Raw genomic sequence first — 57,671 nt, forward strand, 5'->3', positions numbered from 1 at the left:
ATAAATCGAAAACTTGACTGGAAATATATACTGTTATTGATTGGAAATGAAAAGTGAATAAGTATGGTGATAAAAGCAAGAGGGATACACCTGTACCCATGCCGAACACAGAAGTTAAGCCTCTTAACGCCGATGGTACTACGATGGAAACGTCGTGGGAGAGTAGGTAGTCGCCAAACAATTGAGGTCTAACGTGATTTAATCCGTTAGATCTTTTTTTGTGCAATTTTTGCTATAGATAGAAAATGGAGTAAAGATTTCTCTAGACAACAGTTGCGGGATACACATAGGTATATACCTTAGCAAACATCTCGCACGAATATCTAGACTACGAAAATAAATAAATTTTAAGCTTGTGAACCTAAAATCGCAAACTCGCTAACGATCAAACAGTGCGATTTTTTAACGGTTCTCTTCGCTTGAATTTATGATTATTTTCTCCGTATGATATTCTTAGCTTCGATTGTTTGCTCGAAGGTTTCGCTAGATTTACAATTGCAAGACACATGTAGGTCAAAAATCAGAGCAAACATCTTGCACGAATATCTTGGGAAAAATTTAATGTTCTCACTCGCTCAGCCTCACAGCTAAAATCTTATATTATGAAAATGAATTGAGGTGTAATTAAGAACGTAAGTTTGATATAATAATATAGTAAATCAATAGTAATTTGAATATCTAATAGGTTAAAAGTAAAGAAAGGAAATGATTATGAAGAGTAATAAATCAAAATCTATTTTAGTTATTGCATTTATTGCGGTAGCTGTTTTGATTATGTTTTTTATAAAGAATAAACCAGTTATGCCAATTAATAATGATAATAGTTCTAAGCAAACTGAGACTGATGGAAATGTTAAAGGAGATAGTAGTTCTAGTAGTGAGAATAAAAGTTCATCAGATTTGAATAATTTCAAGGAAGCTTACAAGGAAGTAGACAAGGAAGATGTTTTATTTGCTGGAAAGGATGCTGGTTTTGATAAGTTTTTTTCATATGATAAGCCTGTTTTTGTAAACTTTACGTGGATTGAATGTGCTCCTTGTAAGGAAATGGCTCCATATATAGACAATACTTTCAATAAGTTCAAGGGGAAAGCCGTTGTTAAGGATGTTGAAGTAAATGTGAACAATGATTTTGCATCACAAGCTGGTATTAGAGTTACACCTACACAAATTTTTATTCCTTTAAAAGAAGATTTTAAATTTTCCGATAAGGCTCAAAGCGTGATGGATGAATATTTCCAAGAGGTTACTGTTAATGGTAAAAAGGGATATATTCACGAAGGTTTGTTAAAAGAAAACGAATTAGAAATATTGATTTCGGATATGATCAATGGATAGTTTATTAGATTTTTTATCAAAGCTAGTAAAAGATTATGTTTATTTGGCACCAATTATTTCTTTGATTGCGGGAATTTTGACTAGTTTTCTTCCCTGCTCATTGCCGATGATTCCAATTATAATTGGGTATTTGTCGGGGAATAATTACGATAAGAAAAAATCGTTCAAGGTGGCGTTGGTTTTCAGTTTAGGTAGCATTTTAGTTTTCACTATTTTTGGATTGACGGCTGCCTTGGTTGGTAAAATTTTAAATCAATTTAGTAGAGTATTTTATATCATTGTTGGAATACTTTTAATTCTTATGGCGTTTCAAAATTGGCATGTTATCAAGATTATTAGCCTCAATAAATCCAGTAAGATTACAAAGACTGGGCTTTTGGGAGCTTTTATAGCTGGTGTTATTCAAGCGGTGTTTGCATCGCCATGTTCTACACCTGTTTTGGTTTCATTGATGGCTATAGCGGCTAATACTAGAAATATTTTATTTTCTATTATTTTGTTCGTTTTTTATGGTATTGGGAATTGCTTTTTGGTATTTATGTCTGCTTTGTTGATGGGTAAAGTCGAAGAGATTATTCAAAATGATTCATATACTACGGTTTCTAAAATTATAGAAATAGTTCTTGGTGCAGTATTGATGTTATTTGGATTGTATTTCTTGTACCAAGGTATTTAGGAGGAAATTTATTGGAAAAAGATGTATTAGAATCTAAAAAATTACAAGATTTGAAGATTATTGCTAAAGCTGTAGGTGTTGCAGGTATTAGTAAATATAATAAGCAAGATTTGATAAAAGAGATTATTAGTCAAGTTAATATTAATGAGAGAAATAACTCTGAGGAAGATTACGAAGATTCTTCTTCAAATGATGAAAAAGATTTGAAAGATCCTTTGAAAGTGGAAGGAATATTGGATTTACACGAAAATGGATATGGATTTTTGAGATCGGAAGGATATGATTCAGGAGATGATGATATTTATGTACCTCCTGTTCAAGTTAGAAGATTTAAACTAAAGACAGGGGATTTTGTAGAGGGATTATCTCGTGAGAAAAAGGATAAAGAAAAATTCAATGCTTTGATTTATGTGAATCGTGTAAATGGAGATACTGTTGAAAATCTTAGAAATAGACCTGATTTTGAGAATTTGACACCGATTTATCCAAGAGAAAGATTGACTTTAGAAAGAGATTCAAAGAATGTTTCAATGAGAATTATGGATTTGATAAGTCCCGTTGGAAAAGGTCAAAGAGGTTTGATTGTGGCATCACCTAAAACAGGTAAGACGACTTTGCTAAAAAACATAGCAAACTCTATAAGAAAAAATTATCCGGAAATTCATGTTATTGTTTTGTTAATTGATGAAAGGCCGGAAGAAGTTACAGATATGAAGCGTTCTGTTTTGGGAGCAGATGTCGTAGCATCTACTTTTGATGAGATGCCTCAAAATCATATTAGGGTTGCTGAAATCGTGATAGAGAGGGCCAAGAGGCTTGTAGAACACAAGAAAGATGTCGTAATATTGGTCGATTCAATTACTAGATTATCTCGTGCATATAATGTTACTAGTCCTTATTCAGGTAAGACTTTATCCGGCGGACTTGATCCTTTAGCATTGAATGGTCCTAAAAGATTTTTTGGCGCGGCAAGAAATATTGAAGAAGGCGGTTCATTGACTATATTGGCGACAGCTTTGATTGAAACAGGATCCAGAATGGATGATGTTATTTTCGAAGAATTCAAGGGAACTGGAAATATGGAAATCAAATTGGATAGGAGCCTGTCGGAACAGAGAGTGTTCCCTGCAATTGATTTGAACAAATCCGGAACTAGGAAAGATGAATTACTTCTTACAAAAGAAGAATTATCAGCAATTAATAAAATAAGAAAACAATTGAATTCACAAGAAAACAAAAATATTGCAGACCAAATTATAAAAATGATTAAAAACACAAAATCAAACCAAGAATTTGTAAAATCAATAAATAATTTGCAAAGTTTGTAAATAAATTTATACTGAAATATTCAAATTTTGTAGACAAGTTCATACTCATGTGTTATAATAGGTAAGTCGAAAATAATTTTGAGAAAAACGAGGTGATAATATGAAAAAAGATTTACATCCAGAATACCACGAAGCTACAGTAACTTGCGCTTCTTGTGGCAATACTTTTAAAGTAGGATCTACTAAAGAAAACATAAACGTCGAAGTTTGTAGTCAATGTCACCCATTTTATACAGGACGTCAAAGATTTGTAGAACATGGTGGTAGAGTAGAAAAATTCAAGAAAAAATACAATATGGATTAGCATTTTTGCCAGTACCTTTTTGGTGCTGGTATTTTTGTGTTAAAAAATAGATAATGAACGATGAAAAGGTAAATTGAAATGAAGAAAACTACAATTGGTGGACAAGCTTTAATCGAAGGAGTTCTGATGAGAGGCCCTTCAAAGTACTCCATAGCGGTCAGAAAGCCTGATCAAGAAATTGATTTGGTTGTAAAAGACTTAGAAAACAATAAAATAAATTTGATGAAGATTCCTTTTATAAGAGGAGTTGTTAGTTTGTTTGATTCGATGAAGTTGGGAATGGATGCTTTGATGTATTCAGCAAGTTTTTACGAAGATGATAGCGAAAACTTCTTCGATAAGCATTTTAAAAACAATGCCAGAAATGTAGAAAATGTGTTTTCTATAATTACATCAGTGGCATTGGCATTACTGTTTTTCTTCTTCATTCCAACTTTTCTTACATCATTTGTTAAGCTAAATCATTCATCTTTCAGTTTCAATTTAATCGAAGGAATGATACGAATTATAATATTTTTCACATATCTTTTTATAGTTTCTCATTCAAAAGATATGAAAAGAGTTTTTGAATATCATGGTGCTGAACACAAGAGTATTTATTGCTATGAGCAAGGACTGGATTTGACTGTTGAAAATGTTAGAAAACAAAGTAGACTTCATCCAAGATGTGGTACTAGTTTTTTGTTTACGGTTATGATAATTTCTATTTTGGTGTTGGGTTTAGTTGGATGGCCAAATCAGTTGATGAGAATGTTGTATCGTATAATATTACTTCCAGTGATTGTATCAATTTCGTATGAAATTAACAGATTAATCGGAAAATACGATAATACAATAACGGCACTACTTGTTAAACCTGGATTATGGGTTCAAAAGTATTTTACAGTAAGAGAGCCTGACGACAAGATGATAGAAGTTGCTATATTGGCACTTAAAAGTGTTACTCCAGAAAAAGAAGATGAAGATTTATGGTAATCAAGGATATTTACAGTTTATTCGACAAATCTGATTGTCTGATGATTTTGGAAAAATTATATAACTATAGTTTTTCTGATTCTATTATTCATTCAAATGATGAGATTAATGAGAATGATGAGAAAATAATTTTAGAATACAAAAGACTTTACGATGAGGATATTCCAATCGAATATATACTTGGGTTTAAGTACTTTTACAATAGAAAGTTTTATACAGATCCTGATGTTTTAATTCCAAGATTTGATACTGAAATTTTAGTAGACGAAATAATCAAGACTAATCGTAAGTTTGACAATATACTTGAAATCGGAATTGGATCTGGAATAATATCAATCACTTTGAATTTAGAATTGAATTCAAATGTTTTGGGTGTGGATATAAACAAAAAGGCTATTGAACTTTCCAAGAAAAATGCAGAAAGTTTAAATGCTAATAATGTTGAGTTTATTTATTCTGATCTGTATGAGAATGTGAATTCTAAGTATGATTTGATAGTTTCCAATCCACCTTATATAGACAAAAAAGATTTCGATTCACTTGAAACAAAGATTTTAAAAGAACCACGCTCTGCACTTTTTGGCGGAGATGATGGACTATATTTTTATAGAAAAATAATAAATAAAGCTGGTGATTATTTGAATGAAGATGGTATGCTTGCTTTTGAAATAGGATATAATCAAAGAGAGAGTATATTTCAAATTTTAGATAAAAATGGATTTAATAATCACTACTGCATAAAAGACTTTAACGGTTTTGATAGAGTAATAATTGCGAGGAGGTAATTATGTTTGAAAATTTGGATAGTGTTGTAGATAAATTCAAAGACTTAGAAGTAAAAGTCGCAGATCCTGAAGTTATCGCTGACATGGAAAATTGGACGAAATTAATGAAAGAACACGCTGATTTAGAACCAGTTGTTAATAAATATTTGGCATACAAAGATAATTTAAAAAATTTAGAAGAAGATAAAGAGTTGTTGGGAACTACTGGAGATAGTGAAATGGAAGAACTATTGAAAGACGAAATATCAACATTGGAAGAACAAATCGAAAACGATCAAGAAGAATTGAAGATTTTGTTGTTACCAAAAGATCCTAACGACGAAAAAAATGTATTTATTGAAATAAGAGCAGGCGCTGGCGGAGATGAAGCAGGTTTATTTGCTGGTGAACTTTTAAGAATGTACCAAATGTATTCTGATAAAAAACGCTGGACAACTGAAGTTATGGATATTCAACAACAAGGTGTTGGCGGTGTTAAAGAAGCTGTAATGATGGTTAAAGGAAAAGGTGCTTATTCTAGATTAAAATACGAATCAGGAGTTCACAGAGTTCAAAGAGTTCCTCAAACTGAAAGTTCAGGAAGAATTCACACATCTACGGCAACTGTTGCTGTGTTACCGGAAGCCGAAGATGTTGATATTAAGATTGAACAAAAAGATTTGAGAATTGACGTATTCAGAGCAAGTGGTAATGGCGGTCAATGTGTAAACACTACTGACTCTGCTGTTAGAATAACGCACATTCCAACAGGCCTTGTAGTGACTTGTCAAGATGAAAAATCACAAATCAAGAACAAAGATAAAGCGATGAAAGTTTTAAAATCTAGATTATATGATTTGATGGAAGAAGAAAAGAACAAAGATAGAGCAGATGCTCGTAAATCTCAAGTTGGTACAGGGGATCGTTCTGAAAGAATTAGAACTTACAACTTCCCACAAGGAAGAATAACAGATCACAGAATCAACAAAACAATATTCCAATTACAAAATTTCTTAGATGGAGATATTGAAGAAATGATCGATGATTTGACAAGTTACGATCAAGCTGAAAAATTAAAAATGATGAATTAAAAATTAACTCGAGTTTAAATGCTCGAGTTTTTTATATTATAGCAAGTAATGATATAATTAGATATATATATTTAAATTTAGGAGATAAAAATGAATAGTGAATTAATTTATGAATATTTGGATAAAATTGGAAGAGATGGTTACAAGTTGGGACTTGATAGAATGCAAAAAACTTTGAAAATTCTAGGTAATCCCGAAAAAAGTTTTAAAATAATCCACGTTGCAGGAACTAATGGTAAGGGTTCTACATCAACTTTTATATATCAAACACTAAAAGAACATGGTTATAAAACTGGACTTTTTACATCACCTCACATTATTAATTTTTACGATAGAATAAAAATCGACAAAGAAATTTCAGAAGAAGATTTCATGAGAATTTTCGAAATTATCAAGGATACTATTGAAGAAAATGATATAAAGGTGTCTACATTTGAATTTATAACTTTGTGTGCAATTTATTATTTTGCAGAACAAAAATGCGAATATGTGGTTCTTGAAGTTGGAATGGGCGGAAGATTGGATTCTACCAACGCTACAGATGAAACATTGTTGTCTGTAATTACAAAAATTGGATTGGATCACCAAGAATATTTGGGAAATACTTTGGAAGAAATTGCATATGAAAAAGCTTGTATCATGAAACAAAATGGAAGATGTGTGGTTTATAATCAACAAGAAAGTGTATTGGATGTATTCAGAGAAGTTGCAGAAGAAAGAGATAACAAACTATACATTTGCGATTTTGATGAGGCGAAAAATATTGAAATCAACGCTACACATAATTCGTTTGATTGGAAAAATTTGCATATTGAAACTAGATTGGTTGGAAGATATCAATTATTTAACGCACAATTAGCATTGAGTGCTATTGATGTATTAAGAGATGAACTCGATTTGTCTGATGAAGATATCATCAATGGTTTCAAAAACGCATATATTCCTGCAAGATTTGATGTGATTAGACACAACCCAACAGTAATATACGATGGCGGACACAATGCCGATGGGGTTAAAGCTTTGAAATCATCAATAGAATCTGTGTTTGGTGATAAGAAGATCGTATTTGTTTACGGTGTATTGAAAGACAAGGACTATAACGATGAAATCAAACTAATCCATGAAAATGCCAAAGCATTTGTGACATTTACGCCAGATTCACCAAGGGCATTAAAAGCAGAAGATTTGAAAAATCAAATCGAAGCATACAGCGATAATGTTGTCGCAAAACCAAATGTAAATGACGCCGTGGATTATGCTATTGAACATTTCAAAGACGATGTAATTATAATTTTTGGAACGTTGTACAGTGCGGAGCAAGCTTATGAACATTTATAAAAAAGTTTTTGATGGGAAAAATATCGGAGAAATTTTATACGATGAGCCAATGAAAAATCACACTACTTTCAAAATTGGAGGTAGTTGTGATGTTATGATATTTCCTAAAAATGAAGAACAAATAATAAATGCCATTCAATTAATAAAACAAAATCGATTTGCCTACAGAATTATAGGCAATGGATCGAATCTGTTAGTTAGCGATGAAGGGTTGAGAGAAGTCGTAATTAAATTACACGATAATTTCAACGACATGAAAATTGATGGTGATATTTTAACTGCAAAATCAGGGGCGTTATTGAGCACTGTCAGTAAATTAGCTATTAATAACTCTTACGCTGGTTTTGAAGCTGTTAGCGGCATACCCGGAGACATTGGAGGGGCTATTACAATGAATGCAGGTGCATATGGAACAGAAATGAAAGATATTGTTCACAGAGTTAAGGTTATTGATACAGATTTGAATGTAAAATATTTTAACTGTGATGAGATGGATTTTTCCTACAGACATTCAAGGGTTCAAGATGAAAAATTAGTCGTTTTGGAAGTTGAATTTTTGCTAAAAAAAGGTGATCAACAAGAAATCCTCAATAATTTTCACGATTACACAGAAAGAAGAACATCAAAGCAACCATTGGAACTTCCTTCATGTGGCTCTGTATTCAAAAGGCCAGAAGGACATTTTGCGGGACAATTGATTGATGAAGCAGGGCTTAGAGGATACAGATACAATGATGCAATGATTAGTGAAAAACACTGTGGATTCATAGTCAATGTTGGAGATGCAAAATGCTCTGACGTTGTAGAGGTTATAGAACATGTGCAAAAAGTTGTGTTTGATAAGTTCAATGTGAAGTTAGAACCAGAAGTGAGAATTATCGGTGGAAGATAAAATAAAATTAACCAGAGAATATCACGTGCATTCAGTTTACAGTCGTAACAATCACGGGAAAAGTACAATCGAAGAAATTGTACAAGAAGCGAGAGTAAAAAAATTAAAGACTATAAGCATAACTGATCACGGTCCTGGACACTTAATGTACGGAATAAAAAGAAAATTAATTCCTGTACAACGTGAAGAAATTGATAGGCTCAAAGAAAAGTACGACGATATTGAAATTCTGATGGGAGTTGAAGCCAACGTAATTGGCTACGACGGAGAGATAGATATTAGAGAAGAAGAGAAAAAGTATTTTGATTTTATCAATCTTGGATTTCATGATGGAGTTAGATTTGTAGACAAAAAATCTTTTTATAATTATCATGTTTTAAAAAGAATGAGCTGGATGGGACAATCGGTCAGGAAAAAAATGATTGATTTGAATACAAATACAATGGTAAAAGCATTGGAGAACAACGATATTTTTATAATAACTCATCCAGGAGATAAAATAGATGTTGATATCGAAAAAATCGCACAAACATGCGAAAAAACAAACACAGTTATGGAGATTAACAACCATCATCCACACTTATCTGTAGAAGAAATCAAAATTTCTTCACATTATAATGTTAAATTTAGTTTAGGGAGTGATGCTCATCACAGAAAAAATATTGCAAATGTGAATGACAGCGTCAAAAGAGTAATTGAATCAGGGTTGGATATTAGTAGAATTATAAACATCGATTAGGAGATTTCATGGAAGTTGTAATTATTACAGGAATGAGTGGAGCTGGCAAAAGTGCCAGTAGCGATATTTTTGAAGATTTGGGTTATTATACATTGGATAATATGCCGCCATCTCTTTTATTAAGTTTTATCGATTTGACTACAAAAAGCAAGAAAAAAATCAACAAAATAGCTTGTGTAGTAGATATTAGAGGTGGAGAATTCTTCGCTGATTTGATGAAGTCCATAACACTTTTGAAAAATCAAAGTATTGATGTTAAAATTTTGTATTTGGATGCATCAGATGAAATTCTAATCAGAAGATACAAAGAACATAGAAGGCCACATCCCTTGGCAGTCAATGGAAATATTTTAGAAGGTATAGCTAATGAAAGAGAACTTCTAAGTGAAGTCAGAAATTCAGCAGATTCAATCATCAACACTTCTAATTTGACACTGGGAGAATTGAGAAGAAAAATATTATCTGCATTTTCACTTAAAGATGTAGACACAAAACTAGCAATATCTGTAGTATCATTTGGATTTAAGCATGGAATTTTGCTGGATGCAGATTTGGTATTTGATGTCAGATTTCTTCCGAATCCCTACTATATAGCAGAATTAAAAAAATCTTCTGGACTAAATACAGATATAAAAGAGTATGTATTTGGATTTGAAGAAGCAAATGAATTCTTGGATAAATTGGTGGATATGATGGAATTTTTGATTCCTAAATATTCAAAAGAAGGAAAAACAAACTTGGTTATAGGAATAGGATGCACCGGCGGAAAGCACAGGTCCGTTGCAATAGCACAAGCTTTGACAACAAGGCTTGAGGGAAATGGAGAAAAAGTTTATGTATCCCACAGAGACCAAAAATTTTGGTAAAAAAATAGTAACTATAGGCGGAGGAACAGGTAATTCTATATTGCTAAGAGGCGTCAAAAATTTCACATCAAACATAACGACTATTGTAACTGTAGCTGATGATGGTGGAGGAAGTGGAGTTCTCAGGGAAGATTTGGGAATGTTACCTCCTGGTGATATTAGAAACTGTCTTGTGGCACTTGCTAATACTGAACCTATAATGGAAAAATTAATAAATTATAGATTTTCAAATGGTCAATTAAAAGGTCAGAGCTTAGGGAATTTATTGATAGCTGCGATGAATGATATATGTGGCGATTTCAACGAGGCAATAAAAGAAATAAGTAACGTACTTGCGATTACAGGAAAAGTACTGCCAATGACTTTGGATAATGTCAAATTATTTGCTGAATTGGAAGATGGATCTACTATTGAAGGTGAATCGAACATCACGTTTTTGAATAGAAAAAACGGAGGTAAAATCAAAAGGGTATACACATCACCTAAATTGCTTTTGCCATTAAAAGAATCCATAGATAGCATAATGGATGCAGATATTGTTCTATTAGGACCAGGATCATTATACACATCTATAATTCCCAATCTTTTAGTAACAGACATATCACAAGCACTAAAAGAAACAAAGGCAGAAGTTGTGTACATATTAAATATTATGACACAACCTGGAGAAACTAATGGTTACAGCGTTACAGATCATGTAGTTGCCATTATTGATCACGCAAATTCAAACATTATCGACAAAATCGTCGTTAATTCCAAGGAAGTAGACAAATATGCGAAATACAGATACAAATCAATTGAAAACTCTACGCCGATTTATATTACAGATGAAGATCGTGAAAATATGGAAAAATTAGGCATAGAAATCATAGAAGCTGATATATGTGATATTAGCTATGATTATATTGTGCATGATTCGAATAAATTGATGAAAACTATATTAGAAAGATATTAGTATGAATACGATTATTGAAAAATTAGACGGACAAAACAAAATACATGCACTTGAAAAAGCTGCAGATTTAATAAAAAATGGAAGTGTAGTTGCATTTCCAACAGAAACAGTATACGGATTAGGAGCAAATGGATTAGATGAAGAAGCTTGCAAAAAAATATTCGATGTCAAGAGAAGAAAAAGAGACAATCCACTAATCTTGCACGTAACTAACGATGAAATGGTCAGAAATTTATCGTCAGAAATCACTGAAGATCAAAAAAAATTGATGGATAATTTGTGGCCAGGTCCATTGACTATAATTTTCAAAAAAAGTGACAAAGTTAATGACGTTGTAAGTTGTGGAGGAAATACAGTTGCAATTAGAAATCCATCGGATGAAATCGCAAGGTTTTTGATAGATAAATCAAATTGTCCAATAGCAGCTCCATCTGCAAATAAATCGGGAAGGCCATCACCAACTAATGCACAAGATGTGTATAGTGATATGAAAGGTGAGATTGAAATGATTTTGGATGGAGGAAGTTGTAACATTGGAATTGAATCCACTGTTGTCGATTTGACGGAGAAACCGTACACCATACTTAGACCTGGTTTTTACACAAAAGAAGATCTGGAAGTATATTTGGATGAGGTTGTGTACGATAAATCATTAGTTGATTCTAACACTGTTCCGAAATCCCCAGGACAAAAATACAAGCACTATGCACCTAAAACAAAACTCATAGTAATCAAAGGAAACATGGATAACATACAAAGTTATGTTAATAGCTTGGGAATAAATACCGACGAAATTGGATTTATACTGTGTGAAGAAACTGCAACGAATGTAAATTTCGAAAATGTAAAAATAATTTCAAAAAGAAATGATTATTTGAATTTTGCACACAATATCTTTTCTTACCTCAGGGAGTTAGATAAATTAAATTATAAATTATTAATTTGTGAAGGGGTAAATGAACAAAAAATGGGTATAAGTATAATGAACAGGCTTAAAAAATCTTGTGCCAATAACATAGAATTAATTTAGTATGTTATAATAAAGAGTATAAAGTTTATTTTATAGGAGGAATTATGAGTAAAGTAACTGTATTTGATCATCCGTTGATTAAACACAAATTAACAATTTTACGTGATAAAAACACAGGAAGCAATCAATTTAGACAGTTAGTTTCTGAAATAGCAACTTTAATGTGCTATGAAGTTACTAGAGACTTTAAATTAGAAGATTGCAAAGTAGAAACTCCGATAGGAACAACTACCGGCCAAACTCTTAGTGGTAAAAAGTTGGGAGTAGTTCCAATTTTAAGAGCAGGTTTGGGAATGGTTGAAGGATTTTTGAGTGTACTACCAGCAGCAAAGGTTGGACACATCGGATTGTACAGAGATCCTGAAACATTAAAACCTGTTGAATATTATTGTAAATTGCCAAAAGATGTTGAAGAAAGAGATATTATCGTTGTGGATCCAATGCTTGCAACAGGTGGTTCTGCAGAGGCAGCGATTACTTTCTTAAAAGAGCATGGATGTAAAAACATCAAATTGGTTAATATCATAGCAGCTCCAGAAGGAATCAAGATGGTTCAAGAAAAGCATCCAGATGTAGATATATACGTAGCTGGTCTTGATGAAAAATTAAATGAACACGGTTATATTGTGCCAGGTTTAGGTGATGCAGGAGATAGATTATTTGGTACTAAATAGCTTTAAAGCTTTTAGTTATATACTTATGGTTTTAGAGTATTTTTCATATTCTAAAACCATCTCTAATTAGGAGGTGAAACAATGTCAGATACTGCTATATCAAAAATTAAAGAAGCTGAAGAGAAGGCTAAGCTTATTGTCGATGAAGCTAATGAAAAAAGAAAAAGCATTTTAGAGGATGCAAAATCAGAAGCTGAACAAAAATACAATGACATTATCAACGAAGCACAAAAAGTTCGAAATGAAAAACTTGAATCTTCAAAGAATAAAGCAATTGAAGAATCAAAAGATTTGGAACAAAAAGCTAAGATGAATAACGAAAGTATTAAAAACATCGACATTGATACAGTTGAAGGACTTGTAGACAAAATCGTTGAAAGGATAGTGAGTTAATGGCTATTGTAAAAATGAGCAAATTTGATTTGTATTCATTTGATTATGATAGAGAAAAATTACTCGAAGATCTTCAAAAGTTTAATTATGTTCATATTGATGAAAAGAAAGTAGAAGACGAAAATCAAGGGGTAAGGAATTTAGATAATTCTGAACAAATTGTTAGCACTAGTGAAAAGCTTACCAAAGTAAAATGGGCTATAGATTTGCTTGAAAAGTATTCAGAAAAGCACAATAAGATAGACGAATTAAAACGAGGTAAGAAAACATTTAGACTAGATGAGCTTACTAAAAAAGCACTTGATTTTGACTTTGATGAACACTACAAAGAACTTTCATCTTTGGATAAACGACTAACTGAATTAGATCAGAATAATCAAACTTTGAACCAAAAAAAATCTGAATTAACTCCATGGGAGGAGTTAGATTTGGATATTTCAAAGATTGATGATTTTGAAAGGGTTAAGGTAGTTACAGGAACTGTAAGTGATAAATTCATCGATCAGTTGAAATTAAACACAAAAGACATTGAAGATATTTATATCGAAGAAATTTCTCGTAATTCAGGCTTTGTTTACTTGCTTGTTATCTGTAAGGATTATGAAAAAGCACAAGATATCCTAAGAGACAATGGATTTGTCAATATTAATATTAAATCACATGGACTTGTAAAAGATGAAATCAGAAATATTGACGAGCAAATTATTGAAAACAAAAAGCAATACAAAGAAATAGAAGATCAAATTAAATCAAAAACAGATTTGACTGAACAATTTAAGATTTATCATGATTATCTTGAAAACAACAGCTTAAAAGAAGAAGCTACAAGCAAAATTAAGAGGACTGATAAGATTGATATAATCGAAGGATATGTTCCTACTGACAAAGAAAAAGATTTTGAAAATGTACTACAAAACTCATTGAATAACAAGTACTATTTGGAAATGAATCCAGCAGATAAAAATGATCCAAATGTACCGATTATTTTGAAAAACAGAGGATTTGCAAAAGCTTTTGAAAGCATAACGGGAATGTATTCATTGCCAAAATACAACGAAGTTGATCCAACACCATTATTGGCACCTTTCTATTGTTTCTTCTCAGGAATGATGATTGGTGATTTGGGATATGGATTGATTGTATTTTTAGCAATAATAGTAGCTCTCAAGATTTTTAATCTTGATGAAAAGAAAAAGCAATTCTTGAAATTCTTTATGTTCATATCGATTGCTTCGATGTTCTGGGGATACATTTACGGATCGTTCTTTGGTGGAATTATACCAATGACACCTATCATTGACACAAGCAAAAACGCAATGACTTTAATAGTTTTATGCTTAATATTTGCTTTTATACATTTATTCTTTGCATTAGGAATTAAGGCATATATGTTGATTAGAGATCACAAGCCTTTAGATGCATTTTATGATGTAGGACTATGGTATTTAATTATTATTAGTATATTGATATTATTAAGTGGTAACCTATTAGGATTACCTGCAATGGCAATGACAGTAGCAAAATGGATTGCCATAGCATCAGCAGTGGGGATAGTTTTAACAGCAGGAAGAGATGCAAAAAGCATTGGTGGTAAGCTAGGCTCAGGATTGTATTCATTGTACGGAATATCTGGCTGGATTGGAGATTTCGTATCATATATGAGACTTATGGCATTAGGTTTATCAGGAGCATACATTGCAGTAGCAATTAATATGATTGTAAAAATGATGGCTGGATCAAGTATTATTGGATTCATATTTGGACTTATCGTATTCGTGGTGTTCCAAGCATTCAACGCATTCTTATCGTACTTGTCAGCATACGTTCACTCTGCTAGATTGATTTTCGTAGAAATGTTTAACAAGTTCTACGAAGGTGGTGGAGTGCCATTCAAGAAACTTATAACAGAATCAGAATATTTTAACATAACAAACAAATAGGAGGATATTATGGAAAAATTCTTTTTAGAAAACGGTGGATTAGTTTTAGGAGTATTATCAGTAGTAATAGCAGTTTTATTCTCAGGTATGGGATCTGCTAAAGGTGTAGGTAGAGCAGGGGAAGCTGCAGCTGGAGTAGTTATTGAAGAACCAGAAAAATTCGGTAAATCATTAGTACTTCAATTATTACCAGGTACACAAGGTTTGTACGGATTCGTAATTGGTATTTTAATTCTATTCAAACTTGTTGGTGGGGATACTTCATTAGCACAAGGATATGTTTACATTGCAGCAGCTATACCAGTAGGTGTTGTTGGATATTTCTCAGCAATTGCTCAAAGTAAAGTAGCAGTTAGTGGTATCAATATCTTAGCAAAGAATGAACCTCAACAAGCAAAAGGAATTATCTATTCCGTAATGGTTGAGTTATATGCCATCTTAGCATTCGCTATTTCATTCTTATTAATGAACCAAATCCAAGCTTAATGGTGATTTAGATGTCTAATTTAGATAATATAATTAATGAAATTCTTGAAGATGCAAAAAAAGAATCTGAACAAATTCTAAATAATGCAAATCAAGAAAAAGAAAAAATCATTGAAACTAAAATAGACCAGGCTAATCAAGAAAAAGATACAATATTAAACAAAGCAGAATCTGAAGCAAAAGGCGTATATGACAGATACTTATCTCAAGTTGTTTTAAAATCAAGAGATAATGCACTTTTTGCAAAACAAGAAGTAATCGATAGTGTTTTACAAAAAATAAAAGATAAATTAAAGAATATGTCACTTGAAGATTATAAAAAATACCTAACAAACAGTTTATCCAAAATGGATTTAAATAGTGATGATTTGTTAGTATTACAATCTGATAAGTATGATAGTTTGAAGAATGAAAACTTTAATGTAAAAATATCGGATGAAACTGTTGACAGCGGATTTTGTATTAAAAGAGGTAATGTATTAATCAATAATAATTTTTCTTCACTGGTCGATTCAATGAAAGATGAATTGGAAGTAGAAATTGCAAAAACTCTTTTTAAGAAGTAGGTGATAATATGAAAAAAGAAGATTTCATACATCAATCTGCTATAACTCGTGTCAAAGAAAAGGAATTGTTGAGTAAGAATGATTATGAAAGGCTGATAGATGCAAGTAATTTAGAAGAAACTGTAAGATTACTTTCGGATTCAGTGTATCAATCAGAATTTGCAAAGCTTGATAATTATAAGAATTACGATGTTGCTTTGAAAAATGAGTTAAAAAAGACTTATAAATACATGTATGATATGAGTAGTTTCCAATTTCCTGTCGATTTAATGGCATTAAAATACGATTATCATAATTTAAAAGTGTTGATTAAAGAATATCTAAAAGATGAAGATTTTTCTTCAATGTTAAGTGATATAACTAGAATTGAATTTAAAAGCATGAGAGATTCAATTAGAGAAAATACTGAAATTGAAATGGAACATTTTGATAAAGTTATCAAAGATTCAATCGCTGATTACGAAGAAAACAAAGATCCTCAAATGGTAGATATTTATGCTGACAGAGAGTATTTTGTGGAAACTTCAGAAATTGCAAAACAAATTGATTCAGATTTGATAAATGAATACGTCGAAGATTTGATAGATTTTACTAATATTAAAACTTTACTTAGAGTTCAAAACCAAAAGAAAAGTTTAGAATTTTTGAAAGAAGTCATTATTCCTAATGGTAGTATTGAATCTGAAAAGTTTGAAAGTGAATTGCATTCTGAAATTACCGAAGATAGTCCATTATTCAAACAAGCTAGAATTTACTACTATGTAAAAGAAGCTATCAGTGAGTATAAGAAATCAAATAGTTTATCTGTCTTTGAAAAAGCAATGGATGATTATTTGATGGAAAAAATCAAAGAAATCAAAAAGGTTACTTATGGACCTGAGGTTTTGTTTGGATATTTATTTGCAAAAGAAACTGAAATTAAGAATCTTAGGATTATTTTTGTAGGAAAGATTAACTCATTGAAACCTGATTATATCAGGAGTAAGTTGAGGTTAAGTTATGCGTAAAAAAGTAGCTGTAGTAGGTGATAGAGATTCTGTGTTGGTCTTCAAAGCTTTGGGAGTAGATGTTTTTGAATCTATTGAAAGCACTGATGCTAGAAAAACAGTTGATAGATTAGCAAAAGAAGACTACGGAGTGATTTTTATTACTGAACAAATAGCAGAAAAAATCAAAGAAACAATAGATAGATATAATGATAAAGTTTCACCAGCTATTATCTTGATACCTTCTAATCAAGGTAGCTTGAACATTGGAATGAACAGAATCAATACCAATGTCGAAAAAGCTGTTGGAGCGAACATTTTGTAAAGGAGAGCTTATATTGAAAGAAGGTAAAGTATTAAAAGTATCCGGACCTTTGGTAGTTGCTGAAGGAATGGGAAACGCAAGCGTATATGACGTTGTTGAGGTTTCAGACGATAAGCTCATTGGAGAGATTATTGAAATGAGAGGCGATAAAGCCTCAATTCAAGTATATGAAGAAACAACAGGAATTGGCCCTGGGGATAAAGTTGTATCTACAGGTCACCCACTATCAATTGAATTGGGACCTGGTATATTAGAGCAAATGTTTGATGGTATTCAAAGACCATTAAAATCATTGCAAGAAAAAGCTGGAGACTTCTTGTTAAGAGGAGTTAGCGCTCCATCATTAAACAGAGAAAAGAAATGGGAATTCAAACCTGTCAAGTCTGTAGGTGATGAAGTAGAAGCAGGAGATATTATCGGTGAAGTTCAAGAAACTGAAGTAATTGTTCACAAGATAATGGTTCCAGCTAATGTATCTGGTAAAATCAAATCAATTGAATCTGGAGAATTCACTGTTGATCAAACAGTTTGCGTTGTAGAACAAGATTCTAAAGATATTGAAATAAATATGATTCAAAGATGGCCTGTAAGAAATGGTAGACCTTACAAGGAAAAGGAAGATCCAATCAGACCATTGATCACAGGTCAAAGAGTTATCGATACATTCTTCCCAGTTGCAAAAGGTGGTACTGCAGCAATTCCAGGACCTTTCGGTAGTGGTAAAACAGTAGTTCAACACCAATTAGCTAAATGGGCAGATGCTGAAATAGTTGTGTATGTAGGTTGTGGAGAACGTGGTAACGAAATGACAGACGTTCTTAATGAATTCCCTGAATTGATTGACCCTAAGACTGGACAATCATTGATGAAGAGAACTGTTTTAATAGCGAACACTTCAAACATGCCAGTAGCAGCCAGAGAAGCAAGTATCTATACTGGAATTACAATCGCTGAATACTACAGAGATATGGGCTATTCGGTAGCGATGATGGCTGACTCAACATCAAGATGGGCAGAAGCTCTTCGTGAAATGAGTGGTAGACTTGAAGAAATGCCTGGTGATGAAGGTTATCCAGCATACTTGGCATCAAGAATTGCTGATTTCTACGAACGTGCTGGAAAAGTAAAATGTTTAGGTAGTGATGGAAGAGACGGATCATTGACAGTTATCGGTGCGGTATCTCCTCCAGGTGGAGATATTTCAGAACCAGTTACACAATCAACACTTAGAATTGTAAAAGTATTCTGGGGATTGGATTACGCATTAAGTTACATGAGACACTTCCCAGCAATAAACTGGATTAACTCTTATTCATTGTATCAAGATAAAATCGACGAATATTTGGATGGTAACGTAGATAGTAATTTCTCAGATTTTAGAAAACAAGCTATGAAGTTATTACAAGAAGAATCATCTTTATTAGAAATCGTAAGATTGGTTGGACGTGATTCATTAAGTGATGAAGACCAAATCAAACTTGAAACTTCAAAATCATTAAGAGAAGATTTCTTACAACAAAACGCATTCCACGAAACAGATACATTCTGTTCATTGGACAAACAAGCAAAGATGTTAGATTTGATCTTAACATTCCACAAGGAATCTTTGAGAGCTTTGGAAGAAGGAGCTTATGTATCTGAAATTTCAAAACTTGCTGTAAGAGAAAAAATCACACGTGCTAAAAACATTCCAGAAGATGAACTACAAAGATTTGAAGAAATTAAACAAGAAATTAAATCACAAATTACCGATTTAGTTAATGGAGGTGAACGTTAATGATTAAAGATTATAATTCAGTAACAGAAGTAGTCGGACCATTAATGGCGGTAGAAGGTGTAGAAGGCGTAAAGTTCGATGAACTTGTTGAAATAGAATTACAAGATGGAGAAAAAAGACGTGGTCGTGTTGTAGAAATTGACCACGATGTAGCAATGGTTCAAGTATTCGAAGGTACATCAGGAATTAACTTACAAGAAACTACAGTAAGATTTTTAGGTAGACCTTTGGAACTTGGAGTATCTGAAGATATGATTGGTAGAGTATTTGATGGTTTAGGTAGACCAATAGATAATGGTCCTAAAATTATTCCAGAAGATAAAGTGGACATCAATGGTTCATCTATCAACCCTGTATCCAGAGACTATCCATCAGAATTTATAGAAACAGGTGTATCTACAATTGATGGTTTGAATACTCTTGTTAGAGGACAAAAACTTCCTATATTCTCAGGATCAGGTCTTCCTCATAATAAATTAGCAGCTCAAATAGCAAGACAAGCAAAAGTTTTGGGTAAAGATGATAAATTCGCCGTAGTATTTGCTGCCATGGGAATAACATTTGAAGAAGCACAATATTTCATCGGAGACTTTAACAAAACAGGTGCTATCGACAGAGCAGTATTGTTCATGAACTTAGCTGATGACCCAGCAATTGAACGTCTTTCAACTCCAAAAATGGCGCTTACTTGCGCAGAATTCTTGGCTTTTGAAAAGGGAATGCACGTATTAGTAATCATGACAGACATGACAAACTACGCAGAAGCACTTCGTGAAGTATCTGCTGCCAGAAAAGAAGTTCCAGGTCGTAGAGGATATCCAGGATATTTGTACACTGACCTTGCAACTTTATATGAAAGAGCTGGAAGAATCGTTGGAAGGGAAGGATCTATAACTCAAATTCCTATCTTGACAATGCCAGAAGACGATATTACTCACCCAATACCAGACTTGACAGGATACATTACAGAAGGTCAAATTATACTTTCGCGTGAATTATACAAGAAAGGATATGAACCTCCTATTAATGCTATTCCGTCATTATCAAGACTTAAAGATAAAGGTATTGGTAAAGGCAAAACAAGAGAAGACCACGCAGATACAATGAACCAAATCTATGCAGGTTATGCGTCTGGACTTGATGCAAAACAATTATCTGCAATTCTTGGTGAATCTGCATTGAGTGATGCCGACAAAGCATTTGCAAAATTTGCTGAAAGATTCGAAAGAGAATATGTAGATCAAGGTTATTATACTGATAGATCTATCGAAGAAACTCTTAATATTGGCTGGGATTTATTAAAAGAAATACCACGTACAGAATTGAAGAGAATTAAAGATGAATTAATAGATAAATATCTTGGAAATGGTGAAGGGACTGATGAGTAATGGCAAGACTCAACGTCAATCCTACAAGAATGGCTCTGTCGGAGCTAAAAGCTAGACTCAAAACATCTTCCAGAGGTCATAAGTTATTAAAAGATAAACAAGACGAACTTATGAGACAATTCATCGACATGATAAAAGAGAACAAAGCTCTAAGAGAAAAAGTTGAAGAAAAACTTCAAAACTCATTCAGCGATTTTCTAATGGCAAGTGCAATAATGAGTCCAGAGTTTTTAGATGAAGCAGTATCATTTCCTAAAACAAAGGTAAATGTAGATATTGAAACTAAAAACGTAATGAGTGTAATTATTCCACAAATGAAATTCTCTCGTGAAGGTGAAGCTGATTCTAGTGAAATATATCCTTATGGATATGCTCAAACATCACAAGATTTGGACTTGGCAATTGACTCATTGAATTCAGTTATGGATGATATGTTGGAATTAGCTCAAATCGAAAAAGCTACACAATTAATGGCGGATGAAATTGAGCAAACTAGAAGAAGAGTAAATGCTTTGGAATATAGAACAATTCCTGATTTGGAAGAAACAATTAAATATATCAGAGCAAAGCTTGATGAAAACGAACGTGCTAATATTACGAGACTTATGAAAGTAAAAGATATTATCGCAAAACAAGAAAACGAAGCATAAAAATAAGACTGGGTAAAATGATCTTAGAATTAGATTACTCAGTCTTTTTTTATGGTAATATAATTAGTAGAATGAAAAATATGTAGAGGACAGTATGAAGATTATAATTTCACCCGCAAAAACATTTAAAATTAGAAAAATTAAAAACAAAAATTGTGATTGTCTATATGAAAGCAAGAAAAATGAGCTAGTTTCGATTATAAAAGAAAAATCCATCGAAGAACTCAAAAAATTGTGGAAATGTTCCGACAAAATAGCAGAGGAAAGTTACAACCTTTATCAATATTTCGATGAGGCACCAAAAGGTTGTGCGATATTAAGCTTTGACGGAATACAATATCAATACATGGATGTCAACTCATTGGATGAAAATCAATTAGGATATCTGGAAGAACATCTCAGAATATTATCGGGACTTTACGGAATACTAAGACCATTAGATGAAATATCAAAATATAGATTGGATTTTGAAGACAAATTAATTAATCTGTATGAATTTTGGGAAGATGAAATAAGAAATCACTTTAAAGGTGAGGAAATAATCGATTTGGCATCAAAAGAGTATGGACAGAATATTTACAAATACTTAGATAAAACACCTGTTAAGATTGATTTTAAAGAAGAAGTATTTGTAGAAGGAGATATTAAATTAAAGACAAAAGCAACTCCATCTAAAATTCTTAGAGGTAGAATGGTAAATTATATGGCAAGAAATAATGTTGAAGATATTGAACAATTGAAGAAGTTCTCTTGTGATGGATATAATTTTTCTGAAGATTACAGTGATACAAATAAACTTGTTTTTGTGAAATCAAAAGTGTTTGATTAATTAAAAAAGACTTTGTTTGTAACATGTGTTAAACAAAGTCTATTTTTTGATTTTTTTGATTTTTGTTTTGTATTTGTTTCTATAATCGTTAGGTGTAACTTTCACCACTCTACGAAATGCCTGATCGAAATAAGATTGGGAATTGAATCCACAGAGTTTTGCTATATCGTTGATTGGCTTGTTTGATGTTTTTAATAACAACATTGCAGATTCCATTCTTCTGTTTAGCAAAAATTGCATTGGAGTTTTACCGTAATGATTTTTGAATTCGTGTATTAAATGTGACTTAGAGACCATAAATTTTTCTGAAATAGAATCTAGTGTGATTTCTTGATTGAAATTTTCATAAATATAATCTTCGACATGTTTAGTAAATGAATCTTGTGCAGGATCATCCATTGTGAATTTTAAATCGCCACGTCTTTGAATTTCTGTAATCAAAATACTAATCAAACAAGAGCACACTCTTTGATATCTAAATCTCTTGTACTTGGCTTCTTCCAATATTTTGTTGATATAGTACAAAATTACCATATCACGGTCGTTGATGTGATTGTGTTTGATACTAAGAACTGCTTTATCTTTTTGTTCTGTATCGAAAGATACTTCAGAAATAGCTAGTGTATAGAACTCAAAACTTTCTGATTTAGAAATTTCTGTAATTCTGGAACCTTGATTTACTATTAATACATCAAAAGGAAGAATTTCTATCTTTTTGTCATTTACAATAAAAGTTCCATTTCCTTTAAGGCAATAGTACATTTGATAAAAAGGAAGTATTCCTCTTTTCACTTCTTCATTCATTTTAAGTTCTGTTTTAGAAATAAATAATAACTTGATGTACAAATCATCTCTAGGCTCAATCTTGTAAAATTCACTATTCATTTTCTTTTTCCAAGCAATCCTTGCATATTCCGTTAATCAAAATATTTGTAGAATTGATTTTGAATCCTTTCAAATCGGAACTTTCAACTGTGTTTTCCGTATTAAAATTGTAAATCTTGCCACATTTATCACATTTAAAATGTCCATGAGTTTCAGTCGTTATGTCGTATCTTAGCTCTGAGTTATCGATGTTAAGTTCAGATACAATACCAGCTTTCACGAAAACTTTTACTGTATTATAGATAGTTGTTCTAGATAATGTAGTCAATTTAGGAGCTAAATTTCTGTAAATATCATCTACAGTTGGATGAATATGATGATTTTCCAAATAATCTAAAATTACAATTCTTTGATATGTAGGTTTAATACCATTGTCTAGTAATTTTGTTCTTAAATAATTTCCGTTGTTTTCCATAATAATTTCCTTTCAAATAACGCTTTTTATTATATCAGCTAGAAGATATACAAGTCAAACCACTTGAAATATATTTGACTTCAATGTAGAATATATAGGATAAAAAATCAAAGGAGTGTTTTATGAAAAGAATTATTGGAGTAGACGAAAAAGTATCTCCAAAGATGCTAATACCTCTAAGTATTCAACATACTTTCGCTATGTTTGGAGCGAGTGTATTGGTGCCTATAGTTTTGGGGATTAATCCTAGTATTGTTTTATTGATGAATGGTATAGGTACACTGTTATTTATTTTGATAACAAAAAGAAAAGCACCGGCGTATTTGGGGAGTAGTTTTGCCTTCTTAGGACCTGCAACCATAATAATTGGACAATCGGGATTTCGTTATGCACAGGGAGCTTTCGTTGCAATAGGACTTATTGGATGTATTTTAGCATACATAATTTATAAATTTGGAACGGATTGGATTGATGTTGTTTTGCCACCTGCTGCTATGGGAAGTGTTGTAAGTTTGATAGGATTTGAACTCGCACAAGCAACTGTTTCTGGTGGTAAGATCGGTGCAAATATTATGACGGATACAAGAACTACAAACGATGTTATAGTTTTCTTGGTCACATTGTCAGTAGCAATCTTAGGTTCTGTTTTATTCAAAAAATTCTTAGCTACAATACCAATTTTAATTGCAATTATAACAGGATATATTGTAAGTGTTGCTTTAAAGATGGTCGATTTTACACCAGTTATGCAAGCATCATTATTTACATTACCTAAATTTCAACTTCCAATATTTGACCTAAAATCTATAATCACAATGTTGCCTGTAATTTTGGTAATAACAAGTGAACACATTTCACACCAAGTAGTTACAAGTAATATCATAGGAAGAGATCTATTAAAAGAACCCGGCCTTCATAGATCGATTTTTGCAGACAACTTTTCAACTGCATTATCTGGATTTATAGGCGGAGTTCCTACAACAACTTACGGTGAAAATATTGGCGTAATGGCGATTACAAAAGTTTATTCGGTATATGTAATTGCAGGAGCAGCTTGTATATCAATTTTAATGGCATTCATTGGACCATTATCAGCATTAATATCATCGATACCAGGAAATGTAATAGGTGGAGTAACATTCTTGCTTTACGGTATGATTGGAACAAGTGGTATCAGATTATTAGTAGACCAAAAAGTAGATTACTCACAATCCAAAAACTTAATATTAACTTCTGTAATATTTGTAACTGGACTTTCAGGATTGAAAATAAACTTCTTGGGAGTATCATTATCAGGAATGGTTCTAGCATCAGTTGTTGCAGTAGTATTGAGCTTACTATTCTATGTATTTGATAGATTGGGAATAATGAACGATTAGTAAGTATAATTAGTGGACTTTTATTAGTTCACTAATTTTTTTATTGAAAAATAGCTTTCGTATCATTTTTTCGCAAGTTTATGTATAATTTTAGTATGAAGGTTTTAATTATAGAAGACGATAAAATAATTTTAAATTCACTTAAAAAATATTTAGAAAATTGGGAATACGAAGTGTTCACAAATTCTGGAATAGATATTATGGAGGATGTCAAGAATATAAAGCCAGATATAATATTGATGGATATTATACTTCCTAGTTTTAACGGATATTTTTGGTGCGAAAAAATACGAAAAACAACTGATATTCCAATAATTTTCATATCTTCAAAATCAGAGGATTTGGATATAATAATGGGAATGCAGATGGGAGCTGACGATTATATTACAAAGCCATTTAATTTTGATGTACTTATGGTAAAAATCAACGCCGTAATGAAAAGATATTACGGAAACAACATCATCAAAAGCGTTTTGGAGTTTAATGATGTCATGCTTTTCGTGAATGAATTCAGATTAGAATTCAATGACAATGAAATTAATCTCACAAAAACAGAAATGCTAATTTTAAAATCGCTATTTGAAGCTAAAGGTGAAATAGTCACTAGGGAAAAATTGATGGATAAATGCTGGCAAAATGATTTTTTCATAGATGATAATACTTTAGCTGTGAATATCAATAGAATAAGAAAAAAATTAAACAAACTTGGCTTGGACGATTTCTTGTTGACTAAGAAATATTCAGGATACTATTTAAATGATGGAAGAAATTAAAATGGATAAATTAATATGTTTTTTGAAGAAAAATCTCAATTCTATTTTGTTTTTTGTGTCAATAAATGCTATTTATTTTATGGTTATTTATTTGAACAATGTAGACCTAAAAGTGTTTTTACAAGGTTTTGAAATCTGTTTGATAGTATTTCTAATTTATTTGATGATTAAATACTTAGATTTTCAAAAGGAATTGTCAAAAGATGAGAAAATAGAAGATTTGGAAATGCAAATTGAAAATATTAGAAATCAGTATATTTCTTGGCAAAAAGATATCCAAGAATATTTTTCTATGTGGGTACATCAGATTAAAACACCGATAACTTGCTTGGAAATTCTGACAGATGATAATAAAGAAATGAAGATGCAACTAAAATCAATCGACAATTACACGAATATGGCTATCAATTATTTGAAGTTAAATTTGCACGAAAAAGACATGGATATAAGCGTTGTCGATGTGGATAATTTACTGAATATTTTAGTCAAAAAATACTCACTTTTGTTCATAAACTCACATATTAGCTTGGATTTTAGAAAACACGACATAAAATGCATTACAGATAGCAAATGGTTAAGTGTTTTATTGGAACAAATCCTCTCTAATGCGATTAAATATTCTGAAAATTCACAGATTATCTTAGATTCATTCAAAAAAGATAATGCTGTCGTGATTTTAATAGAAGACAAGGGAATAGGGATTCCAAAGGAAGATATCAATAGAATTTTTGATAAAGGATATTCGGGATTTAATGGAAGATTAAAACAAAAATCAAGTGGCTTGGGATTGTATTTGGCGAAATCTATCGCAGATAAACTAGATATTAGATTGAAAGTCGACTCTGTTGTAGGTCAAGGCAGTAAATTTTATATTATTGTGAATAACTAATCTTACAATTTTGTAAGATTGAGTGATTTTTGTTAGTTTAGATAAATGCTACTTTTTCTAAATTCTTTTAACATATAGTTATGGAGGGTGTTATGAATATTTTAGAATTAAACAACGTAAGAAAAGTATACAAAACGAAAAATGTTGAAACAGTAGCATTAAAAGATGTGAATTTTTCTGTAGAAAAGAATGAATTTATAGCGATAATGGGAGAATCAGGCTCAGGTAAAACAACTTTACTTAATGTAATATCGACATTAGATAAGCAAACTAATGGAAAGGTTGTGTTAAATGGCAAAGATATATCCACTTTAAAAGAATCGGAAGTTGCAAAGTTCAGAAGAGAAAAGCTGGGATTTGTATTTCAAGATTTTAATTTATTGGATATTTTCTCAAACAAAGACAATATATTTTTGCCGATGGTGCTTTCAGATTATAAGCCAAAAGAAATGGAGCAAAGATTGTCTGAAATTCAAGGTTTGTTAGGAATTGAATCTTTTGTGGGCAAATATCCTTATGAAGTTAGTGGTGGACAAAAACAAAGAATTGCTATTGCAAGAGCTTTGATTACAAAACCAGATTTGATATTGGCAGATGAGCCTACAGGGGCATTGGATTCAAAATCATCTGAAATGATACTTGATTTATTTACAAAAATCAATAAATTAGGACAAACTATACTTATGGTTACTCATTCTGTGAAGGCAGCCTCGTTTTCAGATAGGGTAATATTCATAAAAGATGGTGTCGTGTTCCATGAAATATACAAGGGGAATAGCAACAACAATGAATTTATGGAGAGAATAAATGAATCCTTGACAGTTATTAACAATAGAGGTGTAGATAATGAATTCTAAATTATCTACAAAATTTGCTCTCAAAAACTTAAAAGCAAACAAAATCGTAAATATTCCATATATCTTGTCAACAAGTATTATGGTGGCGATTTTATTTATTATGATATCTCTATTAGATAATAAATACGTTATGCAAAAAGACCAATTTGGGACGATAATAGTTTTCGGATCAATTATTATTGCGATATTTACATTCGCGATAATTATGTATGCGAATAGGTTTTTGGTAAAAAGAAGATTCAAAGAATTTGGATTGTATCGTGTTTTCGGATTGGAGAACAGGCATATCAATAGAATTTTGCTAAAAGAAAAGTCGATATTTTTTGTGATTATTTCAATCCTAACAATTGTTTTTGGGATTACATTGGGAAAAGTATTGTTCTTAGCCGTTGGAAAATTGATGCAAGAAAATTTCAGCATAATGCAGTTTGGAATTTCAACCAAAGCAGTTATATTATCACTGCTATTTAATCTTGTAATTAGTGTGTTAACATTTATCTTCGATATATTAAATATAAAATCAGCTACAACCAGGGATTTATTTGCAAAGGGACAAAAATCGGAATCTGAACCAAAAGTCAAAGTAGTATTTTTCATTCTAGCAATAATTCTAACAGCAATTGGTTATTACATCGCGTTGACAATTGAAGGAAGCTTTGAAAGCTTGTTGATGTTTTTCGTGGCAAGTTTACTTGTATTGTTTGGAACGTACTGTGGCTTTGTTGCAATAACAATTTTTGTACTAAAATTGATGAAGAAAAACAAGAATTTCTTCTATAAATCGAAAAATTTTATTACAGTTTCTGGAATGCTTTACAGAATGAAATCAAATGCAGTCGGATTAGCTAGTATTGCAATTTTGTGCACAGGAGTTGTAGTATCATTGTCTACTACAATGGCGATCTACAACAGTGCAGAAAAAGTTGTCGATTCAACTGTGAACAGAGATTATAAATTGACAGGAACGATTACACCAGATAAGGATTTTTCTAAAGATATCGAAAAAGAAAAAACTAGATTGAAAAATTTAGTAACAGAAAAAACAAATACTAAAAATGATTATTATCAAGTTAGTACGATGATGTTTGCAAACCTTGATGGCAACAAATTTTCTAAAGTGGGAATGAATAATACCAAAACTGTCTATATTATGATTCAAACTTTGGATTCATTCAATGATAAATTTAACAAGAAATACACTCTAAACAACGGAGAAATTTTATTAAATTCAAATTACATGAAATATATAACATCAGATAACATAACATTGGGAAGTGCTGATTATAAATTCAAAAAAATAGATGAGCTTGAAGGAAGAAATATCGCAGTGGATATGTTCTACGTCGTAGTGAAAACTGATGAGGATTTGGTAAGATTTTGCAATGATTTCAAAATGCCAATGGAAAATGATACAGGATACAAACCTCTAGAAGTAAATGTAACTTACTTTTTGGATTCAGACAAAAAACTAGATGGAAAAGAATTTATCTCTAAAGACAGTTCTCTTCAATTTGTATCTAGACAAGAAACAAAAACTGGAGTGTACAGTATGTTTGGGGCGTTTTTGTACATTGGTTTTATAATCAGCTTTATCTTATTAGTAGGAACTTCGATCATTGCATATTACAAACATTTGTCAGAAGGAATTGAAGATAGAAAAAACATTCAAACGATGAAGAAAGTCGGACTGTCAAACAAAATGATTAAAAAGACATCATCGCAACAAATATATTGGATGTTCTTCTTACCGCTTTTTGTGGCAGTGATTCATTCTGCAGTTGCATCAAAAATGTTGTATCAATTGTGCGGAATTTTTGGAATAAGAAATATATCTGAATTTGCTATTCCGTTTGCGATATCAGTAGCTATAATAATTGTAGTGTATTTCGTAATATTTAAAATAACAAGTAACGTCTACTATAATTTGGTAAGTGAAGAAGAATAAACTGGGGGAAACTCCAGTTTTTTCGTTGTGTGTTTTAAAAAATAATGGTTTCGTGATAAAATAGGAATATCAATTAAGAGGGGTTTTAAAATGAAAGTAGTTAGAACTGAAGATGCGGTAGGTCGCATTTTACCGCACGATATGACTAGAATTGTAAAGGACGTGGTTAAGGAAAGAGCTTTTAAAAAAGGTCACGTTATTACAGAAGAAGATATTCCTGTTCTTCTAAGTATGGGCAAGGAACATATATACGTTATGGAATTAGAAGATGATGATTTGCACGAAAATGATTGTGCAATTATTTTAAAAGACATCTGCATCAACGAACACATGCACTCATCTGATATAAAAGAAGGCAAGATAGAAATAATTTCCGATGTGGATGGATTTTTGAAAGTCGACAGAGATACATTATTTAGGTTGAATTCAATTGATGACATATCCATTGCAACTGTTCTTGGCAATCAACCTGTCAAAAAAGGACAAAAAATTGCTGGAATGAGAATTATCCCGCTTTTCACAAAAGAAAAAGTAATGGATGAAGCGAAGAAAATAATGAATGGTGTTCCTATTTTAGAAATCATTCCATTTGATATGACGAAAAAATGTTCCATCATTACAACGGGATTTGAAGTGTACAAAGGTCTTATCAAAGATCAATTTGGGCCTGTGTTAAAAGAAAAAATGAGAAATTACAATTGTGAAGTAATAAATCATGTAATTGTCGATGATAATAGCGAAAATATTACACGAGAAATCAATAAGGCACTAGAAAACAAATCAGATATTATTTTGGTTTCTGGTGGAATGAGCGTCGATCCAGATGATATGACACCAAAAGCTATAAAAGATTCCAAGGCAGAAGTGATAACTTACGGTTCACCTGTACTTCCAGGGGCGATGTTTATGCTAGCTTACAAAAACAATACTGTAATTATGGGACTTCCAGGTTGTGTAATGTTCAACAAATCTACAGTTTTTGATATAATCTTGCCTTATATTTTTGCAAATATTAAAGTTACAAAAGATATGATAAATAGTTTGGGTTATGGTGGATTTTGTATGCAATGTGCTGAGTGTCACTTCCCAAATTGTGAGTTTGGTAAAGGATTATGATTGGAAAAGTAATAAACGAGAAAAAAATATATTTATCAGCAGCAATAATTGTAGCTTCGTTGATTTTTGGGATTTTCATTAGAAAACAATCGGGTCTTTCATTTGAACCTAAAATAATGAATTTTGCACAAAATCTTACAGATAATTTTACTTTTTATATTTTCAAATCATTCACAATACTTGGAAATTTCAGCACGTATTTTTTGATATTAGCTCTTAGTTTATATTATTCAAAACGTATTGGCAAGAATTCATTTTTCTCAATAACATTAATTTCTTGTTTAATTGGTCTTATAGTTATGAATGTGTACAAATATAGTTTTGTGAGAGTAAGACCGTTAGAGTTTTTTAAAATAGAACAAGGTGGTTACAGCTATGTTAGCGGTCATAGTTTGGTAAGTACAAGCTTTTATTTTACTTTGAGTTATTTGTTATGCAGTTTGAAAAATTACAAATTCATTTATTTAAGAATAATTCCATTTGTAATTGCTTTTAGTAGGTTGGTTGTGGGAGTGCATTGGCCAACTGATGTGTTTTTTGGAATGTTAGTGGGATATGTGTGTTATCTAGCTACGATTTTTGTGGCAGAAAAATATATAATAAAATCAAATAAAAATCTTGATGAACTATAAATTTATTTTTATGGTTCATTTTTTATTGGAAGTTTCCTACTATACATTTGAACTTGGTTGGTATAAAATTTAATATGAAGTATTAAAGGAAGGATTAAAAATGAATAAATACGATTGGTTTGTAATAATAAGTAGCATTGTTTTGTTATCGATTACTTTTTTTCTTGGATTTGTTGTATTAAAAGACAATGAAACAAATTTGGATAGAAGATTAAAGGAACATTTTACTAAAATGGGACATAATTCCCTTATTGCGATTATGGCAAAAATTACGAAGTTTGGAAATGTAGAAACACTTATGATTATAAGTATTCCAATAGTTTTTTTCACTGTAAGTCAGCATAACTATGTATCAGCATCAGCTATAATTATGAGCGTTATGCTAAGTGTTATAGCGGTTCACACTTTAAAATTTATATTTAGAAGAAAAAGACCAAAAGTTACAACCGGTATCAATTATATGGGATATTCTTTTCCAAGTGGACATTCATGTGTTAGTATGAGCTTTTATTTGACGATTGCTTATGTGCTAAGTTATGGATATAAATTTTTCTTCGTGACGATGTTGATTGCCATTGTGTTTGCGTTTATGATTGCCATTTCCAGGATTATTTTGGGGGTACATTGGTTTACAGATGTCGTAATAGGTAGTTTTATAGGGCTAATATGTGCATATTGGTCTATATATATGTTCAGAATGAATTATTATTTTACATTTATTTTTGGTTAGGAGTGAAATTATGAGTACAATTGAAAAATTAAGAAAAGACAAAATGTTAGCTATGAAGAACAAGGATAAAGTTAAATCGGGAGTTATTTCTTTGATTATGAGCAACATTTTATTGGAACAAAAAGAAAAGAAAAGAGATTTAACAGACGAAGAACAATTAGCCTTTGTTAAAAAAGAATTGAAGCAAACAATGGATACATTGGAACAAACTCCACAAGATAGAGTTGAAGCGATTGAAGAAACAAAACAAAAAATAGAAATTATTAAATCATATCTTCCAGAACAGTTATCTGAAGACAAATTAAAAGAAATCATAGAAAAATTCATGGAAGAAAACTCACTTAAAAAATCAAATAAGTCGAGAGGACAAATAATGAAATACGTCATGGGAGAATACGGAAAATTCACTGACGGTAAGACTGTTAATAAAGTAGTTGAAGAGATTATAGGTGCGTAGTGGATAAGAATACTGTATTAAATTATTTTAAAGATTTCTCTAAAATAAATAGATGCTCAAAGCATGAAGAAAAAATCTCGGATTATTTGGAAAACTTTGCTAATAATAACAATTTAGAGTGCAAAAGGGATAAGTTCAACAATATCTACATTAAAAGAGAATCAGACAAAAGTTTTGAAGACAAACCAGGAATAATTCTACAAGCACACATGGATATGGTTTGTGTTTCTGATGAAGATTATGATTTTAACGATGGAATAAAAATCATGGAAAAAGATGGTTTCATGTTTGCTGACAAGACAAGTCTTGGGGCAGACAATGGAATTGGACTTGCCATAGCCATGGCTACTTTGACATCCAATTACAAACTTCCTCAAATAGAGGCTGTGGTGACTACAAGTGAAGAAGTCGATATGAGTGGTGCGATGAATTTCGATTTTGATTTGTCTGGAAAATATTTCATTAACATAGATTCAGAAGATGAAAATGAATTGATAGTAGGTAGCAGTGGTGGGGAAAATGTCAATGTTGAAATAAACAAAAATTACGGTTCGGAAGGCTTGTCCAATTTTTACAAAATTTCTGTAAAAGGACTTAAAGGCGGACACTCTGGAATGGAAATTGATAAGAACCACAAAAATGCAATCAAGGTTGTGTTTAAATTCTTGAAATCATTAGATGATTATTATATCTGTGATTTCAAAGCTGGATCAAAGGACAACGCTATTCCTACAAATGCAGAAATAATCGTATCTACAGATGAATCCATTGACTCACTTAACAAAAAATCAGAAGAATTTATATCTAAGGTTGATTTGGAAGATTTTGATAAGGATTTGAGGCTTTTAATTGAAGATGTAAGTTCCCAAAAATGCTTAGATAAAAAGACAACAGAAAATTTATCTAATTTAATTGGAGAATTAAACTCTGGTGTGATTTCTTACATTGAAGGACTTGATGAAACAGTCGAAACATCTTGTAACTTGGCGATTGTAAATTCTTTGGACGATAAATTCGAAATCATATTATCTACGCGATCTTCAAATCATGACAAATTAGTAGCGCTACGAGAAGATATAGTTTCAAAAGCGAACAAACACAATGCAACTGCCTTCGATTACAATTATTATCCTACTTGGGAATTCAATGAAAAATCAGAGTTGATGGAAGTTGCAAAGAAAGCTTTCTCAAAAGTAAACTACAAAGAAGTAGATGTTAAAGTAATCCATGCTGGACTTGAATGTGGAGTGTTTGCAGAAAAATATAAAAAAATTGACTGCATTTCAATTGGACCTACAATGTACGATGTACACACAACAAAAGAAAGATTAGATATTGAATCTTTAGAGAGATTTATTAAATTCTACAATGAAATTTTGAATATGTTGACTAATTAGTTATGCTGTATTATAATAGTATTACAGAGATACAATTAGGAGGTCGTATGAAAAATAATAAAAAGTTTGCAATTATTTTAGCCATAATTGCTTTAGCCTGTGTTGGAGGATTGGTCTTTAAATTAGTTAAAGCTAATAAGAAAAACGAAACCAAGTATAGCTTGTATACGGTATCTGCAGGAAGTGATTTGGTGTTCAGTGCAATATCAAAAACTGGCGATGCACAACAAGTTTACAACAATCAAGCTTATGGTGAGGTTGAAAAAGTTCATGTAAAAACTGGTCAATCTGTTAAAAAAGGAGATTCACTGATTACTTTTGTGAACAAGGAAGTTGAAAAACAAATTGATCAGATGCAATTGCAATTAGAACAAGCAAAAAGTCAAGCAAATTATGCACTGGAAGATAGAAATAGCGCATACAAATCCTACAATAAATTAGTAGAAAAATACAACGAAACTTTTTCTCCAGAATTGGAAATGCAAATTGATCAAATGGAGCCGACACTTAACCAATCAAATAGAGCTTACAAACAAGCACTTGACCAAGTAGAGTTGCAGAAGAAACAACTTAATGATTTAAAAGAAAGTTCCAGAAAAACAATTAATGCAACTATATCTGGAGTTTGTAAAGTTAATGAAAAAAACATCGATAATCCAATGAGTCAAGGAGCATTGGTTGAAGTTACTAGCGATGAAAATATTATTGAAGGAAATATTTCTGAATACGACTACAATAAATTAAAAGAAAATGATGAGGTTGAAGTAATTCCTATTAACGGGGACGAAAAAACAAAAGGAACTGTAGTAGAGATTTCTAATATTCCAGAAAGTCAAGCTGGATCATTTGAAGCTAATCAAATGCAAAACATGACAGAACAATCTGGAAGTAATTCTTCAAATTTTGTATTTAAAATAAAAACACAAAAACCTATACACATTGGATTCAACGTTCAAGTAAGAAAAAAATCAGATAAGATTGAACTTGCAAAAGACATGGTAAAAGAAGAAGATTCTAAATACTATGTGTTTGAATACAAGGATTCAAAAGCTGTGAAAAAAGAAGTTCAACTAGAAAAAAATACTAATTCTTATACTGTGATTTCTGGATTGAAATCTGGTGACAAAATTATTTCTAAAGTAAAAGATTTGAAAGATAATCAAGAAATAAAGGTTGAAGATTAGTTATGATAGATTTAATTAAAATCAATAAGTTTTACAATTCAGGTGAAAACAAACTTCACGTTCTAAAAAATGTTAGCTTGAACATTAATAGTGGTGATTTTGTCGCAATAATGGGTGAGTCAGGTTCTGGAAAGTCTACGTTGATAAATATCCTTGGTTTTTTGGATAAAAAATTTACAGGAATATATAAGTTTGAAAATGTTGAGGTAGGCAAATTTACAGATAATAAATTGTCCGATCTTCGCAATAAATCCGTGGGATTTATCTTCCAACAATTTCAACTTATCCAAAATTACACCATAGCTGAAAATGTAGAACTACCTTTATTGTATCAAGGTAAATCCTATAAATACGCAAGAGAAAAAGCATTGGAGGCTTTGGATTTGGTAGGAATTAAAAATCAAGCAGACAAAAGACCGAAACAGCTTTCAGGTGGACAACAACAAAGAGCAGCTATAGCACGTGCCATTGTTCACAATCCGAAATTTATTATAGCAGATGAGCCAACAGGTGCGCTTGATTCAGAAACCAGCAAGGAAATAATGGCGCTTTTTAATGAATTGAATCAAAAACTCAAAATCACGATAATAATGGTTACTCACGATAAAAATATTACACATAATTGCAACCGAAAATATTTTATGTTAGATGGTGTTTTAAAAGAGAGGGATAGTTATGAAGTTTAATATTTTATTAAATACTGCCTTCAAAGATATCATCAAAAATAAAAAGCGATCTTTACTTACTATGCTTGGAATTATTATAGGGATTGCAGCAGTAATAACTATTATCGCAATTGGTAGAGGTTTCCAAGATTACGTTGTTGATAGTTTAATGGGTGGAGAAGGCAAGGAACTTAGCGTTGCGTTTTTCTTCCAGCCTGAAAATCCAACAAATTCAGTGGGAAGCAATACATCCGTCTTCACAGAGAAAAATATTCGAGATATTTCACAGATTACAGATGTCTTAAAAGTTGAATCTGATCCAGAAAAATTTCAAAATGATATGGTAAATGTTTCTATGCAAAAAAATAACGGTAAAATTGAAAGTGCATTTGCCAAACCTGTCGAAGAAACTGAAAGTAAAATAGTAAAGGGAAGAGCTATTACTAAACTAGACGGAGATACAAACCAGAAAGTCGCCGTTATAACTCAAAAATTAGCTGATGAAATATTCGAAGATGAAGATCCGCTCGACAAAACAGTTCTTGTGAAAAATGATTATTATGTTATCGTTGGAATAAAAGAAAATAATGCTGCAACAAATTTGTTTAGTTTTGGAAATGATGTAGATATACCAAAAGGGACATTGGAATCTCGTAAACCTAAAAATAATAATTCAATATCTATGATTAATGTTATTCTGAAAAATGGTACAAAAGTTCAAGACAAAGCAAAAGAAATCCAAGAATATCTTGAAAAAAATGGTCCAATGAAAGCCGCAGGATCATATAACTTCGTTGATATTGCACAACAAATTGAAGGTATTAGTAATGTGTTAGGTTCGGTCACTATTTTTATATCTTTAATAGCTGCTATTTCTCTTCTTATTGCAGGAATTGGGATGATGAATATGATGTACATTTCAGTAGCTGAAAGAATCAAAGAAATAGGAATTAGAAGAGCAATTGGAGCAAAGAAAAAAGAAATTTTGTATCAATTTATGTTAGAAGGGATTATTGTAACTGTTATTGGTGGAATAATTGGATACATTATTGGAATGATAGCTGCATTTATTGCATCCAAATTCTTGCCATTTCCAATCAAACTAGAACTGATGCCGGTTTTGATATCTTTAGGAATATCTTTGGGCATAGGAATTGTGTTCACTTATTCTCCGGCAAATACAGCGGCAAACAAAAATGTAATAGATATTATTTAAGATTAGAAAATGAGTTTATTAATCAATAAGCTCATTTTTTATTTGATTTTTAGCATAAAATCCTATATATTTTTAATGGGTGATTAAATGATATTAATGATAGATAATTACGATTCATTCACATATAACATTGTTTCTTATTTGAGAATTTTGAAAGAAGAAGTTATTGTGAAAAAGAATGATGAGATAAATTTGGAAGAAATCAAACAATTAAATCCGGAAATTATAGTGATTTCTCCAGGACCTAAAACTCCAAAAGAATCCAAAATTTCTCTTGAGGTATTTGAAAAATTAAAAGGGGAATATCCAATTCTTGGAATTTGTTTAGGTCATCAAGCATTGGCTTACTCAATAGGGCTTGACATTATAAAAGGGCCACATCCAATGCATGGGAAAATGACAGAGATTAAACATGACAGCAAAGGAATATTTACTGATATTCCAAATCCTGTAAAGGTTATGCGTTACCATTCGTTAATCGTTGATGATAGCAAATTTGAAAATGGAATGTATGAAGATATGGTTATAACATCAAAGACTTCTGATGGAATAATTATGGGATTTAGAGATTCGAAAAATAAGATAGAAACTGTTCAATTTCATCCTGAAAGCGTGGGAACTGATTTTGGCTTGAAAATGATTGAGAACTTCCTAAAGGAGGTAAGAAATGATTCATTCTAAAAAAATCAAATCAGATGTAACCGTTCTAGATATTTTATATAACATTAAAGACAAGAGTTTACCTTTTTTATTAGATAGTGCAAAGGGAAGTTACAATCAAGGTAACAAATCATATATCGGTTTTGATCCGGAAATTGTTTTGAAATCAAAGGATAACAACGTTGAAATCAGTGGTCTTGTAAACAAAAAAGTTAGTGATAATCCGCTTAATCAACTCAAAATATTGATGGATGATTATTTTGAAGAAGATGAAAATCAATTTATTGGTGGAGCGGTTGGACTTTTATCTTATGATTTTACAAGTTCTAATTGTAATGTAGTTTTAAATTCTGAAAAAAATACCGAAGTATACGATGCTTATTTTGGAATTTACTTCAAAATAATAGAGTTTGACAATAATACACAAGAATACACGATTTATTACTTCGATGATACAGATATTAGAGATGTTGAAGCTGCATTTGTAAAACCAGATTATGTAGATAAGGAATATGAAACATCTGAACTTATAAAAACTGTAACAAAAGAAGAATATGCGAAAAGTTTTGATGACATAAAAACTATGATTGAAAATGGTGAGGTGTACGAAGTTAACTTGACACAACAATTCATTGTAGATACGACTAAAGATAAGTTCGATATTTACAAGAAACTTCGCGAAGTTAACAAGGCAGACTTTATGGCTTATATGGACTTTGGGGAATACTGCGTTTTATCTTCATCTCCAGAGAGGTTTTTCGACTGCAAAAATGGACTTGTTCAAGCCAGACCTATTAAGGGAACCATTCGAAGATCTGATGATAAAGATGAAGATGAAAAATTGAAAAAAGAATTACTAAATAGTGACAAAGATATTTCAGAATTATTGATGATAGTGGACTTGATGAGAAATGATTTGGGAATGAGTTGTGATGCTGAAACTATAAAAGCTATTAGCAATTATTCGTTGGAAACTTATGAAAATGTTCATCATTTAGTAGCTACAATTGTTGGTAAATTGAGAGAAGATGAAGATGTGTTTAGCTTAATCAAAAATATTTTTCCAGGAGGATCAATCACGGGTGCTCCAAAGCTTGCGTCAATTGAAGCTATTGACAAGGTTGAAAAACACAACAGAAATGTTTACACAGGATCTGTTGGCTACATTTCATTTAATCAAAATTGCGATTTCAATATTTTAATCAGAACGATTTTAAAAATAAAAGATCGCTGTTATTTTTCAGGTGGTGGTGCTATAACTTGGGATTCTGAAATGAATAGCGAATATGATGAAACAATTCAAAAATCAAAAAAAGTATATGAGGCTTTGATATGAACGATGGAATAAAATACGGTAAAGGACTTTTTGAAACGATAAAAGTAGTTGATTCCAAGCCAATTTATTTGGAAGATCATATTGAAAGACTTGAAAATTCAATGAATTTTCTGGGAATAAATACGGATGATTTAAGAGACAATGTCTACGAAAAAATACAAAATATTGATTTGAATGCAGATTGTTTGAGGATAATGGTGTTGGATAATAATGGCGATTATGATTTATACATTAACACTAGAAACACAGATTATTCGGATTTAAAGTACACACAAGGATTGAAATTAAAAGTTCTCAATCAGTTAAGAGACAAAAATAATCCTCTTGTTTATCACAAAACCAATAATTACTTACTGAATGATTATATGCACAAAGAATTATTGAAAGAAGGGTTTGATGAGGGGGTTTTTCTAAATCAAGACGGAAATGTAACAGAAGGAACGTACACAAATTTGTTTTTTATTCAGGAAAACACAATCATCACGCCACCTGTAACCGATGGTATGTTGCCAGGAATTTTTCGCAAAAAACTTATAGAATTTTTGGAGACAAATGGTTATAATATACTTGAAAAGTCAATTAAGCTAAACAATTTGCAAGATATGGATTGTTGTTTTGTAACGAATTCTTTAATGGAAATGAGATTTGTTAAACAAATTGATGAGATAATGTTTTCAAAAAACAATCTGTTTTGCGAAATATCGGAAAAACTTATGAAATAAAATTAATATACAATTTTAAAATGACGTATTTTTGAAATCGGAGGAGTTTATGGATCAAGATTACAAAACCTACATGAAGTTGGAAAATCAACTTTGTTTTAAACTTTATGCAGCTTCTAGAATGGTAACAAGTACCTACACACAATTTTTGAAACCTTTAGGGTTGACTTACACTCAGTACATTGTACTCTTAGTTCTCTGGGAAAAAGATGGAATTACTGTAGGAAAGTTGTGTGAAAAGTTATATTTGGATAACGGTACTATTACGCCTGTTATCAAAAAGATGCAATCACAAGGTTATCTTGAAAGAGTACGTAGCTCAAAAGACGATCGAATTGTAATAATTTATCTAACAGACGAAGGGAAAAAATTACAAGAAAAAGTAAAAGATATTCCAAAATTAATGAATGGTTGCTTGGAATTACCTGATGAGAAAAAAGCTCAATTATATGATTTACTACAAGATTTTTTGAATAATAACAAGACAAAATAAAGACTAAAAAACGATCCAATATTGATATTGCATTAATATTAGATCGTTTTTTTTAATTAACTCTAGACAATAATAATTTTACGATTTCGCTGTTATCATCTAGTTTTATAGCTGGTATAGTTCCAACTTCTTCATTAGTTGTGCCATCTTCATTAAGACCTTGTCCTAGTGGATACTCCACGATTAAACCTGTATTAGGAAGTGACTTGTAAGTGTGAACTATATTCAGACCATTTCCAGAAGTTGTTTCTCCTACAGTAGTTGCAAATTTCGTTCTGTTGGCTATTTGACACACTAAATCAGCACTGTTTCTGGTATTTTTGTTTTGTAATATATACACATCGCATTTTTGTTCTTCTGATTTTTTTATTGCTAGTTTAAAATTAGTAATGTATTTTATACTTTTTTGATTATCGTTTATTTTGATATTCGCCACATTTTCTGTAGTTTTAAAGCTGATACTATTTCTATCTAGAATATTTTTTGAGATAATAGGTTGAGTTTTATTTGCGACATTGAACTCAACATTTATGTCTGATTTTAGTAGAGGTTTAATTATCACATTAATCGCATAATCTAAATTATCGGAATCATTATCTCTTAAATCTATTATGATTTTATTTTTCTTTTTATTAGTTTTCAAAATATTGCTGAAAATTTGGGCGTCTTGTTGAATGTTTACAGAATCAAAGTCTGATACTTTTACATATAATGCATCTTTGTAATTGTCGATAGAATATGCTCTGAAAGTTTTTTCAGGAATTTCTTCAGTCAAATTAGAATATCTCTTCATTGATAAATTATTTAATATTTGATTGTGATTATCTTGTTGTAGAATTTCATTAAAAGTGTGTTTATCTGCTATTCTAACATTTGAATCGTAGAGCTTTTTCAAAATATAATTGTACAAATCAACTACTTCTTGTGTCGTCATTTCATCCTTTTTCTTACCGCTTTCCAATTTGATTTTGGATTTGAAATTCGGTTTTAAGGATAAAAAGTCGGTGTCTTTGTATTTTTTTGTCTGTGGTAAATTCATATATGAACTTTTAATTTGATTACATAATTCATCAAAATCTCTGAGTATGTATTTTTTTGGAATTATTTGACTGTATTCAGCTGGCCTAGAATTTATGTATTTGTAACCGAAAAAACCAAGGATAAATAATAAAACCAATAAAAATATTTTATTTGAAATTTTATTTCTTTTTCTTTGTTTATTCGCTCTATTATGTGATGTTTTCATTTCTCACCTCTTTTTAATCAGTATAATATAAAAAAAAGAAAGGGTCAATTGAATAAAATAGTAGAAATTGGGTATATAAATATAGAAAGAGAAAAAGAGGTTAGTTATGAATAATGTTTTACTGATAAATAGAATAATTCCAACAATTGATGACGATAGAATTTGCAACATTACTTTTGTAATTGCAGACATGCATTTACAAGAAGTTCACGACAAAATAATTAAGGTTATTGACTCATCAGAATATATGGATTTAAATAACACCGAAATAAATTACAATGGATTTACTACCAAACAAAAGGCAAAATTGATTCCTGAAATCATGAAGCTATTGGTAGAAAATAATCTTAAAGTTTACGGTGTTTATGATTTGTATTCTTAAATTTTAAGTAAAATGATTAACTAACAGTCACATAAATTAAATTATAAGGAGTATGATAAAATGAACAGAGAAGAATTATTAAAAAAAATTGACGAACAATTAGTTTTTGAATTACAATCAGGCTATGAATACAAACAAATGGCTTCTGAATTCAATGATATGGATTGGGATGGATTTGAACACTTTATGGAAATGCAAGCCCATGAAGAATATGAACATGCTGAATACTTCAGAAAATGGTTACAAGAAGTTGGATATAAGATTGAATATAAAACAATTGAAGCTCCAAAAGCTGACTACGATAAAGATGTATTAAGCATTTTCAAAGCTGCTTTAGAACACGAAAAAGAGGTTACAAGAAGAATCAGAGAATTATTTGATGCAGCTCATGAAATCAAATTCTATGAAGTATACACTCTTCTACAAAAATTCATTGACGAACAAATCGAAGAAGAAGCTACTTTTGATAATATCATAGCAAAACTTGAAAGAACTGAAAACAGTAATGCTGGTCTTGCAATATTAGACAAAGAATTAGGACAAAGACAATAATTTAGATTAATCAAAGCGACTTTTTGAAGTCGCTTTTTTAGTGCAAATAAATTAAAGTTTTGTTATAATAAGTGTTATATTTCTTAAATATTTAATGGAGGTGAATATGAAAATAATTAATTCTGATTTGGAAAAAATCGCTTTTTTGAAAGAACAATATCCTGATGAATCTCTACCAGAAATTGCTTTTTGTGGAAGAAGTAACGTTGGTAAATCATCTTTTATTAATTCTATTTTGGATAGGAAAAACCTAGCAAGAACTTCCTCTAAACCTGGAAAAACGCGTACAGTTAATTTTTACAATGCAAATAATGAGTTTAGATTAGTAGATTTACCAGGATATGGGTATGCGCAAACATCAAAATCTGAAAAGAAAAAATGGGCGCAAGTTATAGAAACTTATTTAAATAATAGAAGAAATTTGTACGAAGTATTTTTAATTGTGGATATTAGACACAAACCAACCGTTCAAGACAAAGAAATGTATAATTGGATTATTCAAAGTGGATTTTGTGGGTTTGTAATAGCTACAAAATTAGACAAAATCGGAAAAACAATGATTAAAAAGAATTTGAATATAATAAAAAAAGAACTCAACATAGATGATGATAACCTCATCTACGAATACAGTTCAACTTCCAAGACAAATAAAAAAGCTGTTATGGAACAGCTTGAAATGATTCTAAAATATGGTAGTGGTATTGAAGAATAAAAGTAAGTAAACCCCAAGTGATTGGGGTTTTGTTTTTAAATATTTTGTGTGTGACAATAATTTTATGTCATGTATTAATTATTATTGCCAATCATATAATTTTGTTGGATTATTCAACAACAGAGAAGTCGTCTTTTCCAGCGCCACAAATTGGGCAAACCCAATCTTCAGCTAAATCTTCAAAAGCTGTTTGTGGTTGAACACCTGCGTCTGGATCTCCTTCAGCTGGATCATAAATATATCCACATACGTCACATACATATTTTTTCATGTTTAATTTCCCCCTTTAAGATAATTACCTGTTATCAGGTACAAATTATATATACCCACTGTAAAAATTTCTAATCATTTTTCGGTTTTTTATTTATAAATTAAATATTTAATGATAAGTTGTTAAATTTATTGAACATATGGGTATATAAATATTGGGTGATAATATGTATATGTTTAAGAGGCAATTTGTCAGCGATAGGACAATTGCTACTAAAAATATTCATACTATGCTCAGACTATTAAGAAAAGTTGTACCAGATGAAGAACTACTTTATGATATACGATTAATAACTAATGAATTGATCTTTAATGGACTAGAACATGGTAACCAGTTTGATATAAATAAGAAAATAACTTTTAAAATAAAATTGAATGATGATTCGATAAAAATATGTGTACAGGACGAAGGTACAGGGATTGATTATTGTTCGAACAGTTATTTTAACAATGATATTTATGTCAGAGGTAGAGGATTATTTATAGTAAGTAAATTAGCTGACGAATTAAAAATTAAAGAAAATTGTGTTGAAGCAAAGCTATTAGTAAGACCTAATTAATTAGTGATCTAATAGCTTGTTTTATTGCAAAAAATTACTAAATGTGATTTTACACAAATTTTTCTTTTATTTTTTTCAATTTATGATATAATGAAGTGTCACAAATTAGAGGGAAGTGGAATTTTGAAAAGAGAAGATGTAAGAAACGTAGCAATTATTGCCCATGTTGACCATGGTAAGACAACTTTGGTAGATGGGTTATTGAAAACAAGTGGTATTTTTAGAGAAAATCAAGACGTACAAGATCGTGTAATGGATAGTAATGATATAGAACGTGAAAGAGGAATTACTATTCTTTCTAAAAACACTGCAATTGACTACAAAAATCATAAAATTAATATTATAGATACTCCGGGTCATGCTGACTTCGGAGGAGAAGTAGAACGTGTATTGAAAATGACGAGTGGAGTGGTGTTGGTAGTAGATGCTTTTGAAGGGCCTATGCCACAAACAAAATTTGTATTAAAAAAAGCTTTTGAATTAAATTTACCTACAATTATTTGTATCAATAAAATTGACAGAAAAGAAGCTAGGGTAGATGAAGTAGTAGATGAAATTTTGGATTTATTTATTCAATTAGATGCAGATGAATCTTATTTGGATTCTCCATTTGTATTTGCTTCTGCAAGGGAAGGATTTGCAACTGACGATTTGGAGGAAAGACCAAAAGATATGACTGCATTATTGGACAAAATCATAGACTACATTCCAGCTCCAGAAGGAGAAGAAGATGCACCATTTAAGCTTTTGATTTCTACAACTGATTTTAGCGATTACGTTGGTAGAATTGGAATTGGTAAGATTGAACAAGGTAAAGTAAAAGTTAATGATAGCTGTGTTATAGTAAATTACAATAATCCAGATAAGAAAAAGAAGATTAAAGTAACTAAGATTTACGAATTCGATGGATTAAACAGAGTCGAAGTTAATGAATCAAAATTCGGTTCTATCGTAGCCTTAACTGGTGTAGAGGGAATAGAAATTGGAGACACATTAGCAAATGAAGAAGATTGTGAACCTATTGAATTTGTAAGCATTTCAAGTCCTACGTTGGCGATGAATTTCTCAGTTAACAATTCTCCATTCGCTGGCAGAGATGGAAAGTTTGTAACAAGTAGACAAGTTCGTGCTAGATTGTACAAAGAATTAGAAACCGATGTAAGTCTAAAAGTTGAAGATACTGATTCTACAGATACTTTTAGAGTTAGTGGTAGAGGAGAACTTCACTTATCTGTTTTAATAGAAAATATGAGACGTGAAGGATTTGAATTCCAAGTTTCAAAACCAGAAGTTTTATTCAAAAAAGACGAAAATGGAAAAGTTCTTGAACCAATTGAAATAGTTACAATTGATGTTGAAGAAGGATTTGTTGGTACTGTAATCGAAAAATTGGGAACCAGAAAAGGTGAGTTGCAAGATATTTCAAATACTTCTAGTGGATATACAAGGCTTACTTTTGAAATTCCTTCTAGAGGTCTTATTGGATACCGTCAAGAGTTTTTGAGCGATACAAAGGGTAATGGAGTTATCAACACAGAACTTAAAGGATATGAGCCTTATAAAGGCGAAATTCCAAAACGTCAATTAGGTTCATTGATTTCATTTGATACAGGAGTTGCTACAGCTTACGGATTAAATGCAGCACGAGACAGGGGGATTTTATTCGTACAACCTCAAGATGAAGTATATGAAGGAATGGTTGTAGGGTCTAATGCAAAAGGATTAGATATTGAAGTAAATATATGTAAGAAAAAAGCGCAAACAAATATCAGATCTTCTGCAGCAGATGAAGCATTAAAACTATCTCCTCCAAAAATCATGAGTTTGGAAGAAATGATGGAATTTGTTGAGGAAGATGAATTAATTGAAATTACGCCTCATCATTTGAGATTAAGAAAGAAGATTTTGGATACTCAATTAAGATACAAATCAAAAAAATATAATAAATAATTTTAGCGGGAATTTATCAGTTGATAAGTTCCCTTTTTTTAATTTAAAATTTTTAAAATAAAATTAACAATAAAATTGAAGTGTCGAGAATAAACACTAACATTAATGGGTATATAATGTATATAAAAATATAAAGTATCATAATTTTTCTATTTAATTAGTATAGAGATGTGTATTAGAAATTTAATTAAAAAAAACATTTGCTTTAGTTAGAAAAAGCGTGTATACTTAAATTATCAAATGCATTATATTATATGTTATTGATGGGTAAAGGTTACCTAAAAAATTTTAAGGAGTAAAACTATGGCTGAAATTAATATCAAGGATAACACATTAAATGAGTTTTTCGATGCAATTATGATGTTAAACGGAAAAGAGGAGTTACAACGTTTTTTTGAAGACGTTTGCACAATGAGAGAATTACATTCAATTTCACAAAGATTAGAAGTAGCAAAATTACTCAAAATAAGAAAAACTTATAGCGAAATTGAAAAAGATACTGGCGCGTCTACTGCGACCATTAGTAGGGTGAATAGATCCTTACAAAACGGTGCTCAAGGTTATGAACTTGTACTAGATACTTTAATAGCAAGAAATTTGGAAGAAAAAAGAAAAAGAAAACAAAAATAACTTTTTATCCGCAAACTTTATTTTGCGGATATTTTACTATGATATAACATTTTGGGTATATAGTAAATAAGGGGTGATTTAATGAAAATTACATTTTTAGGAGCTGCACAAGAGGTAACAGGATCTTGTTATCTTGTGGAGACTGAAAAACACAAATTTATGGTTGACTGCGGATTGTTCCAAGGAAGTAAAGAGTTAGAACAAAAAAACCATGATGAAATAGACTTTAATGAAGTGGAATTTATGCTTTTGACTCATGCACATATTGATCATACGGGAAGAATTCCTCTTTTATATAAAAATGGATTCAGAAAACCAATTTATTGCACAAAAGCTACAAAAGATTTGGCAGAAATAATGTTAATGGATAGTGCGAAGATTCAAGAGAGTGATGTAGAATGGGAAAATAGAAAAAGACAAAGATCTGGGAAAACACTTCTGAATCCTTTATACACTACGATTGATGCAATGAGTTGTATTTCATTGTTTAAAGGACGTTTCTATGATGAGGTTGTAAAAATAAACGAAGACATAAGAGTTGTGTTCAGAGATGCCGGTCACATGCTTGGCTCATCAAGTCTTGAAATATTTATCATTGAAAATGGCAAAACTACTAAAATTATATTCTCTGGAGATATAGGAACTTCAAATAATCCGATTTTAAACAATCCAGAAATTTTATCTGGCTGCGATTATTTAGTTATGGAATCCACTTACGGTAATAGAATTCACGAACCTTACAAAGAAAGTGTACATTCTTTAATAGAGATAATTGAAAAAGTATCATCAAGAGGTGGAACTGTAATCATTCCTAGCTTTGCGGTTGGAAGAACTCAGGAAATTATTTATGAACTAAACAGTTATTATGATTATCAAATAAAAGATCATTATGAAAAGAAAGTCCCAGTATATGTAGACAGTCCGATGGCACTTGAAGCGACAAAAGCATTTATGAAAAATACTGATTTGTTTAATCAAAAAGCAAAGGATTATATTTCAAGTGGGGATAATGTATTCGAATTCGAAAACTTACATTACGTTAAAAATGTAGACGAATCAAAAATGCTTAATAGCGTAAAATTCCCTAGGGTAATTATTTCTTCTAGCGGAATGGCTACAGCTGGACGTGTTCGTCACCATTTGAAACACAACTTGTGGGATGAAAAAAACGCAGTTGTTTTTGTTGGATATCAAGCGCAAGGATCACTTGGAAGAATTTTATTAGATGGTATAGATGAAGTTAAACTTTTTGGCGAAACAATAAAAGTCAACGCTGAAATATATAATTTGGGCGGATTTTCAGGTCATGCCGATCAAAACAATCTTATGGATTTTGTAGACAATATGAAAGTAAAGCCTAAGAAAATCTTCATAACACATGGTGAAAATGAAGGAGCAGAAACTTTATCTAATTTGTTAAAAGAAAAGTATAATGTTGAGGCTGTTATCCCAAAAATTTATTCAACAGAAGAATTTGAAGCGGGAAATTACAATATAGAACAAGAAATATCTACAAACCGAGAAAATAATGATTTATATGCCGAATTAGAAAAGATAAAGAAAAAAATCGATCGATTGTATGAAAATAAAGAATTATTCGACCATAAAAATATGGATTCTGAAGAATACAATCAACTTAACAATCAAATTTTAGATTTGAAGAATAAAATCATGACAATAAACATGATAACTGGAGAATAAGTCTGTATAAAAGGCTAATTAAATAGCTGGGAGAAAATATGGAAAAATATTTTTATCAGGGAAATAATGAAACGGATGTATATTTGTTTCATGAAGGAAACAATAATAATTTGTACAAATTTTTAGGATCTCATATTTACTCAGATGGATTTGGAACCTACACCAGATTTTTGGTGTGGGCTCCTAATGCTAAGCACGTAAATTTGGTTGGAGATTTCAATGATTGGGACGATTATTCACTCCCACTTCAAAAATTACACGATGGAGAAATTTGGGAGATTTGTCTCAGAGATGTTAAAATCTTTGATTCATATAAGTACAGAATAGTCACACAAGATTCAGAAGTTTTGTATAAAGCGGATCCATTTGCATTTCATAGCGAATTAAGACCTAAAACAGCAAGCAAGGTTTATGACATTGATGGTTATAAATGGAAAGATAAAAAATGGATCACAAAAAGAGAAGAAACTGATATATTTCACAGTCCTATGAGTATCTATGAAATAAATCTTTCCTCATGGCGAAAACGTGATGAAAATTATCTCTCCTACGTTCAATTAGCAGATGAACTTGTATCTTATCTCAAAGAAATGAATTACACACATGTTGAATTTATGCCCTTAATGGAACATCCATTTGATGGATCATGGGGATATCAACTTACGGGTTTTTTTGCAGCGACATCTAGATTTGGTTGTCCAAAAGATTTGATGTATTTGATTGACAAATTACACCAGAATGATATTGGAGTTATCATGGATTGGGTGCCGGCTCATTTTTGTAGAGATGATTTTGGACTTAGAAAATTTGATGGAAGTAATTTATTCGAAAAATCTGACCAATACTTAGCTGATAATGATCAATGGGGAACATTGAACTTTGACTTTTCAAAAAAAGAAGTGGTGAATTTTCTTATATCTTCTGCATTATTTTGGCTCAAATACTATCATTTGGATGGATTAAGGGTTGATGCAGTTGCTTATATGATTTATTTGAACTTTGCTGGAAAAGATATCAGAAACGAAGATGGCGGCTATGAGAACAAGGAAGCTATCGAATTTATTAAAAAATTAAATCAAACAATCAAACAAGAATTTCCAAGTGCGTTTGTCATTGCAGAAGAATCAACTTCATGGCCAAATGTTACAAAACCTGTAGAAGAAAGTGGACTTGGTTTTGATTTTAAGTGGAATATGGGTTGGATGAATGACATAATTAAATACATGAAGATGAATCCAATCTTCAGGAAAGACCATCATAATTTATTAACTTTTTCGATAATGTACGCCTTTAATGAAAATTACATCCTTCCATTTAGTCACGACGAAGTAGTTCACATGAAAAATTCAATGATTGGTAAAATGCATGGAACTTACGATGATAAATTTGATCAAATAAGACTTTTGTATTCGTTTATGTTTGCTCATCCAGGTAAGAAACTTTTATTTATGGGTAATGACATAGGACAATTTGATGAGTGGAATGAATATAAAGACATAACATGGGAAGTTTTGGAATACGAGAAACATCAACAATTAAAACATTTCATGGAAGATTTGAATAAATTTTACAGAGATAATAACGAGTTTTATAATTTGGATACTAGTTATTCAGGTTTTCAATGGGAAGATGTGAACAACGCAAATGAATCTTTGATTATTTTCGAGAGAATAAATTCTAAAAACGAAAAAATTATTTGTATTTTTAATTTTACACCTGTAAAAAGAGAGAAATATCCTGTAGGTGTCGATTGTTATGCGCTTTATTCAGTTGTACTTAATTCTTCAATGAAAAAATATGGTGGTAATTTGCTAAGGAATAAACCTTATTATTCCAAAAATAATGGACATAATGACAGAAAATTTTCAATCAAAGTTGATATAGAACCATTTTCTGCGATGTTTATAAAATTAAATAAACTTAGAAATATCAATATAAAATAGGAGGACGTATGAAGGCGCGAAATAGAGTTGTCGCAATGCTTTTAGCGGGAGGACAAGGTTCAAGACTAAAAGCATTGACAAAAAATGTTGCAAAACCAGCAGTGTCATTTGGTGGAAAATATCGAATAATTGATTTTGCTTTGAGTAATGCTGCAAATTCAGATATAAGAGATGTAGGAATATTAACCCAATACAAACCATTCAAATTAAATTCACATTTAGGAAATGGATCCAGCTGGGACTTATCCAGAAATTCTGGCGGTTTAAGAATTTTATCTCCATTTGCCACAGAAAGTGGTGGTAATTGGTATGAAGGTACAGCCAATTCTATTTACGAAAACATGAATTACTTGGATGAATTGGATGCAGAATATGTTGTTATTTTATCTGGTGATCATATTTACAAAATGGATTACAATAAAATTTTAAAATATCATAAGGATAAGAATAGTGACCTTACAATAGCAGTAATGGAAGTAGATTGGAGCGAAGCTAGTAGATTCGGTATTATGAATACCGATGAAGATGGAAAAATTGTTGAATTTGAAGAAAAACCAAATAATCCAAAAAGTAATTTGGCTTCTATGGGAATATATATTTTCAATTGGCATACTTTAAAAAAATATTTGATCGAAGACAATGAAGATAAGAATTCGAAACACGATTTTGGAATGAATATAATTCCTAAGATTATAAATGATGGACTAAATGTTTTTGCATGGAAATTTGATGGCTACTGGAAAGATGTGGGAACTGTAAGAAGTTATTGGCAGGCCAATTTGGATTTATTAAATCCTGATAATAGACTTGACTTGTACGATACTAATTGGAGAATTTACACAAAAAACAGAAATCTTCCTCCTCATTATGTTGATGAAGTTGCAGATGTCAAAAAATCTTTAATTAATGAAAATTGTTTGATTTACGGAAATGTGAACAATTCCGTTTTGTTTTCTTCGATAACTGTGGAAAAGAATGCAGAAGTTCATGATTCTGTTATTTTAAGCGATACCGTTATCAAAAAAGGTGCAAAACTTTACAACTGTGTAGTCGCAGCGTCCATGACTATTGAAGAAAATCAAGTAATTGGTGAAGAAAACTCCGACAAAATCTTCTTGGTTAGCGAAGATGGAATTGAAGAGTGTTAGGAGGAATTTATGCAAAATTGTATTGGAATTATATACGGCGGAAAAAGTAGACAAGATTTTGGTTATTTAACAGATTCTAGACCAGAATATATGCTTCCTTATGGAGCAAGATATAGAATTATAGATATTGCATTGAGTAACTTTGCAAACAATGAATTTTCAAATGTTGTTTTGTATGGTGGCAAAATTATGAGGTCTACTCTTGATCACTTGGGAAATGGTGAAAGTTACGAATTGAACAGAAGACGAAATGGACTTGTTATATTTCCTCCAACTTTTGAAAATTCAGGTAAGGAAATTGTAGCTTATAATGAAACTAAAGATTTTTATTTAAGATCAAAAGAAGATGAGTTGTACTTCTACGATCCAATGGTTATTTTCAGAGAAGATTTTTCGGTTTCTCATGATAGATTTATAAAAGAAGATTTGGACATATTATTGTTCTGCAAAAAGATGGATAATGCAACGGGATTATTCATCGGTGAGACTAGATTAAACTTGGATGATGAAGGCAATCTAATCAGCATAGGAACAAATCAAGGAGTCGATGATGAATTTAATTTGATGACTAACATTGGTTACATGAAAAAAGGAGTCTTTTTGAATTTGATTCACGATGCAGCTAAAAATTCTAATTCTAATGAATTAATTGATGTTATTATTTCTAATTTGGATAAATTAAAAATCGGTGTATACATGATTGACGGATATGTTGAGGTAATCAGAAATTTGACTCAATTTTACGACGCGAATTTGAAATTATTGAATGCCGATATTTACAATAATGTATTTTTCAAAAATGGATTGTTATTAACAAAATCGAAAGACGAGCCGTCAGCATTGTATGGTGATTCTGCTTGTGTGAAAAATTCATTGATAGCAAACGGAGTCAAAATAGATGGTAAAGTAGAAAACTCAATTATTTTTAGAGGCGTAGAAATTCAAGAGGGTTCTGTTATCAAAAATTCCGTTATTTTCGAGAGAACTGTTATAGAAAAAAATGCAGTAGTTGTAAATACGATTACTGATAAAGGAGTTTTGATAAAAGAAAATGTAACTGCGGTTGGTAATCCAAATTATCCATACGAATTAAAAAAGAATGCAATATTAGAAGATAAATAGGGGAAAGTAAATGAATATATTATATTGTGCAGCAGAGGCTGATCCGTTTATAAAAACTGGTGGACTTGCAGATGTTGCAGGTACACTTCCACTTGAAATGAAAAAGCAAGGTCATGAGGTGAAAGTGGTCATCCCTTTGTACAAATTGATAAATGAGGAATACAGAAAAAAATTTGAATTTGAGGGAAGTTTTTATGTAGATTTGGATTTTAAACATCATTATGTTGGTGTGTTCAAATACATTCATAGAGGTGTGGAATTTTATTTTTTAGATAACGAAGATTATTTTAACAGAGATAATGTGTATGGCGAAAATGACGATTGTGAAAGATTCGTATTTTTCTCTAAAGCATGTGTTCAATTGTTAAGATATATCGATTTTGATTGTGACATTATCCATTCCAATGATTGGCACACAGCAATGGTAAATGTTTATGCTAGAGATTTTGCTAAAGGGGATCCGTTCTATGAGTCAATCAAAACTGTTTTTACAATTCACAACCTAAAATATCAAGGTGTATTCAGTTCAAATTCACTTAGACAAACAGATTTATCACCTATGTATTTTTCTGAAGATGCATTGAAATTTTACGATGCAATTAATTTTATGAAAGGTGCGATAGTTTTTAGCGATAAAGTTACAACTGTTTCTAAAACTTATGCCGATGAGATTAAATACTCATTTTTTGGAGAGGGTTTGGATGGTGTTATCAGACAATATCACTACAAAATATCTGGAATTACAAATGGAATTGATACAACTATTTGGAACCCAGAAAAAGACAAATATTTATTTAAAAATTACTCACTGAAAAATATCAAAGATAAATTCGTGAACAAAAAAGCATTACAAAGAATGTACGGTTTGGAAGAAAAAGATGTGCCTATATTCTCCATGGTTACTAGATTAGTTGAAAATAAGGGGCTTGAACTTGTAAGATACATTATGGATGAGTTTTTGACGACGGAAGATGTACAAGTGATAATTTTGGGAACAGGTGATTATTCTTATGAAGAAATGTTCAAATATTATGAGTGGAAATTCCCAGATAAATTAAAAGCAAATATTTATTATAATAATGAAGAATCACACAAAATTTATGCAGGAGCAGATTTCTTGATGATGCCATCAATATTTGAACCTTGCGGAATATCTCAATTAATTGCTATGAGGTATGGAACAATACCAGTAGTGCGTGAAACTGGAGGATTGAGGGATACTGTTCAATCATTTAACGAATTTAGCAAAGAAGGAAATGGATTTTCTTTTACAAATATCAACGCGCATGACTTCTTGTACACATTGAGACGTTCAATATCATTTTATTACAATGATGATTTTAAAATAATTCAAGAAAATGCTATGAAGTCAAAAAATGATTGGGAAAAATCTGCAAAAGAATACATCCAACTTTATGAGGAGATTATTAAATGATTGATATTTCCGAAGATCGATTAAGAAAGATGTTGCAGATAAAATTATCGTATAACTCATTAGTCGATCTTCAAAATGCGGATGTCTATGAAATTAGAATAGCATTAAATGAAGTCATTAAAGAAATTATTTCTGAACAATACACAAATATAACTACTAACAAATCTTATAGAACATATATAGTGTCGTTTGAATTAATGGTAGAAAATTTGTTTGAAGATTATATTGAAAAACTCAATTTAAAGACTCCATTACAAAAAATATTACAAGAAAAATATGAAGATATTGTAAATATGGACAATGATCTGCACCTTGGACAAAGCTATATAGGAAGATTCTCAGTAGATTTGTTTGAGAAAATTTCAAAACAAGGAAAGTTTTGTAAAGTGTATTCTATTTTTTACAAAAATTCACAGTTTAAACAACGAATAGTCGATGAAAATCAAATTGAGACAGTATTTAATAATCCAAAAACAAGCGTCGTTTTTAAAAGATCTAATGAATACGACATAGAATTAGATAATAATAAAATTAAATCACAAATATACGATATTCCTTATATAAATTGGAATACGAATTTTATCAGATTATTTGCACCAAAAGCTAATCCCAATCTTAATTACGAAAATTTTATTCGCGGAAAAATAGAGGAGATTTATTCTGAGGAGAACAAACTAGACTCAATTTGCCAATTTGTTTACACACCTCAGATTGACGAATTTGGAAAGTATATTAAATTCTTGCAACAAAAATTTCTTGCAGATTCAATAGTGGAAGACATATATAATGACGAAATCAAATTTTTTAAAAATCCAGATAATATCGAAGACCATATTCAAATTAATATCGTTGAAACAAATGTTGCTCTGGTAATAATCGCATTCTTGCAAAAATTATTGGATTTTGGATATGATTTTGAAAAAGCTTTGGAAAAATCTAATAAAATTTTCAAGTATTATAATATTAATCTGCACAGAGAGTCATTTGAATTAATGGATTTGAGATTTTTGTATCAGTTTGATTATATTAAAAATATTATCCATTTGCTAAATGAAAATGCACAAAAAAATGGGTATGCACAAATTATCAAAGACGATTTTCTAGATTGCTTTAATCTTATTGCTTTCGTAACACATTCTATAATGGTTGGGTCTGATTATCAGAAAAAATATCTATTGAATAGCAAATATGTGGATATCACCAGAAACGTTGAAGTTAAAATTATGTCAGAAACCTATGGGTTTAACGACGATTTATTCTATAAAAGTCTGGAATGTAATAATTTGTATTCTAGCAAACTAAAATATAAGAAAAAACTTGTAGAAAAGTACAGTTTAGAAAATATAAATGATAAGAGCATTTTTAATATGCAATTATCAGATTTTCACGAGGGTAAGAGACAAGCTCTAAATGTCTTTTATATTTTGTATTTGTACTTAAAACTAAAATATAATGTGAATACGATAATTACTCCTACGACGTTTTTTATTGGAGGGATGAGTTCTTTTGATTATTTGTTTTGCAAAAAAACAATTAGTTTGTGTCTTGGTTTATCTAAGATAATTAATTCGGATAAGCTAATTCAAGAAAAAATAAAATTAGTGTTTGTCGAAAATATAATGCTTGATCAAGTGCCAGACTTCGCCAAAGCATGTGATGTTTTCAACTATATACCTTACAAAAACTTCGATATTTCAAACACATATCCTTACGCATTTATGAATAACGGATCAATTATTTTGACAAGTGATTCTAGTGTTTTTGAAAATATAAGCCAATTAAAAGATACTGGAGTATTTAAGTTTGATGAAGAAAATTTCGCAAATACAGAATCCAGTTGTATGGATTTTATATTAAAAAAAATCGAATTATTGGAAAACAAAAAATTCATAGATGAATTTTATGAGATTTATAATTTGATTCTTAAATACAACGATAGTTTTAATGTGATAAATTCTTTTGATAATTTTGTGGAAGTTAATGAAAAAATTCAAAAATGGTATTTGAATGAAAATTTATGGAATGATTTAATGATTAAAAATATAGAAATATCCAAAAAATTCGGAATTAACTATTTAAAGGATGTTTAGGAGTTATAAATGTATGATTTAGGGTTTAATTATAATAAAGAATATACAGTTTTTAAGATTTATGCTCCGCAAATAACTAGTGTAAAATTATTGTTGTACGAAAATTGCGATGATGTCAGATACAACTCCATAGATATGAAAAAAAGTGTTGGATACTTTGAAGTCAAGGTTGAGGGAGATTTGGATGGAGTTTATTACAAATATCAGCTTGATGAAAAGTTTGAAATTGTAGATCCATTTTGTAAAGCTTCTTCAATCAACAGCTTAAAGTCGTGTGTCGTAGATTTGAATTCCACAAATCCAGTAGGGTTCATAGATGAACAATACAAAATAGCAAATAGGAATGAAGCTATAATTTATGAATTGTCGATAAAAGATTATTCTTCAGATATTTCTAGCAAAGTTGATGAAAAATATCGCGGGAAATTTTTGGGATTGGTAGAAGAAAATGATGTTTCAGGAATAAATCATTTAAAAAATTTGGGCATAACACATGTTCATTTAATGCCTGTATTTGATTTTGTAGGCGTTGATGAGAGAAATTCAGAAAAATTTTCTGAAGATAATTACAATTGGGGTTACAATCCTGAAAATTATAACTGTATTGAAGGTAGCTTTGCTACAGAATCAGAAAATCCAAAGAATCGAATTTTTGAATTCAAAAAAATGATTCAAACTTTACACGCTAATAATATCGGTGTGATTATGGATGTGGTTTATAATCACACTTTTAGAAATAAAGATCATCCATTTAATTTGATTTATCCACAATTTTATAGACGTGATAATAATGGAGATTTTACAAATGGATCTGGTGTTGGTAATGAATTAAATACAGAAGATGAATTTGTAAGAGATTTTATTATTCATAGCTTATTATATTTTCAAAAAGAATTTCACGTTGATGGTTTCAGATTTGATTTAATGGCTTTAATAGATTCAGAAACAACTGATAAAATCGTAAGTGAACTTCGAAAAGAAGATGATAATGTAATTATATACGGAGAGCCATGGATGGCAGATGAATCTCCACTACCAAAAAACAGAAGAACCACTTTTGGTAGTCAAAAAGGAAAAGATTATGCGTTATTCAATCCTTTTTTTAGAAATGCCATTAAAGGTGATAACGATGATATTTCTACAGGTTTTGTTCAAAAAAATGTAGATAAAATTAGTTTGGAAGTAGGAATTTGTGGATCGATATACTATGATGAAGATAGACGTGGGTTTTGCAAAAATTCTAATGAATCTATTAACTATTTTAATTCACACGATAATTTAATACTTCAAGATAAATTACTTAAAACAAATGCTGATATTGCAACATCTACAAAGCTTTGTTTTGATTTGATAATGCTAAGTCAAGGGATACCATTTTTCCATTGTGGAAATGAGTTTTTGAGAAGCAAATTGATGTTTAAAGATACTTATAATTTACCAATTGATATTAATGCAGTGAATTGGAAGTTAAAATATGATAACAATGAAATATACCAATATGTAAAATCGTTAATTGAGTTTAGAAAAAGACATTCAGAATTTAATCTTAAAGATGAAAATGAGATTAGAAACAAAATCAAATTTTACGATTTAAATGATTTTTGTATATGTTTTAGTATTAAAAATGATAAAGGATTTTTGCTTGTTTTTATAAATTCAGGAGAAAAATTCGAATTTGATTTGAGCAATTATTTTAAATATTTTGTAAATTGCACGAAGATTTTTGATGAAAAAATAATTGAAACAAAAGTAAGCGGAAATGTAATTTTGATTGGGGAGAGAAAAAGCGGGGTATATTCAATAAGTATGGAGAAATAATGGATACTAGATATGAACTTAAAGATGTAGATAAAATTTTGAGTATAGAAG

The 57,671-nt window shown here is 30.8% G+C and carries 59 protein-coding genes and 1 rRNA gene (1 of these 60 running past the window's edge); 56 read left to right on the forward strand and 4 right to left on the reverse strand.

The features are described 5' to 3' along the window. The first annotated feature begins 62 nt into the window (after positions 1 to 62). The 25 genes from rrf to yaaA all read left to right on the forward strand — a co-directional run bounded on the left by rrf (position 63) and on the right by yaaA (position 22,310). A 5S ribosomal RNA gene (rrf, locus tag DES33_RS02770) occupies positions 63 to 179 on the forward strand. A 532-nt stretch (positions 180 to 711) separates the two neighbouring features. Further along, the gene (locus DES33_RS02775) at positions 712 to 1,338 is read left to right on the forward strand and encodes a thioredoxin family protein (RefSeq protein WP_110058009.1); all 627 of its coding nucleotides are present in this window, start codon (positions 712 to 714) and stop codon (positions 1,336 to 1,338) included. Beyond that, positions 1,331 to 2,014, forward strand: coding sequence for a cytochrome c biogenesis CcdA family protein (locus tag DES33_RS02780; RefSeq protein ID WP_110058010.1), 684 nt, complete (start codon positions 1,331 to 1,333; stop codon positions 2,012 to 2,014). The genes DES33_RS02775 and DES33_RS02780 overlap by 8 nt, the downstream gene beginning before the upstream one ends. A gap of 11 nt (positions 2,015 to 2,025) precedes the next feature. Continuing rightward, the gene (gene rho, locus DES33_RS02785; RefSeq protein WP_094224899.1) at positions 2,026 to 3,342 is read left to right on the forward strand and encodes a transcription termination factor Rho; all 1,317 of its coding nucleotides are present in this window, start codon (positions 2,026 to 2,028) and stop codon (positions 3,340 to 3,342) included. A 100-nt stretch (positions 3,343 to 3,442) separates the two neighbouring features. After that, a complete protein-coding gene (gene rpmE, locus DES33_RS02790) occupies positions 3,443 to 3,646 on the forward strand; it encodes a 50S ribosomal protein L31 (RefSeq protein WP_002836835.1) in 204 nt (67 codons plus the stop codon). 78 nt (positions 3,647 to 3,724) lie between these two features. Further along, positions 3,725 to 4,621, forward strand: coding sequence for a DUF1385 domain-containing protein (locus DES33_RS02795; protein ID WP_110058011.1), 897 nt, complete (start codon positions 3,725 to 3,727; stop codon positions 4,619 to 4,621). Continuing rightward, on the forward strand, positions 4,615 to 5,406 hold the full coding sequence (prmC, locus tag DES33_RS02800) for a peptide chain release factor N(5)-glutamine methyltransferase (protein ID WP_110058012.1): 792 nt from the start codon (positions 4,615 to 4,617) through the stop codon (positions 5,404 to 5,406). Before DES33_RS02795 ends, prmC begins: the two co-directional genes overlap by 7 nt. Positions 5,407 to 5,408: 2 nt before the next feature. Further along, positions 5,409 to 6,476 carry a peptide chain release factor 1 gene (prfA, locus tag DES33_RS02805; protein WP_110058013.1) on the forward strand — a complete coding sequence of 356 codons (1,068 nt, stop codon included), beginning with the start codon at positions 5,409 to 5,411 and terminating at the stop codon, positions 6,474 to 6,476. Positions 6,477 to 6,566: 90 nt separating this feature from the next. After that, positions 6,567 to 7,814 carry a bifunctional folylpolyglutamate synthase/dihydrofolate synthase gene (locus tag DES33_RS02810; RefSeq protein WP_110058014.1) on the forward strand — a complete coding sequence of 416 codons (1,248 nt, stop codon included), beginning with the start codon at positions 6,567 to 6,569 and terminating at the stop codon, positions 7,812 to 7,814. Further along, a complete protein-coding gene (gene murB, locus DES33_RS02815) occupies positions 7,801 to 8,706 on the forward strand; it encodes a UDP-N-acetylmuramate dehydrogenase (protein ID WP_110058015.1) in 906 nt (301 codons plus the stop codon). Before DES33_RS02810 ends, murB begins: the two co-directional genes overlap by 14 nt. Further along, positions 8,696 to 9,445 carry a PHP domain-containing protein gene (locus tag DES33_RS02820; RefSeq protein WP_110058016.1) on the forward strand — a complete coding sequence of 250 codons (750 nt, stop codon included), beginning with the start codon at positions 8,696 to 8,698 and terminating at the stop codon, positions 9,443 to 9,445. The genes murB and DES33_RS02820 overlap by 11 nt, the downstream gene beginning before the upstream one ends. An 8-nt stretch (positions 9,446 to 9,453) precedes the next feature. After that, positions 9,454 to 10,311 (forward strand): RNase adapter RapZ, encoded by an 858-nt coding sequence (gene rapZ, locus DES33_RS02825; protein ID WP_110058017.1) that lies wholly within the window; start codon positions 9,454 to 9,456, stop codon positions 10,309 to 10,311. After that, positions 10,280 to 11,266 carry a gluconeogenesis factor YvcK family protein gene (locus DES33_RS02830; protein WP_035109634.1) on the forward strand — a complete coding sequence of 329 codons (987 nt, stop codon included), beginning with the start codon at positions 10,280 to 10,282 and terminating at the stop codon, positions 11,264 to 11,266. Before rapZ ends, DES33_RS02830 begins: the two co-directional genes overlap by 32 nt. Before the next feature lies 1 nt (position 11,267). Then, positions 11,268 to 12,296: an L-threonylcarbamoyladenylate synthase gene (locus DES33_RS02835; protein ID WP_110058018.1), complete on the forward strand. Its 1,029-nt coding sequence runs from the start codon at positions 11,268 to 11,270 to the stop codon at positions 12,294 to 12,296. 44 nt (positions 12,297 to 12,340) lie between these two features. Then, entirely contained in the window at positions 12,341 to 12,970 is a 630-nt protein-coding gene (gene upp / locus DES33_RS02840) for a uracil phosphoribosyltransferase (RefSeq protein ID WP_110058019.1), read from the forward strand. An 81-nt stretch (positions 12,971 to 13,051) separates the two neighbouring features. Next, a complete protein-coding gene (locus DES33_RS02845; protein ID WP_110058020.1) occupies positions 13,052 to 13,363 on the forward strand; it encodes a hypothetical protein in 312 nt (103 codons plus the stop codon). Beyond that, entirely contained in the window at positions 13,363 to 15,303 is a 1,941-nt protein-coding gene (locus DES33_RS02850; RefSeq protein WP_110058021.1) for a V-type ATP synthase subunit I, read from the forward strand. The genes DES33_RS02845 and DES33_RS02850 overlap by 1 nt, the downstream gene beginning before the upstream one ends. A 9-nt stretch (positions 15,304 to 15,312) precedes the next feature. Beyond that, positions 15,313 to 15,789: a V-type ATP synthase subunit K gene (locus tag DES33_RS02855; protein ID WP_094224889.1), complete on the forward strand. Its 477-nt coding sequence runs from the start codon at positions 15,313 to 15,315 to the stop codon at positions 15,787 to 15,789. A gap of 11 nt (positions 15,790 to 15,800) precedes the next feature. Then, the gene (locus DES33_RS02860; RefSeq protein ID WP_110058022.1) at positions 15,801 to 16,355 is read left to right on the forward strand and encodes a V-type ATP synthase subunit E; all 555 of its coding nucleotides are present in this window, start codon (positions 15,801 to 15,803) and stop codon (positions 16,353 to 16,355) included. Positions 16,356 to 16,363: 8 nt separating this feature from the next. Beyond that, complete coding sequence (locus DES33_RS02865) at positions 16,364 to 17,362, forward strand: V-type ATP synthase subunit C (RefSeq protein ID WP_110058023.1); 999 nt, start codon at positions 16,364 to 16,366, stop codon at positions 17,360 to 17,362. Continuing rightward, positions 17,355 to 17,666: a V-type ATP synthase subunit F gene (locus DES33_RS02870; RefSeq protein WP_002836812.1), complete on the forward strand. Its 312-nt coding sequence runs from the start codon at positions 17,355 to 17,357 to the stop codon at positions 17,664 to 17,666. Before DES33_RS02865 ends, DES33_RS02870 begins: the two co-directional genes overlap by 8 nt. 13 nt (positions 17,667 to 17,679) lie before the next feature. Continuing rightward, the gene (locus DES33_RS02875; protein ID WP_094224887.1) at positions 17,680 to 19,443 is read left to right on the forward strand and encodes a V-type ATP synthase subunit A; all 1,764 of its coding nucleotides are present in this window, start codon (positions 17,680 to 17,682) and stop codon (positions 19,441 to 19,443) included. Continuing rightward, positions 19,443 to 20,831, forward strand: a complete 1,389-nt coding sequence (locus DES33_RS02880) for a V-type ATP synthase subunit B (RefSeq protein WP_002836810.1) — start codon at positions 19,443 to 19,445, stop codon at positions 20,829 to 20,831. The genes DES33_RS02875 and DES33_RS02880 overlap by 1 nt, the downstream gene beginning before the upstream one ends. Beyond that, positions 20,831 to 21,481: a V-type ATP synthase subunit D gene (locus tag DES33_RS02885; protein WP_094209964.1), complete on the forward strand. Its 651-nt coding sequence runs from the start codon at positions 20,831 to 20,833 to the stop codon at positions 21,479 to 21,481. Before DES33_RS02880 ends, DES33_RS02885 begins: the two co-directional genes overlap by 1 nt. A 94-nt stretch (positions 21,482 to 21,575) precedes the next feature. Beyond that, positions 21,576 to 22,310, forward strand: coding sequence for a peroxide stress protein YaaA (yaaA, locus tag DES33_RS02890; RefSeq protein ID WP_110058024.1), 735 nt, complete (start codon positions 21,576 to 21,578; stop codon positions 22,308 to 22,310). Positions 22,311 to 22,349: 39 nt separating this feature from the next. Here the strand turns inward: yaaA and DES33_RS02895 are convergent, their stop codons facing one another. After that, positions 22,350 to 23,195, reverse strand: coding sequence for an AraC family transcriptional regulator (locus DES33_RS02895; RefSeq protein ID WP_094207332.1), 846 nt, complete (start codon positions 23,193 to 23,195; stop codon positions 22,350 to 22,352). After that, positions 23,188 to 23,610: a Fur family transcriptional regulator gene (locus DES33_RS02900; RefSeq protein ID WP_094207331.1), complete on the reverse strand. Its 423-nt coding sequence runs from the start codon at positions 23,608 to 23,610 to the stop codon at positions 23,188 to 23,190. The genes DES33_RS02895 and DES33_RS02900 overlap by 8 nt, the downstream gene beginning before the upstream one ends. A gap of 122 nt (positions 23,611 to 23,732) precedes the next feature. Here DES33_RS02900 and uraA point away from each other — a divergent pair, with 122 nt between their 5' ends. The 17 genes from uraA to DES33_RS02985 all read left to right on the forward strand — a co-directional run bounded on the left by uraA (position 23,733) and on the right by DES33_RS02985 (position 40,061). Next, entirely contained in the window at positions 23,733 to 24,989 is a 1,257-nt protein-coding gene (uraA, locus tag DES33_RS02905) for a uracil permease (protein ID WP_110058025.1), read from the forward strand. Between the two features lie 95 nt (positions 24,990 to 25,084). After that, positions 25,085 to 25,762 (forward strand): response regulator transcription factor, encoded by a 678-nt coding sequence (locus tag DES33_RS02910; RefSeq protein WP_241684750.1) that lies wholly within the window; start codon positions 25,085 to 25,087, stop codon positions 25,760 to 25,762. 1 nt (position 25,763) lies between these two features. Then, positions 25,764 to 26,651 carry a sensor histidine kinase gene (locus tag DES33_RS02915; protein ID WP_227930637.1) on the forward strand — a complete coding sequence of 296 codons (888 nt, stop codon included), beginning with the start codon at positions 25,764 to 25,766 and terminating at the stop codon, positions 26,649 to 26,651. 92 nt (positions 26,652 to 26,743) lie between these two features. Beyond that, positions 26,744 to 27,508: an ABC transporter ATP-binding protein gene (locus DES33_RS02920; protein WP_110058028.1), complete on the forward strand. Its 765-nt coding sequence runs from the start codon at positions 26,744 to 26,746 to the stop codon at positions 27,506 to 27,508. Then, positions 27,498 to 29,453 carry an FtsX-like permease family protein gene (locus DES33_RS02925; RefSeq protein ID WP_110058029.1) on the forward strand — a complete coding sequence of 652 codons (1,956 nt, stop codon included), beginning with the start codon at positions 27,498 to 27,500 and terminating at the stop codon, positions 29,451 to 29,453. The genes DES33_RS02920 and DES33_RS02925 overlap by 11 nt, the downstream gene beginning before the upstream one ends. Positions 29,454 to 29,543: 90 nt before the next feature. After that, the gene (locus DES33_RS02930; protein ID WP_110058030.1) at positions 29,544 to 30,569 is read left to right on the forward strand and encodes a molybdopterin-binding protein; all 1,026 of its coding nucleotides are present in this window, start codon (positions 29,544 to 29,546) and stop codon (positions 30,567 to 30,569) included. Then, entirely contained in the window at positions 30,566 to 31,201 is a 636-nt protein-coding gene (locus DES33_RS02935; protein WP_110058031.1) for a phosphatase PAP2 family protein, read from the forward strand. The genes DES33_RS02930 and DES33_RS02935 overlap by 4 nt, the downstream gene beginning before the upstream one ends. A gap of 100 nt (positions 31,202 to 31,301) precedes the next feature. Continuing rightward, on the forward strand, positions 31,302 to 31,931 hold the full coding sequence (locus DES33_RS02940) for a phosphatase PAP2 family protein (RefSeq protein WP_110058032.1): 630 nt from the start codon (positions 31,302 to 31,304) through the stop codon (positions 31,929 to 31,931). Between the two features lie 10 nt (positions 31,932 to 31,941). Beyond that, a complete protein-coding gene (locus tag DES33_RS02945) occupies positions 31,942 to 32,388 on the forward strand; it encodes a GatB/YqeY domain-containing protein (RefSeq protein ID WP_110058033.1) in 447 nt (148 codons plus the stop codon). Next, positions 32,388 to 33,785, forward strand: a complete 1,398-nt coding sequence (gene pepD / locus DES33_RS02950; RefSeq protein WP_110058034.1) for a beta-Ala-His dipeptidase — start codon at positions 32,388 to 32,390, stop codon at positions 33,783 to 33,785. Before DES33_RS02945 ends, pepD begins: the two co-directional genes overlap by 1 nt. Before the next feature lie 47 nt (positions 33,786 to 33,832). Continuing rightward, positions 33,833 to 34,969 carry an efflux RND transporter periplasmic adaptor subunit gene (locus tag DES33_RS02955; RefSeq protein ID WP_110058035.1) on the forward strand — a complete coding sequence of 379 codons (1,137 nt, stop codon included), beginning with the start codon at positions 33,833 to 33,835 and terminating at the stop codon, positions 34,967 to 34,969. Between the two features lie 2 nt (positions 34,970 to 34,971). Further along, positions 34,972 to 35,655: an ABC transporter ATP-binding protein gene (locus DES33_RS02960; RefSeq protein WP_094207321.1), complete on the forward strand. Its 684-nt coding sequence runs from the start codon at positions 34,972 to 34,974 to the stop codon at positions 35,653 to 35,655. After that, positions 35,645 to 36,850, forward strand: coding sequence for an ABC transporter permease (locus tag DES33_RS02965; RefSeq protein ID WP_110058036.1), 1,206 nt, complete (start codon positions 35,645 to 35,647; stop codon positions 36,848 to 36,850). The genes DES33_RS02960 and DES33_RS02965 overlap by 11 nt, the downstream gene beginning before the upstream one ends. An 87-nt stretch (positions 36,851 to 36,937) precedes the next feature. Beyond that, entirely contained in the window at positions 36,938 to 37,531 is a 594-nt protein-coding gene (locus tag DES33_RS02970; RefSeq protein ID WP_110058037.1) for an anthranilate synthase component II, read from the forward strand. Further along, positions 37,518 to 38,846, forward strand: coding sequence for an anthranilate synthase component I family protein (locus tag DES33_RS02975; RefSeq protein ID WP_110058038.1), 1,329 nt, complete (start codon positions 37,518 to 37,520; stop codon positions 38,844 to 38,846). The genes DES33_RS02970 and DES33_RS02975 overlap by 14 nt, the downstream gene beginning before the upstream one ends. Continuing rightward, a complete protein-coding gene (locus DES33_RS02980; RefSeq protein ID WP_110058039.1) occupies positions 38,843 to 39,568 on the forward strand; it encodes an aminotransferase class IV in 726 nt (241 codons plus the stop codon). Before DES33_RS02975 ends, DES33_RS02980 begins: the two co-directional genes overlap by 4 nt. Positions 39,569 to 39,617: 49 nt before the next feature. Beyond that, complete coding sequence (locus DES33_RS02985; protein ID WP_094224871.1) at positions 39,618 to 40,061, forward strand: MarR family winged helix-turn-helix transcriptional regulator; 444 nt, start codon at positions 39,618 to 39,620, stop codon at positions 40,059 to 40,061. A 52-nt stretch (positions 40,062 to 40,113) separates the two neighbouring features. Here the strand turns inward: DES33_RS02985 and DES33_RS02990 are convergent, their stop codons facing one another. Then, on the reverse strand, positions 40,114 to 41,307 hold the full coding sequence (locus DES33_RS02990) for a S41 family peptidase (RefSeq protein ID WP_110058040.1): 1,194 nt from the start codon (positions 41,305 to 41,307) through the stop codon (positions 40,114 to 40,116). A gap of 106 nt (positions 41,308 to 41,413) precedes the next feature. Between DES33_RS02990 and DES33_RS02995 the strand changes: the two genes are divergently transcribed. The 3 genes from DES33_RS02995 to yihA all read left to right on the forward strand — a co-directional run bounded on the left by DES33_RS02995 (position 41,414) and on the right by yihA (position 42,953). Further along, positions 41,414 to 41,689, forward strand: a complete 276-nt coding sequence (locus DES33_RS02995) for a hypothetical protein (RefSeq protein ID WP_094203845.1) — start codon at positions 41,414 to 41,416, stop codon at positions 41,687 to 41,689. A gap of 60 nt (positions 41,690 to 41,749) precedes the next feature. Continuing rightward, entirely contained in the window at positions 41,750 to 42,241 is a 492-nt protein-coding gene (locus DES33_RS03000; RefSeq protein ID WP_110058041.1) for a ferritin, read from the forward strand. A 106-nt stretch (positions 42,242 to 42,347) separates the two neighbouring features. Further along, positions 42,348 to 42,953, forward strand: a complete 606-nt coding sequence (gene yihA, locus DES33_RS03005; RefSeq protein WP_094205921.1) for a ribosome biogenesis GTP-binding protein YihA/YsxC — start codon at positions 42,348 to 42,350, stop codon at positions 42,951 to 42,953. Positions 42,954 to 43,062: 109 nt separating this feature from the next. On the opposite strand, the gene rd is transcribed toward yihA, so the two are convergent. Then, positions 43,063 to 43,224: a rubredoxin gene (gene rd / locus DES33_RS03010; RefSeq protein ID WP_002836766.1), complete on the reverse strand. Its 162-nt coding sequence runs from the start codon at positions 43,222 to 43,224 to the stop codon at positions 43,063 to 43,065. Between the two features lie 172 nt (positions 43,225 to 43,396). Between rd and DES33_RS03015 the strand changes: the two genes are divergently transcribed. From DES33_RS03015 to DES33_RS03065, 11 genes are all read left to right on the forward strand, one after another. Further along, entirely contained in the window at positions 43,397 to 43,783 is a 387-nt protein-coding gene (locus tag DES33_RS03015) for an ATP-binding protein (RefSeq protein ID WP_225559831.1), read from the forward strand. Between the two features lie 90 nt (positions 43,784 to 43,873). Continuing rightward, positions 43,874 to 45,733, forward strand: a complete 1,860-nt coding sequence (gene typA / locus DES33_RS03020) for a translational GTPase TypA (RefSeq protein ID WP_110058076.1) — start codon at positions 43,874 to 43,876, stop codon at positions 45,731 to 45,733. Between the two features lie 303 nt (positions 45,734 to 46,036). Continuing rightward, positions 46,037 to 46,363, forward strand: coding sequence for a YerC/YecD family TrpR-related protein (locus DES33_RS03025; RefSeq protein ID WP_094207313.1), 327 nt, complete (start codon positions 46,037 to 46,039; stop codon positions 46,361 to 46,363). 81 nt (positions 46,364 to 46,444) lie between these two features. Further along, positions 46,445 to 48,064: an MBL fold metallo-hydrolase RNA specificity domain-containing protein gene (locus DES33_RS03030; RefSeq protein WP_110058042.1), complete on the forward strand. Its 1,620-nt coding sequence runs from the start codon at positions 46,445 to 46,447 to the stop codon at positions 48,062 to 48,064. Between the two features lie 38 nt (positions 48,065 to 48,102). After that, the gene (glgB, locus tag DES33_RS03035) at positions 48,103 to 50,007 is read left to right on the forward strand and encodes a 1,4-alpha-glucan branching protein GlgB (RefSeq protein WP_094224867.1); all 1,905 of its coding nucleotides are present in this window, start codon (positions 48,103 to 48,105) and stop codon (positions 50,005 to 50,007) included. 8 nt (positions 50,008 to 50,015) lie between these two features. Continuing rightward, on the forward strand, positions 50,016 to 51,155 hold the full coding sequence (locus tag DES33_RS03040) for a glucose-1-phosphate adenylyltransferase (protein ID WP_110058043.1): 1,140 nt from the start codon (positions 50,016 to 50,018) through the stop codon (positions 51,153 to 51,155). A 9-nt stretch (positions 51,156 to 51,164) separates the two neighbouring features. Then, positions 51,165 to 52,277 carry a glucose-1-phosphate adenylyltransferase subunit GlgD gene (gene glgD / locus DES33_RS03045; RefSeq protein ID WP_110058044.1) on the forward strand — a complete coding sequence of 371 codons (1,113 nt, stop codon included), beginning with the start codon at positions 51,165 to 51,167 and terminating at the stop codon, positions 52,275 to 52,277. Between the two features lie 10 nt (positions 52,278 to 52,287). Then, the gene (glgA, locus tag DES33_RS03050) at positions 52,288 to 53,712 is read left to right on the forward strand and encodes a glycogen synthase GlgA (RefSeq protein ID WP_110058045.1); all 1,425 of its coding nucleotides are present in this window, start codon (positions 52,288 to 52,290) and stop codon (positions 53,710 to 53,712) included. Further along, a complete protein-coding gene (locus DES33_RS03055) occupies positions 53,709 to 55,802 on the forward strand; it encodes a glycogen/starch/alpha-glucan phosphorylase (RefSeq protein WP_110058046.1) in 2,094 nt (697 codons plus the stop codon). Before glgA ends, DES33_RS03055 begins: the two co-directional genes overlap by 4 nt. Positions 55,803 to 55,811: 9 nt before the next feature. Beyond that, positions 55,812 to 57,620 (forward strand): type I pullulanase, encoded by a 1,809-nt coding sequence (gene pulA / locus DES33_RS03060; RefSeq protein ID WP_110058047.1) that lies wholly within the window; start codon positions 55,812 to 55,814, stop codon positions 57,618 to 57,620. Then, positions 57,620 to 57,671, forward strand: the 5' end (the start) of a protein-coding gene (locus tag DES33_RS03065) for a hypothetical protein (protein WP_110058048.1). 566 nt of this gene lie beyond the right edge of the window; 52 of the gene's 618 nt are visible here — the first part of the coding sequence; its start codon is at positions 57,620 to 57,622; its stop codon lies off the right edge, out of view. Before pulA ends, DES33_RS03065 begins: the two co-directional genes overlap by 1 nt.

This window comes from Finegoldia magna, assembly GCF_003182075.1.
Lineage (GTDB): Bacteria > Bacillota > Clostridia > Tissierellales > Peptoniphilaceae > Finegoldia > Finegoldia magna.

What these genes read in the sequence shown, in the direction of transcription:
- DES33_RS02775 (WP_110058009.1), top strand. Translation starts at nt 712, where the DNA reads ATGAAGAGTAATAAATCAAAATCTATTTTAGTTATTGCATTTATTGCG.
- DES33_RS02780 (WP_110058010.1), top strand. Translation starts at nt 1,331, where the DNA reads ATGGATAGTTTATTAGATTTTTTATCAAAGCTAGTAAAAGATTATGTT.
- rpmE (WP_002836835.1), top strand. Translation starts at nt 3,443, where the DNA reads ATGAAAAAAGATTTACATCCAGAATACCACGAAGCTACAGTAACTTGC.
- DES33_RS02795 (WP_110058011.1), top strand. Translation starts at nt 3,725, where the DNA reads ATGAAGAAAACTACAATTGGTGGACAAGCTTTAATCGAAGGAGTTCTG.
- prmC (WP_110058012.1), top strand. Translation starts at nt 4,615, where the DNA reads ATGGTAATCAAGGATATTTACAGTTTATTCGACAAATCTGATTGTCTG.
- prfA (WP_110058013.1), top strand. Translation starts at nt 5,409, where the DNA reads ATGTTTGAAAATTTGGATAGTGTTGTAGATAAATTCAAAGACTTAGAA.
- DES33_RS02810 (WP_110058014.1), top strand. Translation starts at nt 6,567, where the DNA reads ATGAATAGTGAATTAATTTATGAATATTTGGATAAAATTGGAAGAGAT.
- murB (WP_110058015.1), top strand. Translation starts at nt 7,801, where the DNA reads ATGAACATTTATAAAAAAGTTTTTGATGGGAAAAATATCGGAGAAATT.
- rapZ (WP_110058017.1), top strand. Translation starts at nt 9,454, where the DNA reads ATGGAAGTTGTAATTATTACAGGAATGAGTGGAGCTGGCAAAAGTGCC.
- DES33_RS02830 (WP_035109634.1), top strand. Translation starts at nt 10,280, where the DNA reads ATGTATCCCACAGAGACCAAAAATTTTGGTAAAAAAATAGTAACTATA.
- DES33_RS02835 (WP_110058018.1), top strand. Translation starts at nt 11,268, where the DNA reads ATGAATACGATTATTGAAAAATTAGACGGACAAAACAAAATACATGCA.
- upp (WP_110058019.1), top strand. Translation starts at nt 12,341, where the DNA reads ATGAGTAAAGTAACTGTATTTGATCATCCGTTGATTAAACACAAATTA.
- DES33_RS02845 (WP_110058020.1), top strand. Translation starts at nt 13,052, where the DNA reads ATGTCAGATACTGCTATATCAAAAATTAAAGAAGCTGAAGAGAAGGCT.
- DES33_RS02850 (WP_110058021.1), top strand. Translation starts at nt 13,363, where the DNA reads ATGGCTATTGTAAAAATGAGCAAATTTGATTTGTATTCATTTGATTAT.
- DES33_RS02855 (WP_094224889.1), top strand. Translation starts at nt 15,313, where the DNA reads ATGGAAAAATTCTTTTTAGAAAACGGTGGATTAGTTTTAGGAGTATTA.
- DES33_RS02860 (WP_110058022.1), top strand. Translation starts at nt 15,801, where the DNA reads ATGTCTAATTTAGATAATATAATTAATGAAATTCTTGAAGATGCAAAA.
- DES33_RS02865 (WP_110058023.1), top strand. Translation starts at nt 16,364, where the DNA reads ATGAAAAAAGAAGATTTCATACATCAATCTGCTATAACTCGTGTCAAA.
- DES33_RS02870 (WP_002836812.1), top strand. Translation starts at nt 17,355, where the DNA reads ATGCGTAAAAAAGTAGCTGTAGTAGGTGATAGAGATTCTGTGTTGGTC.
- DES33_RS02880 (WP_002836810.1), top strand. Translation starts at nt 19,443, where the DNA reads ATGATTAAAGATTATAATTCAGTAACAGAAGTAGTCGGACCATTAATG.
- DES33_RS02885 (WP_094209964.1), top strand. Translation starts at nt 20,831, where the DNA reads ATGGCAAGACTCAACGTCAATCCTACAAGAATGGCTCTGTCGGAGCTA.
- yaaA (WP_110058024.1), top strand. Translation starts at nt 21,576, where the DNA reads ATGAAGATTATAATTTCACCCGCAAAAACATTTAAAATTAGAAAAATT.
- DES33_RS02895 (WP_094207332.1), bottom strand. Translation starts at nt 23,195, where the DNA reads ATGAATAGTGAATTTTACAAGATTGAGCCTAGAGATGATTTGTACATC.
- DES33_RS02900 (WP_094207331.1), bottom strand. Translation starts at nt 23,610, where the DNA reads ATGGAAAACAACGGAAATTATTTAAGAACAAAATTACTAGACAATGGT.
- uraA (WP_110058025.1), top strand. Translation starts at nt 23,733, where the DNA reads ATGAAAAGAATTATTGGAGTAGACGAAAAAGTATCTCCAAAGATGCTA.
- DES33_RS02910 (WP_241684750.1), top strand. Translation starts at nt 25,085, where the DNA reads ATGAAGGTTTTAATTATAGAAGACGATAAAATAATTTTAAATTCACTT.
- DES33_RS02915 (WP_227930637.1), top strand. Translation starts at nt 25,764, where the DNA reads ATGGATAAATTAATATGTTTTTTGAAGAAAAATCTCAATTCTATTTTG.
- DES33_RS02920 (WP_110058028.1), top strand. Translation starts at nt 26,744, where the DNA reads ATGAATATTTTAGAATTAAACAACGTAAGAAAAGTATACAAAACGAAA.
- DES33_RS02925 (WP_110058029.1), top strand. Translation starts at nt 27,498, where the DNA reads ATGAATTCTAAATTATCTACAAAATTTGCTCTCAAAAACTTAAAAGCA.
- DES33_RS02930 (WP_110058030.1), top strand. Translation starts at nt 29,544, where the DNA reads ATGAAAGTAGTTAGAACTGAAGATGCGGTAGGTCGCATTTTACCGCAC.
- DES33_RS02935 (WP_110058031.1), top strand. Translation starts at nt 30,566, where the DNA reads ATGATTGGAAAAGTAATAAACGAGAAAAAAATATATTTATCAGCAGCA.
- DES33_RS02940 (WP_110058032.1), top strand. Translation starts at nt 31,302, where the DNA reads ATGAATAAATACGATTGGTTTGTAATAATAAGTAGCATTGTTTTGTTA.
- DES33_RS02945 (WP_110058033.1), top strand. Translation starts at nt 31,942, where the DNA reads ATGAGTACAATTGAAAAATTAAGAAAAGACAAAATGTTAGCTATGAAG.
- DES33_RS02955 (WP_110058035.1), top strand. Translation starts at nt 33,833, where the DNA reads ATGAAAAATAATAAAAAGTTTGCAATTATTTTAGCCATAATTGCTTTA.
- DES33_RS02960 (WP_094207321.1), top strand. Translation starts at nt 34,972, where the DNA reads ATGATAGATTTAATTAAAATCAATAAGTTTTACAATTCAGGTGAAAAC.
- DES33_RS02965 (WP_110058036.1), top strand. Translation starts at nt 35,645, where the DNA reads ATGAAGTTTAATATTTTATTAAATACTGCCTTCAAAGATATCATCAAA.
- DES33_RS02970 (WP_110058037.1), top strand. Translation starts at nt 36,938, where the DNA reads ATGATATTAATGATAGATAATTACGATTCATTCACATATAACATTGTT.
- DES33_RS02975 (WP_110058038.1), top strand. Translation starts at nt 37,518, where the DNA reads ATGATTCATTCTAAAAAAATCAAATCAGATGTAACCGTTCTAGATATT.
- DES33_RS02980 (WP_110058039.1), top strand. Translation starts at nt 38,843, where the DNA reads ATGAACGATGGAATAAAATACGGTAAAGGACTTTTTGAAACGATAAAA.
- DES33_RS02985 (WP_094224871.1), top strand. Translation starts at nt 39,618, where the DNA reads ATGGATCAAGATTACAAAACCTACATGAAGTTGGAAAATCAACTTTGT.
- DES33_RS02990 (WP_110058040.1), bottom strand. Translation starts at nt 41,307, where the DNA reads ATGAAAACATCACATAATAGAGCGAATAAACAAAGAAAAAGAAATAAA.
- DES33_RS02995 (WP_094203845.1), top strand. Translation starts at nt 41,414, where the DNA reads ATGAATAATGTTTTACTGATAAATAGAATAATTCCAACAATTGATGAC.
- DES33_RS03000 (WP_110058041.1), top strand. Translation starts at nt 41,750, where the DNA reads ATGAACAGAGAAGAATTATTAAAAAAAATTGACGAACAATTAGTTTTT.
- yihA (WP_094205921.1), top strand. Translation starts at nt 42,348, where the DNA reads ATGAAAATAATTAATTCTGATTTGGAAAAAATCGCTTTTTTGAAAGAA.
- rd (WP_002836766.1), bottom strand. Translation starts at nt 43,224, where the DNA reads ATGAAAAAATATGTATGTGACGTATGTGGATATATTTATGATCCAGCT.
- DES33_RS03015 (WP_225559831.1), top strand. Translation starts at nt 43,397, where the DNA reads ATGTTTAAGAGGCAATTTGTCAGCGATAGGACAATTGCTACTAAAAAT.
- typA (WP_110058076.1), top strand. Translation starts at nt 43,874, where the DNA reads ATGAAGTGTCACAAATTAGAGGGAAGTGGAATTTTGAAAAGAGAAGAT.
- DES33_RS03025 (WP_094207313.1), top strand. Translation starts at nt 46,037, where the DNA reads ATGGCTGAAATTAATATCAAGGATAACACATTAAATGAGTTTTTCGAT.
- DES33_RS03030 (WP_110058042.1), top strand. Translation starts at nt 46,445, where the DNA reads ATGAAAATTACATTTTTAGGAGCTGCACAAGAGGTAACAGGATCTTGT.
- glgB (WP_094224867.1), top strand. Translation starts at nt 48,103, where the DNA reads ATGGAAAAATATTTTTATCAGGGAAATAATGAAACGGATGTATATTTG.
- DES33_RS03040 (WP_110058043.1), top strand. Translation starts at nt 50,016, where the DNA reads ATGAAGGCGCGAAATAGAGTTGTCGCAATGCTTTTAGCGGGAGGACAA.
- glgD (WP_110058044.1), top strand. Translation starts at nt 51,165, where the DNA reads ATGCAAAATTGTATTGGAATTATATACGGCGGAAAAAGTAGACAAGAT.
- glgA (WP_110058045.1), top strand. Translation starts at nt 52,288, where the DNA reads ATGAATATATTATATTGTGCAGCAGAGGCTGATCCGTTTATAAAAACT.
- DES33_RS03055 (WP_110058046.1), top strand. Translation starts at nt 53,709, where the DNA reads ATGATTGATATTTCCGAAGATCGATTAAGAAAGATGTTGCAGATAAAA.
- pulA (WP_110058047.1), top strand. Translation starts at nt 55,812, where the DNA reads ATGTATGATTTAGGGTTTAATTATAATAAAGAATATACAGTTTTTAAG.